General features: G+C 60.3%; 50 protein-coding genes (1 of these 50 running past the window's edge). 46 read left to right on the forward strand and 4 right to left on the reverse strand.

Features of this window, described 5'->3' with window-relative positions; translation table 11 throughout:
* From I8J29_RS23855 to fliT, 17 genes are all read left to right on the forward strand, one after another.
* Positions 1-1,145, forward strand: a 1,145-nt coding sequence (locus tag I8J29_RS23855) for a helicase-related protein (protein ID WP_208849936.1), incomplete at its 5' end; no start/stop codon positions are given.
* Between the two features lie 7 nt (positions 1,146-1,152).
* Positions 1,153-1,959: a ComF family protein gene (locus I8J29_RS23860; RefSeq protein WP_208849937.1), complete on the forward strand. Its 807-nt coding sequence runs from the start codon at positions 1,153-1,155 to the stop codon at positions 1,957-1,959.
* Positions 1,960-2,321: 362 nt separating this feature from the next.
* Positions 2,322-2,747, forward strand: a complete 426-nt coding sequence (locus I8J29_RS23865) for a flagellar protein (protein WP_208849938.1) — start codon at positions 2,322-2,324, stop codon at positions 2,745-2,747.
* 163 nt (positions 2,748-2,910) lie between these two features.
* Positions 2,911-3,189, forward strand: coding sequence for a flagellar biosynthesis anti-sigma factor FlgM (gene flgM / locus I8J29_RS23870; RefSeq protein WP_208849939.1), 279 nt, complete (start codon positions 2,911-2,913; stop codon positions 3,187-3,189).
* An 11-nt stretch (positions 3,190-3,200) separates the two neighbouring features.
* Positions 3,201-3,701 (forward strand): flagellar protein FlgN, encoded by a 501-nt coding sequence (locus I8J29_RS23875; protein WP_208849940.1) that lies wholly within the window; start codon positions 3,201-3,203, stop codon positions 3,699-3,701.
* Positions 3,702-3,717: 16 nt separating this feature from the next.
* Positions 3,718-5,250, forward strand: a complete 1,533-nt coding sequence (gene flgK, locus I8J29_RS23880; protein ID WP_208849941.1) for a flagellar hook-associated protein FlgK — start codon at positions 3,718-3,720, stop codon at positions 5,248-5,250.
* Between the two features lie 18 nt (positions 5,251-5,268).
* Complete coding sequence (gene flgL / locus I8J29_RS23885) at positions 5,269-6,177, forward strand: flagellar hook-associated protein FlgL (RefSeq protein ID WP_240546436.1); 909 nt, start codon at positions 5,269-5,271, stop codon at positions 6,175-6,177.
* Between the two features lies 1 nt (position 6,178).
* The gene (locus I8J29_RS23890) at positions 6,179-6,757 is read left to right on the forward strand and encodes a DUF6470 family protein (protein WP_208849942.1); all 579 of its coding nucleotides are present in this window, start codon (positions 6,179-6,181) and stop codon (positions 6,755-6,757) included.
* Positions 6,758-6,867: 110 nt separating this feature from the next.
* Positions 6,868-7,320 (forward strand): flagellar assembly protein FliW, encoded by a 453-nt coding sequence (fliW, locus tag I8J29_RS23895; protein WP_208849943.1) that lies wholly within the window; start codon positions 6,868-6,870, stop codon positions 7,318-7,320.
* Positions 7,314-7,556: a carbon storage regulator CsrA gene (gene csrA / locus I8J29_RS23900; RefSeq protein WP_208849944.1), complete on the forward strand. Its 243-nt coding sequence runs from the start codon at positions 7,314-7,316 to the stop codon at positions 7,554-7,556. Before fliW ends, csrA begins: the two co-directional genes overlap by 7 nt.
* 113 nt (positions 7,557-7,669) lie before the next feature.
* On the forward strand, positions 7,670-8,449 hold the full coding sequence (locus I8J29_RS23905; RefSeq protein ID WP_208849945.1) for a flagellin N-terminal helical domain-containing protein: 780 nt from the start codon (positions 7,670-7,672) through the stop codon (positions 8,447-8,449).
* A gap of 248 nt (positions 8,450-8,697) precedes the next feature.
* Positions 8,698-9,465: a flagellin N-terminal helical domain-containing protein gene (locus I8J29_RS23910; RefSeq protein WP_208849946.1), complete on the forward strand. Its 768-nt coding sequence runs from the start codon at positions 8,698-8,700 to the stop codon at positions 9,463-9,465.
* A 93-nt stretch (positions 9,466-9,558) separates the two neighbouring features.
* Positions 9,559-10,629 (forward strand): glycosyltransferase family 2 protein, encoded by a 1,071-nt coding sequence (locus I8J29_RS23915; RefSeq protein ID WP_208849947.1) that lies wholly within the window; start codon positions 9,559-9,561, stop codon positions 10,627-10,629.
* A 174-nt stretch (positions 10,630-10,803) separates the two neighbouring features.
* Positions 10,804-11,205, forward strand: a complete 402-nt coding sequence (locus tag I8J29_RS23920; RefSeq protein ID WP_240546437.1) for a flagellar protein FlaG — start codon at positions 10,804-10,806, stop codon at positions 11,203-11,205.
* A gap of 22 nt (positions 11,206-11,227) precedes the next feature.
* Positions 11,228-12,703 carry a flagellar filament capping protein FliD gene (gene fliD, locus I8J29_RS23925; RefSeq protein ID WP_208849948.1) on the forward strand — a complete coding sequence of 492 codons (1,476 nt, stop codon included), beginning with the start codon at positions 11,228-11,230 and terminating at the stop codon, positions 12,701-12,703.
* Positions 12,704-12,725: 22 nt separating this feature from the next.
* On the forward strand, positions 12,726-13,103 hold the full coding sequence (fliS, locus tag I8J29_RS23930) for a flagellar export chaperone FliS (protein ID WP_208849949.1): 378 nt from the start codon (positions 12,726-12,728) through the stop codon (positions 13,101-13,103).
* Positions 13,104-13,113: 10 nt separating this feature from the next.
* Entirely contained in the window at positions 13,114-13,443 is a 330-nt protein-coding gene (gene fliT, locus I8J29_RS23935) for a flagellar protein FliT (protein WP_208849950.1), read from the forward strand.
* 84 nt (positions 13,444-13,527) lie between these two features.
* On the opposite strand, the gene I8J29_RS23940 is transcribed toward fliT, so the two are convergent.
* The gene (locus I8J29_RS23940) at positions 13,528-15,477 is read right to left on the reverse strand and encodes a TPR domain-containing glycosyltransferase (RefSeq protein ID WP_208849951.1); all 1,950 of its coding nucleotides are present in this window, start codon (positions 15,475-15,477) and stop codon (positions 13,528-13,530) included.
* A 174-nt stretch (positions 15,478-15,651) separates the two neighbouring features.
* Here I8J29_RS23940 and I8J29_RS23945 point away from each other — a divergent pair, with 174 nt between their 5' ends.
* The 18 genes from I8J29_RS23945 (at position 15,652) to argH (ending at position 36,536) form a co-directional block, all read left to right on the forward strand.
* On the forward strand, positions 15,652-17,262 hold the full coding sequence (locus tag I8J29_RS23945) for a glycosyltransferase (protein WP_208849952.1): 1,611 nt from the start codon (positions 15,652-15,654) through the stop codon (positions 17,260-17,262).
* A gap of 1 nt (position 17,263) precedes the next feature.
* Entirely contained in the window at positions 17,264-18,034 is a 771-nt protein-coding gene (gene rfbF / locus I8J29_RS23950; RefSeq protein ID WP_208849953.1) for a glucose-1-phosphate cytidylyltransferase, read from the forward strand.
* A complete protein-coding gene (rfbG, locus tag I8J29_RS23955) occupies positions 18,034-19,143 on the forward strand; it encodes a CDP-glucose 4,6-dehydratase (protein ID WP_208849954.1) in 1,110 nt (369 codons plus the stop codon). Before rfbF ends, rfbG begins: the two co-directional genes overlap by 1 nt.
* A complete protein-coding gene (locus tag I8J29_RS23960; protein WP_208849955.1) occupies positions 19,103-20,332 on the forward strand; it encodes a class I SAM-dependent methyltransferase in 1,230 nt (409 codons plus the stop codon). The genes rfbG and I8J29_RS23960 overlap by 41 nt, the downstream gene beginning before the upstream one ends.
* A complete protein-coding gene (gene rfbC / locus I8J29_RS23965) occupies positions 20,329-20,859 on the forward strand; it encodes a dTDP-4-dehydrorhamnose 3,5-epimerase (RefSeq protein WP_208849956.1) in 531 nt (176 codons plus the stop codon). The genes I8J29_RS23960 and rfbC overlap by 4 nt, the downstream gene beginning before the upstream one ends.
* The gene (locus I8J29_RS23970; protein ID WP_208849957.1) at positions 20,856-21,779 is read left to right on the forward strand and encodes an NAD-dependent epimerase/dehydratase family protein; all 924 of its coding nucleotides are present in this window, start codon (positions 20,856-20,858) and stop codon (positions 21,777-21,779) included. Before rfbC ends, I8J29_RS23970 begins: the two co-directional genes overlap by 4 nt.
* A gap of 141 nt (positions 21,780-21,920) precedes the next feature.
* Positions 21,921-22,118, forward strand: coding sequence for a cold-shock protein (locus tag I8J29_RS23975; RefSeq protein WP_090642628.1), 198 nt, complete (start codon positions 21,921-21,923; stop codon positions 22,116-22,118).
* Positions 22,119-22,369: 251 nt separating this feature from the next.
* Entirely contained in the window at positions 22,370-22,915 is a 546-nt protein-coding gene (gene hpf / locus I8J29_RS23980) for a ribosome hibernation-promoting factor, HPF/YfiA family (RefSeq protein WP_090642630.1), read from the forward strand.
* 150 nt (positions 22,916-23,065) lie between these two features.
* A complete protein-coding gene (secA, locus tag I8J29_RS23985; RefSeq protein WP_208849958.1) occupies positions 23,066-25,573 on the forward strand; it encodes a preprotein translocase subunit SecA in 2,508 nt (835 codons plus the stop codon).
* Positions 25,574-25,635: 62 nt separating this feature from the next.
* Positions 25,636-26,749, forward strand: a protein-coding gene (gene prfB / locus I8J29_RS23990) for a peptide chain release factor 2 (protein ID WP_143088998.1) whose coding sequence is annotated in 2 segments (ribosomal slippage) — positions 25,636-25,707 and positions 25,709-26,749 — 1,113 coding nt in all. Because the reading frame shifts where the segments join, the coding sequence is not laid out codon by codon here.
* Positions 26,750-27,304: 555 nt separating this feature from the next.
* Positions 27,305-28,144: a YitT family protein gene (locus I8J29_RS23995; RefSeq protein ID WP_240546440.1), complete on the forward strand. Its 840-nt coding sequence runs from the start codon at positions 27,305-27,307 to the stop codon at positions 28,142-28,144.
* 132 nt (positions 28,145-28,276) lie between these two features.
* The gene (argC, locus tag I8J29_RS24000; protein WP_208849959.1) at positions 28,277-29,326 is read left to right on the forward strand and encodes an N-acetyl-gamma-glutamyl-phosphate reductase; all 1,050 of its coding nucleotides are present in this window, start codon (positions 28,277-28,279) and stop codon (positions 29,324-29,326) included.
* A gap of 38 nt (positions 29,327-29,364) precedes the next feature.
* Positions 29,365-30,606, forward strand: coding sequence for a bifunctional ornithine acetyltransferase/N-acetylglutamate synthase (gene argJ / locus I8J29_RS24005; protein WP_208849960.1), 1,242 nt, complete (start codon positions 29,365-29,367; stop codon positions 30,604-30,606).
* Positions 30,607-30,629: 23 nt separating this feature from the next.
* The gene (gene argB, locus I8J29_RS24010) at positions 30,630-31,421 is read left to right on the forward strand and encodes an acetylglutamate kinase (protein WP_208849961.1); all 792 of its coding nucleotides are present in this window, start codon (positions 30,630-30,632) and stop codon (positions 31,419-31,421) included.
* A gap of 33 nt (positions 31,422-31,454) precedes the next feature.
* Positions 31,455-32,669: an acetylornithine transaminase gene (locus I8J29_RS24015; protein ID WP_208849962.1), complete on the forward strand. Its 1,215-nt coding sequence runs from the start codon at positions 31,455-31,457 to the stop codon at positions 32,667-32,669.
* 14 nt (positions 32,670-32,683) lie between these two features.
* On the forward strand, positions 32,684-33,643 hold the full coding sequence (gene argF / locus I8J29_RS24020; RefSeq protein ID WP_208849963.1) for an ornithine carbamoyltransferase: 960 nt from the start codon (positions 32,684-32,686) through the stop codon (positions 33,641-33,643).
* A 63-nt stretch (positions 33,644-33,706) separates the two neighbouring features.
* The gene (locus I8J29_RS24025; protein WP_208849964.1) at positions 33,707-34,945 is read left to right on the forward strand and encodes an argininosuccinate synthase; all 1,239 of its coding nucleotides are present in this window, start codon (positions 33,707-33,709) and stop codon (positions 34,943-34,945) included.
* A 175-nt stretch (positions 34,946-35,120) separates the two neighbouring features.
* A complete protein-coding gene (argH, locus tag I8J29_RS24030) occupies positions 35,121-36,536 on the forward strand; it encodes an argininosuccinate lyase (RefSeq protein WP_208849965.1) in 1,416 nt (471 codons plus the stop codon).
* A 319-nt stretch (positions 36,537-36,855) separates the two neighbouring features.
* Here the strand turns inward: argH and I8J29_RS24035 are convergent, their stop codons facing one another.
* Positions 36,856-38,337, reverse strand: coding sequence for a VanW family protein (locus I8J29_RS24035; protein WP_208849966.1), 1,482 nt, complete (start codon positions 38,335-38,337; stop codon positions 36,856-36,858).
* 233 nt (positions 38,338-38,570) lie between these two features.
* On the opposite strand from I8J29_RS24035, the gene ftsE reads away from it, so the two are divergent.
* The 7 genes from ftsE (at position 38,571) to uvrA (ending at position 49,663) form a co-directional block, all read left to right on the forward strand.
* Positions 38,571-39,257 (forward strand): cell division ATP-binding protein FtsE, encoded by a 687-nt coding sequence (gene ftsE, locus I8J29_RS24040; RefSeq protein WP_208849967.1) that lies wholly within the window; start codon positions 38,571-38,573, stop codon positions 39,255-39,257.
* The gene (gene ftsX, locus I8J29_RS24045) at positions 39,247-40,164 is read left to right on the forward strand and encodes a permease-like cell division protein FtsX (RefSeq protein ID WP_090642650.1); all 918 of its coding nucleotides are present in this window, start codon (positions 39,247-39,249) and stop codon (positions 40,162-40,164) included. The genes ftsE and ftsX overlap by 11 nt, the downstream gene beginning before the upstream one ends.
* A 10-nt stretch (positions 40,165-40,174) precedes the next feature.
* Complete coding sequence (locus I8J29_RS24050; protein WP_338113270.1) at positions 40,175-41,356, forward strand: murein hydrolase activator EnvC family protein; 1,182 nt, start codon at positions 40,175-40,177, stop codon at positions 41,354-41,356.
* Between the two features lie 164 nt (positions 41,357-41,520).
* Entirely contained in the window at positions 41,521-42,966 is a 1,446-nt protein-coding gene (locus tag I8J29_RS24055) for a S41 family peptidase (RefSeq protein WP_338113271.1), read from the forward strand.
* Positions 42,967-43,122: 156 nt separating this feature from the next.
* Positions 43,123-44,427 carry a PDZ domain-containing protein gene (locus tag I8J29_RS24060; RefSeq protein ID WP_338113272.1) on the forward strand — a complete coding sequence of 435 codons (1,305 nt, stop codon included), beginning with the start codon at positions 43,123-43,125 and terminating at the stop codon, positions 44,425-44,427.
* Between the two features lie 325 nt (positions 44,428-44,752).
* Positions 44,753-46,756, forward strand: a complete 2,004-nt coding sequence (gene uvrB, locus I8J29_RS24065) for an excinuclease ABC subunit UvrB (RefSeq protein WP_208849968.1) — start codon at positions 44,753-44,755, stop codon at positions 46,754-46,756.
* Between the two features lie 21 nt (positions 46,757-46,777).
* Entirely contained in the window at positions 46,778-49,663 is a 2,886-nt protein-coding gene (uvrA, locus tag I8J29_RS24070; RefSeq protein WP_208849969.1) for an excinuclease ABC subunit UvrA, read from the forward strand.
* A 128-nt stretch (positions 49,664-49,791) separates the two neighbouring features.
* Here uvrA and I8J29_RS24075 read toward each other — a convergent pair whose 3' ends face one another.
* Positions 49,792-51,402: a nitrite/sulfite reductase gene (locus tag I8J29_RS24075; RefSeq protein WP_208849970.1), complete on the reverse strand. Its 1,611-nt coding sequence runs from the start codon at positions 51,400-51,402 to the stop codon at positions 49,792-49,794.
* 304 nt (positions 51,403-51,706) lie between these two features.
* Here I8J29_RS24075 and I8J29_RS24080 point away from each other — a divergent pair, with 304 nt between their 5' ends.
* On the forward strand, positions 51,707-51,919 hold the full coding sequence (locus I8J29_RS24080) for a hypothetical protein (protein WP_090642659.1): 213 nt from the start codon (positions 51,707-51,709) through the stop codon (positions 51,917-51,919).
* Between the two features lie 175 nt (positions 51,920-52,094).
* On the opposite strand, the gene I8J29_RS24085 is transcribed toward I8J29_RS24080, so the two are convergent.
* Positions 52,095-53,063, reverse strand: coding sequence for a sugar phosphate isomerase/epimerase family protein (locus tag I8J29_RS24085; RefSeq protein ID WP_208849971.1), 969 nt, complete (start codon positions 53,061-53,063; stop codon positions 52,095-52,097).
* 289 nt (positions 53,064-53,352) lie between these two features.
* Here I8J29_RS24085 and I8J29_RS24090 point away from each other — a divergent pair, with 289 nt between their 5' ends.
* From I8J29_RS24090 to I8J29_RS24100, 3 genes are all read left to right on the forward strand, one after another.
* Complete coding sequence (locus tag I8J29_RS24090; RefSeq protein WP_240546438.1) at positions 53,353-54,408, forward strand: S1C family serine protease; 1,056 nt, start codon at positions 53,353-53,355, stop codon at positions 54,406-54,408.
* A 49-nt stretch (positions 54,409-54,457) separates the two neighbouring features.
* Positions 54,458-56,350: a stalk domain-containing protein gene (locus I8J29_RS24095; RefSeq protein WP_208849973.1), complete on the forward strand. Its 1,893-nt coding sequence runs from the start codon at positions 54,458-54,460 to the stop codon at positions 56,348-56,350.
* 212 nt (positions 56,351-56,562) lie between these two features.
* Positions 56,563-57,671: the 5' end (the start) of a U32 family peptidase gene (locus I8J29_RS24100; RefSeq protein ID WP_208849974.1), read on the forward strand. The gene runs 1,441 nt beyond the window's last position; the window shows 1,109 of its 2,550 coding nt (coding positions 1-1,109); it begins with the start codon at positions 56,563-56,565; the stop codon falls past the right edge of the window.

Raw genomic sequence — 57,671 nt, forward strand, 5'->3', positions numbered from 1 at the left:
ACCTGGCCGCGGCTGCTCCGCCCCCGGGCTCGCGCCCGCCGCAGGCGTCCGCCCCGAACCTGGCCGCCTGGGGCCTCAGCCCGGCCCAAACGGCAGCGGCCTCCGCAGCGCTCGCCTACATCAACGCGCCGCCCGGCCGGCGCGGCGCGAAGCGCCGGTTTCTGCTCTGGGCGGTAACGGGCGCGGGCAAGACGGAAATGATTTTTCCGCTGGTCGAGTCCTGCCTCGCCCGCGGCGGGCGGGCGCTCATCGCGACGCCCCGGCGGGACGTCGTGCTCGAGCTGGACCCCCGGATCCGCAAAGCGTTTCCGGCCGCGGCCGTCGTCACGCTCTACGGCGGCAGCGAGCAGCGCTGGGAGCAGGGCGACATCACGCTGGCCACGACGCATCAGCTCTTCCGTTTCCGCGAAGGCTTCGAGCTGGTCATCGTCGACGAAATCGACGCGTTTCCCTATCACGGCGATCCGATGCTGCACTTCGCCGCCGAGCACGTTCGCGCGCCGCATGGCACCCACGTGCTGCTGTCCGCGACGCCGCCGGCCTCCCTCCGCATGGAAGCCAGGCTCGGCCGGCTGGCGCATGTGCGGGTGCCCGTGCGGTTTCACCGGCATCCGCTGCCCGTGCCGGCGCTGCTTCGCATCCCGCCCGTGCGGAAGCTGCTGCTGCGCGGCCTTCCGCGGAGCTTGACCGCCGCGCTTGGGCGGTCGCTCGAGCGCGGCGCGCAGCTGTTCGTGTTCGTCCAGCAGATCCGCGACGTCGAGCCGCTCGTCGCGAAGCTGCGGACCGCGTTCCCGTCCGTCCCCGTCGCCGGCACGTCGTCGCAGGATCCCGACCGCGCGGAGAAGGTTCGGCAATTCCGGGCCCGCGCCATCCGGCTGCTCGTCACGACGACCATCTTGGAGCGGGGCGTCACCGTGCCGAAGAGCGACGTCTTCATTCTCGACGCGGACGGCAAGCTGTTCGACGATGCCTCGCTCATCCAGATGGCCGGCCGCGCCGGCAGGTCGAAGGACGATCCCGCGGGCAGCGTCTACTTTTGCGCGCCGGAGCGGACGCGCGCCCAGCAGGCGGCGATCGCCCAGATTCGGGGCATGAACCGCATCGCCGGGCGCCGCGGTTACTTGCTCGGCAAGGAAGGACGGTGAGCGGGCGATGACGACCGGAGATCTGTGGCAGTCGCTCCGCAAAGCGTTTCCGCTGTTCACGTCCTTGCTGGCCGCCGGCGGGAGCGGCTGCGCGGTTTGCGGGAACCGCTGCGAACCGGGGCGGCAGGGGGCGCTCGGCTGTTTGTGCAAGCGATGTTTTCGGTCCATTCCTTGGATCGCCCGCGTGTATTGCCCCGTATGCGGCCGGCCGGAGCAGTGTCCCGATTGCGCGCGCCGGACGCGGACGGCGTTTGTCGCGAACCGGTCGGCCGTCCGGTACGATTCGACGATCCGGGAATGGCTCGCGCTGTATAAGTATCGCGGCCACGAGGCGCTCGAGCCGCTGCTCGGGGAATTGCTGACGGCGGCCTACCGCGGCCTCGCGGCCGAGCGTTTCCGGGAGGCGGGTCCCCGTCCCGTCCACGCCGTTATCCCGGTGCCCGTCAGCGAGGCGCGGCTCCTCGAGCGTGGCTTCAACCAGGCGGAACGCCTCGCCGCCCGCCTCGGGGAGGCCGAGGGCATCCCGCTCTTCGACGCGCTGCGGCGCACGCGGCATAGCGCGAAGCAGAGCGCCAAGACGCGAGGCGCCCGGCTGCGCGACACGCGGAATCTCTTCAAGGCCGACGAGGCCGAGCTGGCCCGCATGCTTGAGACGGCCGGCCGGGACGGGCGCTGCCGCTTCGTGCTGGTCGACGACATTTACACGACCGGCAGCACGGCGAACGCCTGCGCGCAAGCCTTGGCAGAAGGAATCGGGCAGGCGGCGCCCGGACTCCGGTTCGACGTGTACGTGTTGACGGTGGCGCGCTCGTAGCCGGAGGCCCTAAGCTCCCCTCTATGCGGCGCCCGGGCTCCTTTACGCGTTGACGGTGGCCCGCTCCTAGTTGGAGAGGCCCTAAGCTCCCCTCTAGGCGGCGCCCGGGCTCCTTTACGCGTTGACGCTGGCCCGCTCCTAGTTGGAGAGGCCCTAAGCTCCCCTCTGTGCGGCGCCCGGGCTCCTTTACGCGTTGACGGTGGCCCGCTCCTAGCAGGAGGCGCCTTAAGCTCCCCCTCTATGCGCCGCCCGTCCGTTTCGCATGCCGTCCTTCCCGGTCCCGTCCAAAAAAAAGGATGAATTTTGGCTATATTTGCGATAATATGGAGTCACGAATCGCGACCTGGAAGGGAGCATGCAAGATGGAACTCGATAACTGTCCCCGCTGCGGCAAACTGTTCGCCAAGAACTTTCGCGACGTGTGCCCCGCCTGCATCAAGGCCATCGACAACGAATATGCGCTGTGCGCGGACTATCTTCGTAAACATAGAGGCGCCAATATCACCGAATTGAACGCGGCTACGGACGTAAGCATCAAGCAGATCACGAAGTTTATCAAAGAAGGCCGGATCTCGCTGGTCGGCGCGCCGAACCTGATGTACCCGTGCGAGATGTGCGGCACGTTGATCCGCGAGCACAATCAGTGCGAGAGCTGCCGGGCCAAGCTGCTGAACGAAGTCGGCCGCGCCAAGATGGGCTTGTCGGACAAGGACGAGAAGGACGACAAGGAAGCGTACCATTCCTCCGGTTCCGCGGCTTCCTTGTACCGAAACCGGAACAACAACTGAACGTATTTATCGCTTCATGCGCTTCCATGCCCGGCACAGCGGCTCGTCGTCCGCCTTTGCCGGGCATTTTCTATGGTTTCGAATCGCTATAAATAATCGCATCGAATTGCCGATAATAGTGGTATCGGCGAATCGGTTTTTCGAATTGTTGGAGGGATTAAACATGAAAATCAACCATACGCAGCGCATCGGCGCGGTGAATCCGTACCAGAAGCAGAACGAGCAGCAGGCCGGAAACGTCGGCCGCAAACGGAAAACGGACGAGGTCCAAATCTCCGCGCAGGCACAGGAAATGCTGTCCGTCAGCCGCGTCGCCGATCCCGAGCGGGCCAAGCGGATCGACGAGCTGAAGGCTTCCGTCAGCTCCGGCACCTACCGCGTGGAATCCGGCAAAATCGCCGAGAAGCTGCTGCCTTACCTGAAAACTAACAAACAAGAATAGGTGGGTTTTCCGTGAACGTCGAGACGATCATCGCCACGCTGGAACAGCAGGCGGAAGTATACGAGCGGCTGCTCGCGCTGGCGAAGGAGAAGACGCCTTACCTGGTCGGCAACCAGGTGGAGCTGCTCAATGCCACGATCCAGAAGGAACGCAGGCTGCTCAAGGCGGCGGAGGAGCTGGAAGCCCAGCGCATGCGGCTGTCGGGACAATACTTCACGTCCGTCGGCATGCTGCGGTACAAGGGCGGCAAAATCAGCGAGATGATCAAGACCGTCACGTCGCCCCACGAGAAATCGCGGCTGATCGAGCTGCACGGGCGGCTGACGAGCCTGCTCGACGAGCTGAAGCACGCGACCCAGCTGAACCAGCAGCTGATCGAGCAGTCGCTGAAGTTCATCGACTATACGATCGATCTCCTAAGCGACGACCCGAACAGCCAATATACGTACCAACATCCGCGGCACGCGCCGTACGGCAAACCGTCCTACGCGCGGTACGACCAGAGAAGATGACGAAGGGGGCGAGAGGATGACGTCCACGTTTCACAGCATCGAGACGGCCAAGCGCAGCTTGCTGACGACGCGGGTCGGACTCGGCACGCTGGGCCACAATATTTCCAACGCGAACACCGAGGGCTACACCCGTCAGCGGGTTCAAATCCAGGCGACCCGTCCGATCGAAGCGTTCGGCATGACCCATTCCGCGGCGGCGGGGCAGATCGGCACCGGCGTCGAAGCCACGGCGATCAACCGGGTCCGCAACGCGTTCCTCGACACGCAGTACCGCGACGAGAACAAATATTTGGGCAACTGGGAAGTGCGGTCGGATACGCTGAGCAAGCTGGAGACGATCGTGAACGAGCCGTCCGAGACGGGACTGCGCACGGTGCTGGACAACTTCTGGTCGGCCTGGTCCGACCTGAGCAAGGATCCGGACAATACGACCAACCGCGAGATCGTGAAGCAAAACGCGCTGGCGCTCGCCGACTCCTTCAACCAGACGGCCAAGCAGCTGCAGAGCCTGAGCGACGATCTGACGGGCTCGATCGACACGAAGGTCCAGCAGGCGAACGTTCTGCTGCATTCCATCGCGGATTTGAACGTGCAGATCAAGCGCAACGAATCCACCGGCGACAGCGCGAACGACCTTCGGGACCAGCGCGACCTGTACGCGGACCAATTGTCCAAGATGATGAACGTCAACGTGTCCGAGAGCGGCGACGGCTACACGATCGCCATGGGCGGCACCGCGCTCGTGGCCGGCGAGCAGGTGACGGATTTGACCTCGGCGGGGGTCGAGGCGGCCTATGCTTCGGGCGATTTGAACAACGGCGACCTGTACGGGACGATCGTGTCCCGCGACCAGTACGTGAAGGGCTACCAGGACCAGCTGGATACCATCGCCAGAACGCTGGCCGAAGGCGACCTGCAGGTTACCATTCCGAAAGGCTCCACCTATAACGGCGTCACGCTGGCCGCCGATCAGGTCGTCACCGTCAAAGGCATCAACGGCCTGCATCAGCTCGGCTTTACGAACGAATCGCCGGCCGCGAAAGGCGAGGATTTTTTCACGTTCGCCACGACGTCCGGCGCGACGGGCATCACGGCCGCGAGCATCCGGCTCAATCCCGCGATCGAGACCGACAGCAACAAAATCGCCGTGTCCATGCGGACGACGACGGACGCGACGGGCACGTCCGCGGTGAAGGGCAACAATACGCTGGCGCTTCTGATCTCCCAGCTGAAGGACACGAAGTTCTCGTTCGATCAAACGTCGACCGGCGGACCGGTGACGCAGGCGACGATGGGCGTCTTCTACAATTCCATGGTCGGCGCGATCGGCATTCAGGCGCAAGAGGCGAACCGGCAATACGATAACGCGAATACGCTCGTCACCCAAGCCGACAGCGCGAGACAATCGGTCAGCGGCGTGTCGCTCGACGAGGAAATGTCGGACATGATCGTGTTCCAGAACGCCTATAACGCGGCCGCCCGGTTCATGACGGTCATCGACGAAACCTTGGATAAATTAATTAACGGCACCGGATCGGTCGGCCGATAAGCAGGGAGGCAACTAACCATGTCGATGCGGGTCACCCAGAACATGACAAGTTCGCGGCTCATCCAGAATTTGAATAGCAACATGCGCAAGATGGCGATCCAGCAGGATCAAATCTCGACGGGGCGCAAAATCAACAAGCCGTCCGACGATCCGGTCGGCCTCACCTACGGACTGCGGTACCGGTCCGATCTGACGGCGAATACGCAGTATCAGGACAATATTTCGTCGTCGCTGTCGTGGTTGGACTTTTACGATACGCAGATGGACCAGGCGACGCAGGTGCTGCAGCGCGTGAACGATTTGGCCGTTCAGGCGGGCACGGGAACGAACACGCCGGATTCCCTCGACGCCATTAACAAGGAAATCGCCGAGCTGAAGAACCAAATGACGGATATCGCCAACAGCAGCTTCAACGGCAAGTTCGTCTTCGGCGGGCAGCTGTTCGACGAGCAGCCGTACCCGTCCGGAACGGATCCGAAGACCGTGTCGGCCGATGCCGGCGCGGTCACGTACGAGATCGGCCAGGGCATTACGATCGACGTCAACATGACGGCGAACCAAGTGTTCGGCGATGCGGATCCCGCAGGCACGACGGACAACGTCTTCTCGATGTTCGACCGGTTGTCGGGCGCGCTCCAGTCGAGCAACTATTCGGCGGTCACCGCCGAGATCGATAACGTCAAGTCGCGCATGAACAAGATCATCTCCGCCCGCTCGGAGAACGGCGCGAAAACGAACCGGACCGAGCTCATGCAGAACCGGATGGAAGAGATGAACGTCGGCTTGACCGCGCTGCAGTCGAAGACCGAGGACGCGGACATGGACCAGCTCTACATCGACTCCACGGTCAGCCAGAACATCTACCAGGCGTCGTTGTCGGTCGGGGCGAAGATCATTACGCCTTCGCTGGTCAATTTCTTGAACTAAGATGAGGCTGCCGCAGCTTCAAATCACGAGCCAAACCGCCATTCTCGGCATTCGGACGGAATGGGGCGCAAGGACGATCCGTTCGGAGCGCGCCGAGGTCGAGGTGCATACGGACAGGCCGCCGACGGAAGCGCAGTCGTACAAGCCGGTCATGACGATCGACCAGTCGGCGACGTGGGACGCGATCAACGGAGGACGGCCGGAGGGCTTGGCCAAGCGGTTGATGTCCCAGACGACGAGCTACGTGGCGCAGCATATTGCGTCCGTGAACGAGAAGTGGCGCAGCATCGGGGATTTGGCGAATAACAAGGCCAACCCGATTCCGGACCTTGCTTACGCGTCGATCACCCGTCAGCGGCCTGCCCTTCCCGTCTTCGGTCCCGCCTCGCGCCTGAATACGAAGGTGTCGTTCGAGGTGCGCAAGCCCGATATCGAAGTGAAACCGTGGAAGGTATCGATCGACGTGGAGCCTCATCGGAAGCCCGATATTCAATTCACGCCGGGCAAGGTGCGTTACACGATGGAGCGCTACCCGAAAGTCACGGTTACGCCGCCGCCGATTGTGGATTTAATGGTATAATTGCCTTCAGGATAGCGTACGACGGAAGAGCTATGGCATCGTGCAAACGAGCTATGGCTCTTCCACGTTTATTCGCCAGCGAGACTTGGTTTAAAGGAGAGAGGGACGCCATGATTTTACAGACCACCAGGTTCGGCCAGATCGAGATTGAAGATCACCAATGGATTGTTTTCCCGTCGGGCATTCCGGGATTCCCCCAGCATAAGCGGTATACGCTCGTTTCCATTGAAGACAGTCCGTTTTATGTGCTGCAGTCGGTCGAAGAGGGGAGTCTGTCTTTCATCGTGACGTCGCCCTTCGATTTTTTCCCCGATTACGAATTCGAGCTGGAGTCGAACATGCTGCACGAGCTGGGGCAGCCTTCCCCGGAACAAGTACGCGTCTTGAACATCGTCACCGTAAAAGACAAGCTCGAAGAAGCGACGGCTAACCTGGCGGCTCCGATCGTCTGGAATACGGCCAATCGACAGGCCGCCCAAGTCATTCTTCAACATACTTCCTACCGGACGAAGCATGCGTTATTTTCGCCGCCGTCCGGCAATAAGGGGGAAGCGTCATGCTAGTGCTGAGCCGTAAGAAGGGCGAGACCATCATGATCGGCAACGATATTGAAATTACGGTGCTGGACGTGCTTGCCGACGGCGTGAAGCTGGGCATCACGGCGCCGAAAGAGGTCGGCATTCTGCGCAAAGAATTGTTCGTCGCGATCGCGGATACGAACAAGGAAGCGTTAAGCTCCATGCCGGCCTTGACGGATCTTCGCAGCCAATACAAGAAATTTATTCAACCGAACGACTAAAATAATGGGCTTCCTTTCCGATATATAAAATAGAGCGATCGAGGGCGGCCGACCTCTCATCGGCTTTACCGCAAGGATGCGGGCTATTTTAGGTACTCAGGGAGGAAACGACGATGATTATCAACCACAATATCAGCGCGCTGAACACGCACCGCAACATGGGCCTGAACAACGCAGCCGCTTCCAAAAACATGGAAAAACTGTCCTCCGGTCTTCGTATCAACCGTGCAGCCGACGATGCCGCGGGTCTGTCGATCTCCGAGAACATGCGCGGTCAAATCCGCGGTCTGGAACAAGCGCAGCGCAACACGCAAGACGGGATCTCGTTCGTGCAAACGGCCGAGGGCGCGCTGAACGAAGTATCCGCGATGCTGAGCCGCGTGAAGGAACTGACGATCCAAGGGATGAACGGTACGTACCAATCGACCGACACCACGAACATCACGACCGAGATCGCCGCCCTGTCCTCGCAAATCGACAACATCTTGGACAACACGACGTTCAACGGCATCACGATCACGGCAGGTGCTACGATCGTAACGGACGACAAAGGCACGCAAATCTCGATCGGCGCAATCACGACGACAAGCTTCAAGAACCTCAGCGCGGCTACGCCTTCCTCCGCTACGCTGACCTCGGTCAATGACGCGATCACCGCGGTTGCGGCTGAGCGCGGCAAGCTGGGCGCGGTTCAAAACCGTCTGGAATACACGTCCAACAACTTGGGCACGACGACGGAAAACCTGACGGCTTCCGAGTCCCGCATCCGCGATACGGATATGGCTAGCGAGATGGTCAGCCTGACGAAGAACAACATCCTGCTGCAAGCGTCGCAATCGATGCTGGCGCAAGCGAACTCCGCGCCGCAAGGCGTGCTGTCGCTGCTCCGTTAATCTATCTTAGCGGAATGAGAACAAAAGGGAGCTTCCCGAAGGTCATCTCGGATGACTGGCGGGAAGCTCCCTTTTTATCGCTCGGTCGAAAGGAAGCGTTAAATATATTGTCGGAACGCTGGATATAGCTCTAAAGTAATGCGAATCGTTTCCGATATATAAGATAGAGTCGATCAAGGGCGGCCGACCTTTCATCGCCTTACCGCAAGGATGCGGGCCATTATAAGACATTCAGGGAGGAAACTTCAATGATTATCAACCATAATATCAGCGCATTGAACACGCACCGCAACATGGGCCTGAACAATGCGGCAGCTTCCAAAAACATGGAAAAGCTGTCCTCGGGTCTTCGCATCAACCGTGCAGCCGACGACGCTGCGGGTCTGTCGATCTCCGAGAACATGCGCGGTCAAATCCGCGGTCTGGAACAAGCGCAGCGCAACACGCAAGACGGGATCTCGTTCGTGCAAACGGCCGAGGGCGCGCTGAACGAAGTATCCGCGATGCTGAGCCGCGTGAAAGAACTGACGATCCAAGGTTTGAACGGCACGTACCAAACGAACGATAAAACCAACATTACGACCGAGGTAGCCGCTCTGTCCTCGCAAATCGACAATATCTTGAACAACACGACGTTCAACGGTATTTCCATCACGGCGGGCGCTACGATCGTAACGGACGACAAAGGCACGCAAATCGCCATCGGTTCGATCGTGACGGCAAGCTTCAAAGGCCTTGCTTCCAACGCTACGCTGACGGCTGTCAACGACGCAATCACGCAAGTTGCCACGGAACGCGGCAAGCTGGGTGCGGTTCAAAACCGTCTGGAATACACGTCCAATAACTTGGGCACGACAACGGAAAACCTGACGGCTTCCGAGTCCCGCATCCGCGATACGGATATGGCTAGCGAGATGGTCAGCCTGACGAAAAACAACATCTTGCTGCAAGCGTCGCAATCGATGCTGGCGCAAGCGAACTCCGCGCCGCAAGGCGTGCTGTCGCTGCTCCGTTAATCGACGCTTCGGTCGCAGCAGCAAAGGGGGCCTTAGATATCCATCTAAGGCCCTTTTCCTTTCCTATCCTTATATCAACAAGGTGGTTGAATCATGCCTATCCGCTTGGCCCTCGTCATGATCGTACGCAACGAGGAGGCGAAGCTCGCCCGTTGCCTCGAAAGCGCATCGCCCTATATGGATGACATCATTATCGTGGATACGGGATCGACGGACCGAACCAAAGAAATCGCGGAGCGCTTCGGCGCGCGCGTCTTTGACTTTGCGTGGCAGGACGATTTCGCGGCCGCGCGCAACTACGCGTTGGATCAGTCCGTGTCGGAGTGGAATCTCGTACTGGATGCGGACGAATACATCGTTCGGTTCGATAGGCAAGCCATGGACGGTCTGCTGCAGGAAACCAAGCATCTCGGGCGCATCGAAGTCGTGAGCTTGACGTCGGAACAAGAAGGCGAAGGCCATGCGAAGGGCTATATCACGCGCCTGCTTCCCTCCCAGGTTCGATTCGAGGGAAGAATTCATGAACAAGCCGTATCCGGGCTGCCGCGCGTCAACGTGCCGATTGCGGTGCTGCACGACGGGTATTTGCATACCGATAAGTCCGCGCGGAACATTCCCATTCTTCTCGCGGAAGCCGCAATGAAACCGAACGATGCTTACGTAAACTACCAACTGGGCAAAGAGTATCAAGGCGTGAACGATTTGGAGCGTGCTTGCCATTATTTCGAACGCGCGTTTCGCCGCTTGCATGGAAGAGAAAGATACGCGCCGAACGCGGCCGTTCAATATATATATGCTTTAAAGGATGCTAAGCGCTATGAAGCGGTGCTCTCGATGATTAACCTGCGGTTGTCCTGGGTGCAGTCGTTCCCGGACTATCATTTTGCCTGCGGCGTGTTCTATCTGGAGCTTGTCTTAAGCGATCCGGGTCGTTATATCGCCTATCTGCCGGAAATCGAGGCCTCCTACTTGAGGAGCATTGCGCTCGGCGAGACCGATCGATACGACACCGTAGAAGGAACCGGATCCTATCTGGCTTTATACAATCTGGCCGTCTATTACGAGATATTCGGACGGACGGGGGAAGCGCTGGACTGCTTGAAGCGTGCCGGGGAGCTGGGCTATGAGAAGGCTAAAGCCAGATTGTCGGCCCTGAAGGGTTAATAAGCCTTCAAGGAGCTGCTGTTTTTGTCGATAACATAGGTATAAAGACTTGATTTCGATCTGCTTGAACGCCGGTGGACAACACGCGAAGTTCAAGCTGGATATATTAAGGAATGGCCGGCCTGTACCGATATATAGGGTAAAGCGTTATTCAACGGAAGGGGTCGTATCTCAATGTCCATGAATGTTTCTTCTGTCACTTCCAGCCGGTTTGTGTCCTCGGATTCAGGCACGAGCGCCCAAGGTTTGGACAAGGCTACCCAGACGACTGGCGAACAAAGCGTATCGTCGACGATCAACACAACGGAAGGGATGCAGCTGGCCGAGCTTCGGGGAGCCAAGATTTCAGCCGGGGACGAACAGAAGATCAAAATGCTGGACAAAGCCATCAAGGCGATGGAAGGCCCCAAAACATCGCTCCATCTTTCGGTACATAAAGAAACCAACACCATCATGATTAAAGTCATGGATAAGGATACCGGCGAGTTGATTCGGGAAGTGCCGCCGGAGAAGACGCTCGACGTCGCGGCCAAGCTGATGGAAATCGCGGGCATCCTGGTCGATCACCGCGTCTAATCGTTACGGAGGGGGAAGAGCAATGACAATGCGCATAACGGGGCTTAGCTCCGGCATGGATATCGATTCCATGGTCAAGACCTTGATGAAGGCGGAGCAAGGCAAGCGGGACAAGCTGGTCAAACAGCAGACGTCGATTACGTGGAAGCAAGAAGCGTACCGGGACGTCGCGACCTCGCTGGTAGACTTCCGCAACAACAAGATGTCCAAGTATAACACGATGTCCTCCCTGACGGCCAAAAAGGCCGAGGTCACGGGAAATACGGCAGCGGTTTCCATTACGTCCGCCAACAGTGTGGCCTCCGGCACCATGTCGGTGAAGGTGGATAATGTCGCCACCGCAGCGAGAAACGTGTATGCCACCTCGGCGGATCCTTTAGCCTATGATGCGAGTAACCCCGGGCAGTACATTACGGTGAACGGCAAGAGAGTCGACATCGTAGCGGGGGACACCACGGATACGGTCATTGCCCGCATCAATGCCGACAAGGACATCAATGCGACCGTCATGTATGCTAACGGCCGGTTATCGATTACGAATAATAAGACCGGCAATCAGTCAGGTACGGATTCGGGAGGCAACCCGATCGATAAGAATGCGGTCATCACGGGATTAGGAACGGCCGATGCCGCCTACCACGTGGATGGCGTCGATGCGAATTACTCCGTGAACGGGCTGAGCTTCACTTCGCAGTCGAATAACGTCACGGTGAACGGCGTCAGCCTGCTGTTGAAGTCCGCCACGGGCACGGGCGGCGATTCCGTGATCTCTTCTACCGTTGACGTGGATAAAATCGTCGACACGATCAAGTCCTTCATCAGCGACTACAACGCCATTCTGGATCAGGTCAACGGCAAGCTGAACGAGCCGTTGTATCGCGATTATCAGCCGTTGACCCAGGAAGAACAAGACGCGATGTCCGACAAGCAGGCGGAGCTCTGGGAGACGAAGGCGAAAAGCGGCCTCCTCGGGAACGACTCGATCCTGTCCTCCATGGTGACCAGCATGAGAACCGCGATGGTGACGGGGTTTGATCTTGGCGGCGGGAAGAGCATCAGCATCCAATCCATCGGCATCTCGACGGGCAAATGGACCGACTACGGCAAGCTCGTCATCGAAGACGAAGATAAGCTGCGCCAAGCCATAACGGAGGATCCCGACAGCATCGCCAAGCTGTTCAACGGATCGGGCGGCAATGCAAGCGATCCCGCAAGCACGAGTTCCGGCTTGGTGACCAAGCTAAGCTCGACGGTCCTTACGGCCCTGCAGGGCATGACGGACAAGGCGGGTACCTCCTCCTACAGCACGGACAAAAACGGCTCGTTCATCGCGAGCTCCATGCTAAGCGAGCAATTGCGGACGATCGCGAAACAAATCTCGGACCAGGATGCCTTGCTGCAGCGCAAGGAAGACCAGTATTATAAACAATTCTCGGCCATGGAAACGGCGATGAACAGATACAGCTCGCAAGCGTCGGCATTCTCGAACTATGCTTAGTTTGTAAGGAGGAACCGGATTCATGCTATCACCTCAACAGAAATACCAACAGTCGTCCGCGCAAACTGCGACGCCGATCCAGCTTGTTCTGATGCTCTACGATGGCGCCATTCGCTTCACGAAGCAAGGCATCGAGGGCATTCAGCAGCAGCAGCGGGAGACCGCGAACAAATACTTATGCAAAGCCGAGGCGATCATTCACGAGCTGATCAGTTCGTTGAATTTCGATTATGCGATTTCCAAGGATCTGGTTAGGATCTATGAATATCTGCTGCATAACTTGATTCAAGCGAATTTGAAAAAAGAAGCTTCGTACGCCGTCGAAGTTCTGGCTCATCTGGAACAGCTGAGGGAGAGCTGGAGACAACTATCCAAGACGGCTGTCGCTGTCGGCAACTAGGAGCGAATCCGTGAGCGTTCAGGCATTAATTGAACTTGATGAAATGACGGAAGCCATTATGGGACAGCTGGCGGATGCGGACTATGAACGGTTCGTAGAGCTGGTCGACTTGCGCGAAAGGGCCTTGGCCGCGCTTGGATCCGGCGTTCCGCTCGAGGAGTCGGACCGGGCGATTGTCCGAAAGCTGATGCGTTATGACGAAGTCTTGATGAGGCGCATGGAACAGCTGCGCGGCGAAGCCTCGGAGTCGCTGTATAAGATTCATTTCTCCAAAATGCAAAAGCGGGTCTACGATTCGGATTTCGTTGAAAGCAGCCTATTCTTCGATAAAAGAAAATAGCGCCGCGATTGTCGGACCGCAAAAAAACCTCTTACCGCGTGAAATCGCGTAAGAGGTTTTTTTTTGCGGTGAATCACGCAAGCGTTAAGCGTTCAGCAACCGCGCGAATGCGGGAACCTTGCGGAAGTGCGAGATGCGGTCCGCGTGCTGCCGCAGGAAGGCTTTCTTCTTGTCGGCATCCGGGCAATAGCGGAGATAGAACGTATAGAGATGAATGAACTCCGGACGCTGGTTCAAGGTCGACTCCAAGAATTCCAGTCCATCCTCGATATATTCGCGGGACAAATGATAATGGGCCAAATTTTCGAGGCTGGTTGCGCTTAATTCGCCATTTCTCAGCAAGATCGAATAGTATTGGAGCGCGACCTCGAACTGCTTCTTGCCATAGAAGAAATTGGCCAGCAGGTTGGTGACGTCCGCATTGCTGTACCGTTCGACGAACCGATCGTAGGGATCATAGAAGCGGTAGAGATAGCATTTGGTCAAAAAGAGATAGACTTGGGCGTTGGCATCGACTGCTTCGCCTTTCACGATGTGCTCGTAGAGGTCATAACCGGCCGCAATGTCCGGATCCTCCGGCCGGGGAAGGCGTTCGACGTAAGCCGGGTTGTCCCAAGCCGCGGCGGCCACCGCGCATAGGACGGGCAGCTCGTCCTGATTAGAAGGGCCGGCGGCCGCAATGCCGTCGAACGCCGCGGAGAACATGGCCTCGTCTTGGACCAGCAGCGCGTAGGACAGCCGGGAGAAGGCATCGAGCTCGGACCAGCTGTCCTCCATTTTGTCGCGGATATAGGAAGCGAGTTCCCGCACGCCGAGCGCGAGCGCGACTTTGAATAAGAACAATTGGTACTTCAGATCGTCGGCGTCTCCGATTTCGCAGAGCAGCTTGATGATCGCGTCCGTCGGCTGCGTCACGAGCAAGACTTCGATCAACTGGCTGAGCGCATTGTAATCGTAGGGGTTCTGGATAAGAAGCTTGGTCAAGTAATAAATGTGCTTGTCCGCATCGTTCTCTTGATTGGCGATATCGGCCAACGTCCGAAAAGGAAACGTCGATGCATGGGCGGGGCTGTCCAGCCAAAAGACATCCGACTTCTTCGCCATGCTTTCGGCGGCTTGATAGGCCTCCGTATAGGACTGCTTGGCTTCTTGGAAGAGACCGAGATAGAAGAATATCGATCCTTTCAAGGAATGATAGTCCGGATAAGCGTTCCACCGGATCAGCTTGGTTTCGACAACCGTCCATGCATCGTTAACGCGTCTGAGCGTCAGAAACGATTGAATCAACGAGATGACGCAGCGGCAATACCAGGAGGAGCCGGACAGCTTTTCGCCTTTTTTCAAGGCCCGCTCGTAATAATAAATCGCGCTCGCGTAATCGCCCTTAACGGCCTTCTCGTTGCCGATCGTATAGTAATCATAGGCGGAGAACCCTTTTTTATTTTTCAATTCCGTGAAGATGCTGGCATTTCGATTGAGCTTGTCTTTGGCGTCGAGGTTTTCCTTGAGATAGCCCGTATGGAACAGCGAGCCCTGGGCCAGCATGAATTGCAACGCGGTGCCGTCCAGCGAGCAGAGCTGCTCATGAATGGGACGCGTGTAGAACACGTTGTGATGGTTCGGGAATAACCGCGCGACCTCCGCCGTGTTCATGGACGTGCTCTTCGCTTCCGATTCCCCCATCAAGTTGACGATGTTGACGGCATAGACGATGCCTTTGACCGGCGTTTCGTTCTCGAGGAACCGGCGCATTTTGTCGGCCTCGGCCGGCGGGAAATATTCGTCCGCGTCCATGACCAGCACCCAGCGGGACGTCGCGCGCCGAATGCCTTCGTTACGCGCTGCCGCAAAGTCGTTTATCCATTGAAAATCGTACACCCGATCCGTATACGAGCGCGCGATTTCCTTCGTACGGTCGGTGGAACCGGTATCGATAACGATAATTTCATCGGCGAGCGACCGGATGCTGTCCAAACAACGCGTCAGAACTTTTTCTTCGTTTTTGACAATCATGCAAACGGATAACAGCACCATCAAAACCCCTTCATGTCATGTATCTTTATTTTCGTCACGATCGCGCGCGAAGTTAATACCCGGTCCCATTTTCTCCGGCGGCCGAGTAGGGGCGAGCATTCATTTTGGCCGAATCCGATCCGATATAAGGGATAGGAATCAGTCGACCTCTACTTGGAATGGAGCATTTGGCCTATGAATAAAGCCGTCATTTTAGATAAAATCAACCAGGGCAGTTTCGAAGAAGCCTGGTCGTTGCTGACGCAATTGGAGCTCGAGGACGGAATCGACGCGGAAGCCTGTTCGATGAAAGCGGCGATTGCCGTTTACGAGGGGCGGATTGCCGAAGCGGAACGGATTCTGAAACAAGGGCTTTCCCTCGATTCCGATTACGAAGATCTGGTATTCAATATGGGGCATGTGCAGCAGCTGCTGGGCAAAGAATCGGTCGCGGAGCGCTACTACCGAAAGGCGGCGCGCATGACCGGGAGGGAAGACGTCAAACTGCTGGCCGAACAGCGGATCGAGGAATGCCAGGCGATGCTGGCCGAGCGGCCCGCGCCGTTGGTCAGCATCGTCGTGTTGGCGTATAACAAGCTGGAATATACGAAGTTGTGCATTGAGAGCATCTATCGGTACACCGGCCACATCGACTTCGAGTTGATCGCCGTGAACAACGCGTCCTCCGACGAGACGGAAGCCTACTTCGACGCGCTTCCCGATAACGCGCGCCCCGTGCATCTGGCCCAAAATCAAGGCGTGGTGGGCGGGTTCAACGCGGGCATTCAGGCCGCCCGCGGGACGTACACGGCTTGCGTCGGCAACGATTGCATATTCACCGCGAGGTGGATGGATAACTTGCTGGCGTGCATCGAATCGGATCCGTCGATCGGATACGTCTCGCCGGGCGCCAGTTACATGAGCAATCTGCAGCAAATCAGCGGGGATTACCAAACCTTCGACGAAATGTTCGCGTTCGCGGAGCGGTACAATCATTCCGATCCGCGCAAATGGGAGGAGCGGGTGCGGTTAATGCCCTGCGTCCTGATGGTCCGCACGCCGTTCCTCCAAGAAATCGGCGGCTACGACCCGGCGTTCTACTACGGCGAATTCGCCGACGACGACATCAGCTTCCGGATTCGCCGGGCCGGTTATAAACTCGTTTATTGCCGGGATACGTTCACCTATCATTTCGGATCGGTTACCGTGCGGCAGGACCAAGTGAAGAACAATTCGATGGAAGTCAGCCGGAAAATCTTCTGGGATAAATATAAGCTGGACGCGTGGGCCGATACCCAGTTCAGTCCGCTGCTGCTCAGCAACCTGTCGGTCGGTCTATCGGAGACCGAGGCCCATATCCTTGGCGTGAACGCGAAGTGCGGCAGCAATCCCCTGCAGTTGAAGAACATGCTGAAAGAGCGGGGCGTCGCGGAGCTCACGATTACGAACTATTGCATGGACGAGAAGTATTTGCCCGACCTGCATACCGTGTCGGATCGTGTCGTGGAAGGCGGCTGGAAAGAACTGCGAATCCGTACCTACGGGATGAAATACAACTATGCCGTCATCGAGGTGACGGCCGAGGAATGGAACGACATGATCCTGCATCAAGCGAACGCGAACGATTGGCTTGAAGCCGGCGGCCAAATCGCGATGAGCATCAATCATGACGTCGTCGATGAAGAACTCATGCAGCGGCAGGTGCGGCATCTTCGCGACTTGGGCTTCCATATTCAGTTTGCGTCGGCCGCTCCGAGTCCGATCAGCGGCGTGGATCTGCTTCTTACAGCCAGAAAGGGAGTCTAACATGAAAGCGATCATTCTCGCCGGCGGCCTGGGTACGCGACTAAGCGAAGAAACGGTCGTGAAGCCGAAGCCGATGGTCGAAATCGGCGCGCAGCCGATCCTTTGGCACATCATGAAGCATTATTCGCATTACGGCATCAACGAGTTCATTATTTGCTTGGGCTATAAAGGCTACTTAATCAAGGAATACTTTTCCAATTATTTTCTGCATACGTCCGACGTGACGTTCGATATGCGGACGAATCAGATGCAGGTACACCGCAATCATTCGGAGTCTTGGAAGGTGACGCTCGTGGATACGGGCGATCATTCCATGACGGGAGGCCGGCTCAAGCGCGTGAGCGCCTACATCGACGACGAGCCGTTTTGTTTTACCTACGGCGATGGCTTGAGCGACGTGAACATCACCGATTTGCTAGAAGCGCACCGGAAGAACGGCCGGCTGGCAACGGTGACGACGGTTCGTCCGCCGGGACGGTTCGGCGCCGTCGAGCTGGACAACGAACAGGTGACGGGCTTCAAGGAGAAACCGGAGGGCGACGGCAACTGGATCAACGGCGGCTTCTTTGTGTTGGAGCCGGAGGTGTTGAACTACATCGACGGCGACGAGACGCTCTGGGAGCAAGAACCGATGGAGGCGCTCGCGCGGAACGGCGAATTGTCCGCTTACAGGCATACGGGCTTCTGGCGTCCGATGGATACGCTCCGGGATAAAATGAAACTCGAAGAGCTGTGGGTTTCGGGCCAAGCTCCCTGGAAAGTGTGGGCCTAATGACGACCGCATCGTTCTGGAAGGACAAGAAGGTTCTCGTCACCGGTCACACGGGGTTTAAAGGCACGTGGCTGTCGCTTTACCTGCAGCTGCTCGGCGCGAAAGTATACGGGTATGGCTTCGCTCCCGAGCCGGGCGAACAGCTATATACGCTAACCGGAGCCGCCGAAGGCATGGACAGCGAATACGGCGACATTACCGATTATGCGTCGCTCCGGGCATGGATGGAACGCGTACGTCCGGAGATCGTGCTGCATTTGGCCGCGCAGCCGCTGGTGCGGGCGTCGTATCACGAGCCCGTGAACACGTTCGCGACGAATGTGATGGGGACGGTGCATGTGCTGGAAGCGGCCAGAAGTTCGGATTCCGTGCGCGCGATCGTGAACGTGACGAGCGATAAATGCTACGACAACGCCGATTTGAACGCTCATGCGTTTCAAGAGGACGAGCGCATGGGAGGCTCCGATCCGTACAGCGCCAGCAAGGGCTGCGCGGAGCTCGTGACATCGTCTTATATCAAATCGTTTTTTAGCCATTCGGATCAGGCGTTGGCGTCGGCCCGTGCCGGCAATGTGATCGGCGGCGGCGATTTCGCGAAAGACCGCATCATTCCGGACCTGATTCGTTCGGCCGAAGCGGGACGGCCGCTGGTCATCCGCTATCCTCGCGCAACCCGCCCTTGGCAGCACGTGTTGGATTGCCTATACGGTTATTTGACGTTGGCCGAGAAGCTCTGGAAGGGCGGGCAGGCGTTTGCCGGCGGATGGAATTTCGGTCCGGACGAGCAATCGGTCTTGTCGGTGTCGGATTTGATCGAACGCGGCCGCTCTTGGCTACATAAGCCGGTAGACGTGCATTACGAGACGATCTCGCAGCCGTACGAGGCAAAGAACCTGATGCTCAGCAGCCAAAAGGCGCGGTCGGAGCTTGACTGGCTGCCCAAGCTGAACGCGGACGAGGCGATTGCGTGGACGATCGAATGGTACAACCGTTACTTAGACGGGCAAGCCATGAAACGGTTCACAATGCAGCAAATCGAGAGCTTTATCGAGAAGGAGGCGGCCGTACATGTTCAGCCAGGCCTGCCGCTTATGCGGCGAGCAACTTAATCAACCGTTTCTGGATCTTGGCGTTTCCCCGCTGGCCAATTCATACGTGAAGTCGATTCACCACATGGAGTACGTGTACCCGCTCCGGGTTGTCGTGTGCGAGCATTGTTATCTCGTGCAAACCGAGGACTACGAAACGCCGGACCATATATTCACGGACTATGCTTACTTCAGCAGCTTCTCGGACAGCTGGCTGGAGCACTGCGAGCGCTATGTCGGAGAGATGACCGCGAGATTCGGCTTGACGTCGTCCCACCAAGTCATGGAGATTGCGAGCAACGACGGCTACCTGCTGCAATATTTTGCCGAGCGGGGGATCCCGGTCATGGGCATCGAGCCGGCCGCCAACGTAGCGGCGATCGCGATCGAGAAGGGCATCCCGTCCGTGGTGGATTTCTTCGGGACGCGCCTCGCCGAGAGCCTGTCCGCGCAAGGCAAGCGCGCCGATCTGTTGCTTGGCAATAACGTACTGGCCCACGTGCCGGATTTGAACGATTTCGTCGCGGGCATGAAGGTCGCGTTGAATCCGAAGGGCCTAATCACGATGGAATTTCCGCACCTGATGCAGCTCATCGAGCACTGCCAATTCGACACGATCTATCACGAGCATTTCTCCTATCTCTCCCTGACCGCGGTCCGCCGCTTGTTCGACAAGCACGGGCTGACGATATTCGACGTCGAGGAGCTGCCGACGCACGGCGGATCGCTTCGCATCTATGCGTCCCACGCGGACGATCCGCAATATCCGGTTTCCGGCAGGGTTGCGGCGCTGTTGGCGCAAGAGACCGTATACGGCTTGACCGACCTCGCGACATACCGGAACTTTCATCGGAAGGTGTTTCGCCTAAAACGCGCGCTGCTCCAGTTCCTGCTTGAACGGAAAAGCCAGGGCAGGCAGATCGTTGGGTACGGCGCCCCGGCCAAAGGGAACACATTGATCAATTACTGCGGCATCAATCATGAATACCTGGATTATACGGTCGATCGCAGCACGTACAAGCAAGGCCATTACTTGCCCGGGTCGCGAATTCCGATCTATGACCCCGAGAAGCTGAAGGAAACGAAACCGGATTATCTCTTTATTTTGCCTTGGAACATCAAAGAAGAAATTATGGAACAAACGGCGTTTATCCGCGAGTGGGGCGGACGTTGGCTGCTGGCGGTTCCGGAATTGCAGGTCGTCGAATGAGATTCGCGGAGACCCCCTTGCCCGGCGCTTACTTGATTGAACCGGAGCCGGTCGCGGACGGAAGGGGGTTCTTTGTCCGCACGTATTGCGAGAAGGAATTCGCCGCGCACGGCATCGCGGCGCCGCCCGTGCAGTGCAACGTCTCTTACAATCACAAGCGGGGTACCGTCAGAGGCATGCATTTTCAGCGCAAGCCGTTCGAAGAGAAGAAGCTGGTTCGCTGCACGCAAGGAGCCATTTATGACGTAATCGTGGATATACGTCCGGATTCGCCGGCGTTCGGGCGATGGTTCGGCGTCGAGCTGACGGGCGCCAACCAGCGCATGCTCTACATTCCCGAAGGATTCGCGCACGGGTTTCAAACGTTGGAAGACGAGACGGCGGTGTTCTACCAGATGAGCGAGTTCTTCGCCCCCGAGGCAAGCGAAGGCGTCCGCTGGGACGATCCCGCCATCGGGATTCAGTGGCCGCTCCCGTGCGCCATCATCTCGGAAAAGGATGCCGCCTATCCGGCGTTGGCGCGATGAAGAGGCTGTTATTGACCGGGGCATCCGGATTCGTGGGCAGACACGTCATGGCCTGCGCAAACACGGGCGAATATGAAATACATATCGTTTCAAGGCGAGAACGGGGGGCAGTTTTGCCGCCTGATACCTCCTGGCATTCAGCGGATTTGTTTGATCGAGCGGAGCTTGAGCGGGTGATCTCCGCCGTGCGGCCGACGCATTTGCTGCATCTGGCGTGGGAGGCGACTCCCGGGATCTACGTGCATGCTCCGAGCAACTACGAGTGGGTGGAGGCTTCGAAGACGCTCGTGCGGTTGTTTCATCGTTATGGAGGGCGGCGCGCCGTCGGCGTAGGCTCCTGCGCCGAGTACGAATGGTTGGAGCGGGAACTGACGGAGACGGAGTCGCCCCTCTCGCATCGAACGCCGTATGCCGCATGCAAGAACGGGCTTCGTGAATGGTTGGAGACATTTGCCGAAGAAACGGGCCTCAGCTGCGCCTGGGGAAGGCTGTTCTTCTTATATGGTCCGTTTGAGCACCCGAGCCGGCTGGTTGCCTCGGTCATGCAAGCCGTCCTGCGCGGCGAACCCGCGAATTGCACGGAAGGGACCCAGAAGCGGGACTTTCTTTTCGCGGCCGACGCGGCGAGAGCGCTTCTTTATCTGTTGGAAAGCGACCAAACGGGAACGTTCAATATCGCCTCGGGCAGCGCGCCGGAGGTGAGGGAAATCGTCGAAGAAGTCGGCAGACTTTCCGGACGCTCGCATCTCATCCGTCTCGGGGCGATCGAGGCACCGGCGCAGCCGCCGCTCGTCGTAGGCCATATCGGCCGTCTGCGAGCGTTGGGCTGGCGGCCCGAACACGACCTGCGCTCCGGGTTGCTTCAGACGATGGATTGGTGGAGCAAAACCATGGCGAATGCGTGCCGCAATGAAGAGTGATGCGCAGCGAAAGTCCGGAAAATATGCAATGTATTCGCTTACAAAAATATATTGACAAATTTGTGAAGGCTCTGGTATATTCGACTTGTGGGCCACGCCTCGTGATCTCGCAGCTATATGAGAATGAAGGGAATGTTCTGAATGCAAGGTAAAGTGAAATGGTTCAACGCTGAAAAAGGTTATGGCTTCATCGAGACGGAGCAAGGCGGCGACGTATTCGTACACTTCTCCGCAATCCAAGCTGAAGGGTTCAAAACGCTGGAAGAAGGCCAGTCGGTTGAATTCGACATCGTCGAAGGCGCTCGCGGTCCTCAAGCAGCTAACGTTCAAAAACTGTAATTATCCCGCTGTTAAGCGGCTCACATCATACACGGTATGCGCGCATAACCGAATGTGATAAGCAGCAGCCCCGGGCAACCGGGGCTTTTTGTCGTGCTCGGAGAGCTATAGAGTGCTAGATAACGAATCTGAAAATCTACGAAAACCTTGCATTTCATATATTTTTAGATAATTCCAAAAATACTGAAAATAACTTTGAGCCCGCCCGAATATAGTGTTATACTAAGATCATGTAAAGGAGGAATGCCTGCATGAAATACAATATTCGAGGTCAACGCATCTTGGTGACAGACGCCTTGCGCGATTATGTCGAGAAGAAACTGAGCCGCCTGGAAAAGTATTTTGAAGCGCCTTCTACCTCCGAAAGCATCGTTACGTTGTCCGTCACGAAGGGCGTGCACGCCGTCGAGGTGACGATCCCGCTGCCGAACGCCATGCTTCGCGCCGAAGAGAAACGCGAGGATATGTATGCTTCCATCGACCTCGTGGTGGACAAACTGGAACGGCAAATTCGCAAACATAAAACGAAAATCAACAGCAAATTCCGCAAAGACAGCGGCGTTCGGACGATGTTCAAGGACGAAGGCTCCGCGGTCAGGGTCCTCGACGAAGAGGACGACTACGAGCTGGTCCGCACGAAGCGGTTTCAATTGAAGCCGATGGACATCGAGGAAGCGATTCTACAGATGAACATGGTAGGCCATTCCTTCTATATGTTCGCCAATTCCGATACGAACGAAGTGAACGTCGTTTATCGCCGCAGCGACGGCCGGTACGGCGTGCTGGAAGCGGATTGACGCTAGCGTTTGGAGAGCCCCGGGCGACCGGGGCTCTTTGCGTCCCCGCGCGCGTTTAACCATCTTATCCCTAGGGCCGCGAACATTGCGGGAAGGGCCGCAAACTGTTACAATTTATGCAAACAGGCGTAACATCGAAAGGGGAAGACCATGCTCGGACTTGTAAAGAAATTATTCGGAGACGCCAACGAACGAGAGATCAAGCGTCTTTTGCGCACGGTAGAGGAAATCAACGGATTGGAGTCGCAGATCGCTCAACTTTCGGATGAGGCGCTTCGAGAGAAGACGGTCGAGTTTCGCGGCCGTCTGGAACAAGGCGAGGATATCGATGCGCTGCTCCCGGAGGCGTTCGCCGTAGTCAGAGAGGCATCCAAGCGCGTGCTGGACAAGCGCCATTACGACGTCCAGCTGATCGGCGGCATGGTGCTGCACGAGGGCCAGATCGCCGAGATGAAGACCGGCGAAGGCAAGACGCTCGTCGGCACGCTGGCCGTTTATTTGAACGCGCTGCTCGGCAAGGGCGTCCACGTCGTCACGGTCAACGATTACCTGGCGATGCGCGACAGCGAGCAAATGGGCCAAGTCTATACCTTTTTGGGCATGACCGTCGGCTGCAACCTGCACGGACTCTCGCACGACGAGAAGCAAGCCGCGTATGCATGCGACATCACATATGGCACGAACAACGAATTCGGGTTCGATTATCTGCGCGACAACATGGTCCTCTATAAGGAACAAATGGTTCAGCGTCCGCTTTACTTCGCGATCATCGACGAAGTGGATTCCATTCTGATCGACGAAGCGCGTACGCCGCTCATCATTTCCGGCCAAGCGGCCAAGTCGACCGAGATGTACTTCGCGGCCGACCGTTTCGTGCAGCGTCTGAAGGAAGAAGACGACTTCACGGTCGACATCAAGCTGCGGACCGTGACGATGACGGAGGCGGGTGTGGAGAAGGCCGAGAAGGCGTTCGGCATCGAGAACCTCTACGATCACGCCAACGTGCTGATCAACCACCATATTCAACAGGCGCTGAAGGCGCATGTCATCATGAAGCGCGACGTAGACTATGTCGTGCAGGAGGACGAAGTCGTCATCGTCGACGAGTTCACGGGCCGTCTCATGGCCGGCCGCCGGTACAGCGACGGCCTGCACCAAGCGATCGAAGCGAAAGAGCAGATCAAGGTGCAGAACGAGAGCATGACGCTCGCGACGATTACGTTCCAAAACTACTTCCGGATGTACCGCAAGCTGGCCGGCATGACCGGTACGGCGAAGACGGAGGAAGAGGAATTCAAGAAAATCTACGGGCTCGAGGTTATTCAAGTGCCGACGAACCGGAAAAATATCCGCGACGACATCTCGGACGTCGTGTACAAATCGGAGAACGGCAAGTTCAAGGCCGTCGTCGAGGAGATCGTCAAGCGCCATGCGAACAAGCAGCCGGTGCTCGTGGGCACGGTCTCGATCGAGAACTCCGAGAAGCTGTCCGAGATGCTGAAGAAGCGCGGCATCGAGCATAAAGTCCTGAACGCGAAATACCACGCCGAGGAAGCGGAAATCATCTCGCGCGCCGGCCAATCGAACTCGGTTACGATCGCGACGAACATGGCGGGCCGGGGTACGGACATTTTGCTCGAGGACGGCGTGGCCGGTCTCGGCGGCCTGCATATCATCGGCACGGAACGCCATGAGAGCCGCCGGATCGACAACCAGCTCCGCGGCCGGGCGGGCCGTCAAGGCGACCCGGGTTCCTCGCAGTTCTACCTGTCGCTCGAAGACGATCTCATGCGCCGTTTCGGCTCCGAGAACATCATGGGCATGATGGAGCGCCTCGGCTTCGAGGAAGACCAGCCGATCGAGAGCCGCCTCATCTCCCGCGCCATCGAGTCGGCGCAGAAGCGGGTCGAGGGCAACAACTTCGACCAGCGGAAAATCGTCCTCCAGTATGACGACGTCATGAACCAGCAGCGGGAAATCATCTACAAGCAGCGCCGCGAAGTCTTGTTCTCCGAGAACATCCGCGAGATCGTGCTGGAGATGATCAAGCCGACGATCACCAAGATCGTGCAGGCGCACTGCCCGGCCGACGACATCCCGGAGAACTGGGAGCTGCAGGAGATCGTGGATTTCGCGGAAGGCAACTTCCTGAACGAAGACATGATCTCGAAGGACGACCTGTGGGGCAAAGAGCCGGACGAGATCATCGAGTTCCTGTACGATAAAGTCGTCGAGCTGTACGATCGCCGCGAAGAAGAGATCGGCGCCGAGACGATGCGCGAGTTCGAGAAGGTCGTCGTGCTCCGCGCGGTTGACAGCAAATGGATGGACCACATCGACGCCATGGACCAGCTGCGCCAAGGCATCCACCTTCGCGCGTACGGCGGCACGGATCCGCTGCGCGAGTATCAGTTCGAAGGCTTCGAGATGTTCAAGGAAATGGTCGAGCACATCCAGGAAGAAGTCACGAAGTACATCATGAAGGCGCATGTCGAGAACAACCTGGAACGCCAAGAGGTCGCCAAGGGCCAAACGGAATCCGGCGGCAGCAGCGAAACGTCGCAGAAACGCCCGGTACGCAAGGAAGAGCGCGTGAAACGCAACGATCCGTGCCCGTGCGGCAGCGGCAAGAAGTACAAACAGTGCCACGGACAATAAGTCCGTCCGGCGCATAACCATAAAGCAAGGCCAAGAAGCGAAATTTGAGGTGAACGACGGTCATGATCGATACAACGGTTAAACAAGATTTGCGAGAAGTGGCGAAACGTCTCCAAGAACTCAGGGGGTCTCTTTGACTTAGATCTGAAGCAAGAGATGATCTTGAATTTCGAAGAGAAAATGAGCGCGCCCGACTTCTGGGATGATAACGAGCGCGCGCAGAGCACGATCGCCGAGCTGAACGCCGTCAAATCCGTCGTGGATCAATACGAGCGGATGCGGAGCGACCAGGAAGATCTGGAGACGATGCTGGAGCTGGCGGAAGAGGAAGAAGACGAGGATATGGACGCCGAGCTCAAGAAGAGCGTGGCGGAGCTCGTGGCCAAAGTAGGAGAGTTCGAGCTGCAGCTGCTGCTGAACGAGCCGTACGACCGCTTGAACGCCATCCTCGAGCTGCATCCCGGCGCGGGCGGCACGGAGTCGCAGGACTGGGGCCAGATGCTGTACCGGATGTATACGCGCTGGGCCGAGAAGCACGGCTTCAAGGTCGAGCTGCTCGACTACCTGGCCGGCGACGAAGCGGGCATCAAGAGCGTCACGATTTCGGTCAAAGGCCATAATGCCTACGGGTATCTCAAGGCCGAGAAGGGCGTTCACCGGCTCGTGCGGATCTCGCCGTTCGACGCGTCGGGACGCCGGCACACGTCCTTCGTTTCCTGCGACATCATGCCGGAGATCGACGACGATATCGAAATCGAGATCCGCAGCGAAGATTTGAAGGTCGATACGTACCGGGCCAGCGGCGCCGGCGGACAGCACATCAATAAGACGGAGTCGGCGATCCGGATCACGCACGTGCCGTCGGGCATCGTCGTCTCGTGCCAAACGCAGCGGTCGCAGATCCAGAACCGGGAGCGCGCCATGCAGATGCTTCGGTCCAAGCTCTACGAGCGGAAGATCGAAGAACAGCAGAAGCAGCTCGCGGAGATTCGCGGCGAACAGTCCGATATCGCCTGGGGCAGCCAGATCCGTTCGTACGTGTTCCATCCGTACAGCATGGTGAAGGACCACCGGACCTCGGTGGAAACCGGCAACGTGGGCGCGGTCATGGACGGCGACCTCGATCCGTTCATCGACGGCTACCTGCGCAGCCGCATTCGCCACGAGGAGAACTAAAGCGTCCCGCGGCATGCATAGTCCAGACAAAGAGTTCCGACACTGATAAAGGTTGGAACTCTTTTTGCTGTGCCCGGAAACGCATGGCCGCGTTAAAGGAGCGGCCCGGCAAAGCAGTAATCCGCCAGCGTCCATGGAATGGAATCCACGGCGGCAACCTAAAGGAGAGACGTACATATGAGCATTCATACGGATTATCGGCAGGATCAAAAACGGCGGCAGGAGGAAGCCGGGCATCCGGCGGAGGAGCGACCAGCAGAAGAAGCGGGGAGGCCGACGCAGGCGGAGCAGGGAGAGAAAGCGGAACGGCCGGCGCAGGGGGAGCAAGGGGAAGAAGCGGGGCGGTCGGTGCAGGCGGAGCAACCGGAAGAAGCGGAAAGCTCGGCACGGGAGCAGCAGGGGGAGGAAGCGGAAAGGTCGGCACAGCCTGCGGAGAGGAAACCAGAGTCAGGGACGGCCCGGCCGGATCGGGCAGATCAAGCGGCGGCAGCGCAGAGGCCGGAGAGCGGACCGGCGATGCCCGCCGCGCGCGCCAAGAAGCGCCGCTCGCGGGCCATGGGCGGCAAGACGGAAGCGCTGGTCAGCGTGCTGCTGCTGCTCGCCGGCTCGTTCCTCATCGCGGTCAGCTTCAACATGTTCCTCGTGCCGCTGGGCATCGCGTCCGGCGGCGTCTCGGGCATTTCGATTCTGGTGCATTACATGACCGGCATCCCGCCGGCGTACACGCAATGGGCGCTCAACGTCCCGCTGTTCTTCGTCGGCCTCTGGCTGCTCGGCAAGCGCTTCGCGCTGAAGACGGCGCTCGGCTCGTTCGTGCTGCCGCTGCTCGTGCTGGTCACGTCGGATTGGAAGCCGCTCACGGACAACGCCATGCTGGCGTCGATCTACGGCGGCATCGGCGTCGGGGCGGGGCTCGGGCTCGTCTTCCGCGGGAAGGCGTCCACCGGCGGGCTGGACCTGGCCGCGCAGCTGCTGCACCGGTTCACGGGCATCCGCCTCGGGCTCGCCGTCGCCTGCTTCGACGGCCTCGTCATCGCGTCGGCTGGCATCCTGATCGCCCCGGAGAACGCGCTGTACGCGCTGATCGGCCTGTTCGCGACGAGCCGGACGATCGATTTCGTGCAGACGGGGCTCGCGATCTCCAAAGTCGCGTTCATCATCTCCGATTGCCCGGATGCGATCACCCAGGTCGTGCTGCATGATTTGGACCGCGGGCTGACGAAGCTCGACGGGCACGGCGGCTATACCGGCTCGGCGCGCACGGTGCTGATGGTCGTCGTCGGAAGGGGCGAGGTCTCCAGGCTGAAAAGCCTCGTCAAAGCCGCGGATCCAAGCGCGTTCGTGATTATCAGCGACACGGCGGAAGTGCTCGGGGAAGGGTTCCGATTGGCATGAGCATCCGGCTAATTTAGCGTTGTATTTATATGAATACGTATGTATAATAATACAAAGCAAAAGCTATTTCCACGATCCTTTCGTTTGTGTACAATGAAGTACTAGAAAGGATAAGGATGGGAGAGAACGGACATGAGCACAACGGTTAGAGCGGCAATCATCGGATCGACCGGCTACGGCGGCGTGGAGCTGATCCGGCTTCTGGCGGGCCACCCGCAGGTCGACATCGCGTCGGTCGTATCTTCTTCGAGCGCGGGCGCGCCGATCGCGGAAGGATTTCCGCATTTGAACGAAATTCGCACGGAGCTGCTGGACGACGTCGATCCGGCCTTGCTCAAGTCGAAGGCGGACGTCGTGTTCGTCGCGACGCCGGCGGGCGTGGCCGCCAAGATCACGCCGTCGCTGCTGGCGGAAGGCCTTAAGGTCATCGACCTGTCGGGCGACCACCGGCTGAAGGACCGCGCGGAATACGAGACGTGGTATAAGAAGGAGCCGGCCGGCCAGGACTACTTGGACCAAGCGGTATTCGGCCTGTGCGAGATCTACGGCGACGCCGTGCGCGGCGCGGATTTCGTCTCCAATCCGGGGTGCTACCCGACGGCGACGCTGCTCGGACTGGTGCCGGCCGTCAAGGCCGGCTTCATCGATCCGGCTTCGATCATCGTCGACGCCAAGTCGGGCGTGTCGGGCGCGGGCCGGGGCGTGAGCCTGGGCAATCACTACGCGGAAATCAACGAGAACTTCAAGGCATATAAGCTCAACAAGCATCAGCATATTCCGGAAATCGAGCAGGTGCTGTCGGACGCGGCGGGCCGCAAGGTCGTCACGACGTTCTCGACGCATCTCGTGCCGATGACGCGGGGCATCATGAGCACGATGTACGCGACCGTGACCGGCAATCGTACGTACGACGATTTCGTGTCGCTCTACCGGAATTACTACGAGGGCCGCCATTTCGTGCGGATTCGGCGGGACGGCGCTTACCCGGCGACGAAGGAAGTCGCGGGCTCCAACTATTGCGACATCGGCTTCGCCGTCGACGAGCGGACGGGGCGCGTCACGATCGTGTCGGTCATCGACAACCTCGTGAAGGGCGCCGCGGGGCAGGCCATCCAGAACCTTAACCTGATGATGGGCTGGGACGAGACGCTGGGCCTTCGTTTCGTGCCGGTCTATCCGTAAAATAGAGACTTTTGCGCAGAAGGAGAAGCGATTGAATCATGGGACAGGGGAACGCATCCGCATCATTCACGGTCGTGCCGAACGGCTCGGTCACGACCCCCAAAGGCTTTAAGGCCGCCGGCCTGCACTGCGGCCTGAAGAAAACGACGCGCCACGACCTCGGCGCGATCGTCTGCGACGTACCCGCGGCGGCGGCCGCCGTGTACACGACGAACGCGTTCCAGGCGGCGCCGATCGCCGTCACGCGCGAGAGCATCGGCGCCGGCGGCAAGCTGCGCGCCGTCATCGTCAACAGCGGCAACGCCAACGCCTGCACCGGCAAGCAGGGTGACGCCGACGCGTACGAGATGCGCGGCGCGTTCGCGGCCGCGATCGACGTGCCGGCGGAGCAGGTGGCCGTGGCGTCCACGGGCGTCATCGGCGAGCTGCTGAAAATGGACCGCGTGCGCGGCGGCATCGCGGAGCTGCCGGCGCGGCTCGGGGATTCGTACGAGGCGGCGGACGACTTCTGCCAGGCGATCCTGACGACGGACCTCGTGAAGAAGGAAGCGTGCGTCGCGGTGACCGTGGACGGCCAAACCGTACATATCGCCGGCGCGTCCAAGGGCAGCGGCATGATCCATCCCAACATGGCGACGATGCTCGGCTTCGTCACGACGGACGCGGCGATCGGCAGCGAGTTGCTGCACAAGCTGCTCCGCCAAGCGACGGACCTCACGTTCAACATGATCACGGTCGACGGCGACACGAGCACCAACGACATGCTCGTCGCGATGGCGAGCGGCTTCGCCGGCAACAACGAACTGTCGGAGCGCCATCCCGGCCTGGCCGCGTTCGCGGAAGGGCTTCGCTATGTCTGCGAGGTGCTGGCCAAGGCGATCGCGCGCGACGGCGAAGGCGCGACGAAGCTCGTCGAGGTCCAGGTGCGCGGCGCGGAAAGCGACGAAGCGGCACGGGCGATCGCGAAGACGGTCATCGGCTCGTCGCTCGTGAAGTCCGCCGTGTTCGGCGCGGACGCCAACTGGGGCCGCATCATCGCGGCGGTCGGCCGCGCGGGCGTGCCGGTCGATCCGGAGACGGTCGACATCGCGCTCGGCCCGATCGTTACGCTGGCGCAGTCCCGGCCGGTCGCGTTCGACGAAGACGCGGCGCTGGAATATTTGAAGGGCGACACGGTCGTCATCCACGTGGACCTGCATATGGGCGAAGGCTCGGCTACGGCGTGGGGCTGCGATTTGACCTACGATTACGTCCGCATCAACGCGGCGTACCGGACTTGACCGCGGAAGGAGACGGAAGATACATGGATACGCGGTTTGTCATGAAATGCGGGGGAAGCACGCTGGCGGCGCTGCCGGCGTCCTTCTTCGAAGAGCTGCGCGACCTGCAGGCGCGGGGCGTGAAGGCGGTCATCGTGCACGGCGGCGGGCCGGCGATCTCCGAGACGCTCGGCAAGCTCGGCATCGAGAGCGAATTCGTCGGCGGGCTGCGCAAGACGAGCGACGAGGTGCTGGACGTCGTCGAGATGGTGCTCGCGGGCCGGATCAACAAGGAGATCGTCCGGCGGATCCAGCAGAGCGGCGCGAAGGCGCTCGGCCTCTCCGGCGTGGACGGGGAGCTGATCCAAGCGCGGCCGGTGGCGAACGCGGCGGAGATCGGCTTCGTCGGCGACGTGACGCGCGTGAACGCGGCGATCATCGAGGGCGTCATGGCCATGGGGTACATCCCGGTCATCGCGCCGATCGGCATCGACGCCGGGGCGCAGCGCTATAACATCAACGCGGATACGGCTGCTGGCGCCGTCGCGTCCCATCTCGGCGTGGAACGGATGATCGTCGTGACGGACGTGCCGGGCATCCTGAAGACGGCGGACGGCGAGAAGCGGGTGCTGCCGACCGCGACGGTGGACGAGATCGAGGCGATGATCGCAAGCGGCGAGATTTACGGCGGCATGATCCCGAAGGTGCGCGCGGCGATCGCCTGCATCCAGGGCGACGTGAAGGAAGTCGTCATCGTGAACGGCGACATGCCGGGCGTGCTCGCGAAGGCCGTGCTCGAAGGCGGCATCGGCACGCGGATCGTGCAGCGCGGCTAAGGAGTTTATTTTCGACGAGAGGGTGAACGTAAGATGAGCGAATTGAACAAGCAGGCGGCAAACGGCGGCAGCTCGCTGTTCCCGACGTATGCCAGATATCCGATCGCGCTCGTGAAGGGCGAAGGGAGCTGGCTGTGGGACGACCAGGGCAACAAATACCTGGATTTCATGTGCGGCATCGCGGTGACGAATCTCGGCCACGCGCCGAAGCCGGTGAAGGACGCGCTCGTGAAGCAGCTGGATGAGCTGTGGCACGTCTCCAACCTGTTCCACATCCCGAATCAAGAGGCGGCGGCAAAGCTGCTGACGGACAACAGCCACGCGGACGCGGTGTTCTTCTGCAGCACCGGCGCGGAGGCGAACGAAGCGGCGATCAAGCTGGCCCGCCGGTATCAGCAGAAGGTGAAGGGCAACGGACGCTACGAGATTCTTACGTTCGCCCAATCGTTCCACGGACGGACGCTCGCGACGCTGACGGCGACCGGCCAGGAGAAGGTCAAGGAGGGCTTCCTGCCGCTGCCGGAGGGCTTCCGCTACATCCCGCTGCATGACGTCGAGGCCTTGGAAGCGGCGATCACGGACAAGACGGCCGCGGTCATGATCGAGACGATTCAAGCGGAGGGCGGCGTCCTTCCGGTCGATCCGGCGTATCTGCAGCACCTGGCGAAGCTCTGCAAGGAGCGCGGCGTTCTGCTGATCTTCGACGAGATTCAGACGGGCATGGGACGCACGGGCAAGCTGTTCTCGTTCGAGCACTACGGCATCGAGCCGGACATCTTCACGCTGGCGAAAGGGCTCGGAAGCGGGTTCCCGGTCGGCGCGATGCTGGCGAAGGGCGAGCTGGCCGAGGCGTTCTCGGCGGGCAGCCACGGCTCGACGTTCGGCGGCACGCCGATCGCGACGGCCGCCGTGAAAGCGACGATCGAAACGATGCTGAGCGAGGACGCGGCGGGCCGCGCGGCGGAGACGGGCGAGTACCTCGTGAGCGAGCTGCGCGCGAAGCTGGCCGGCAATCCGTTCGTGCATGACATCCGCGGCCAAGGCCTGCTCGTTGGCATTGCCTGCGCCGGACCCGTGGCGCCCGTCGTCGCGGAAGGCCAGAAGCGCGGCTTGCTGGTCATCACGGCCGGGCCCGACGTCGTGCGCCTGCTGCCGAACCTGCTCGTGTCGCGCGAAGAAGTCGATCAAGCGGTGAGCATCCTGGCCTCGATCTTCGCGGACCTGACGGCTGCGGCGCAGCTGACATGAAAGGAGAAGCATCCATGTCCCAACTGCTGAAGGAAGAGCTCGCGGTCAGCCTGAAAGGCCGCGATTTCATAGAATTGACGGATTACACGCCGGAGGAAATCCGGTACCTGATCGACCTCGCGATCGAGCTGAAGCGCAAGCAGAAAGCCGGCGAGACGCATCATCCGCTCAAGGGCAAGACGCTCGGCATGATTTTCGAGAAATCGTCCACGCGCACGCGCGTGTCGTTCGAGGTCGGCATGTACCAGCTCGGCGGCCAAGCGCTGTTCCTGAGCCGCAACGACCTGCAGATCGGCCGAGGCGAGACGGTGTCCGACACCGCGCAGACGCTGTCGCGCTACCTTGACGGCATGATGATCCGCACGTTCGCGCACCGCACGGTCATCGAGCTGGCGCGGGCGGCGACGGTGCCGGTCATCAACGGCCTGACGGATCTGGCGCATCCGTGCCAGGTGCTGGCCGATTACCAGGCGGTGCTGGAGCATAAAGGCCGGCTGGCCGGGCTCAAGATCGCCTATATCGGCGACGGCAACAACATGGTGCATTCGCTGCTCATCGGCGCGGCGAAGCTCGGCCTCCACATGTCGGTCGCGACGCCGGAAGGCTACGAGCCGGATGCGGACGTCGTGCGCATGACGAAGGAATACGCGGCCGAGTCGGGCTCGCGCATTCACGTCTGCCGCGACCCGCGCGAAGCGATCGCGGACGCGGACGTCGTGTACACGGACGTCTGGGCGAGCATGGGCTTCGAAGCGGAGCAGAAGGAACGCGAGCTCGCGTTCGCGGATTACCAGGTCAACGAGGAGCTCGCGCGGCACGCGAAGCCCGATTACATTTTCATGCACTGCCTGCCGGCGCACCGCGGCGAAGAGGTCAGCGAGGGCGTCATCGACGGCAAGCATTCCATTATTTTCGACCAGGCGGAGAATCGCCTGCACGCGCAGAAGGCCGTCATGGCCGCGATCATGGGCTGAGCAGAGGGAGCATCCGCAAACCGGACATCATAAATTTCCTTATCAAGGGAGCGTAAACGAGCAATGGCGAAGGAAAAAATCGTGTTGGCTTATTCCGGCGGCCTCGATACGTCGGTCATTTTGAAGTGGTTGAAAGAAACGTACGACGCGGAAATCATCGCGTTCACCGCCGACATCGGCCAGAAGGAAGAATTGGACGGCCTGGAGGCCAAAGCGCTGGCGACCGGCGCGTCCAAGGTGTACATCGACGACCTGCGCGACGAATTCGCGCAAGACTTCATTTATCCGATGTTCCAATCGGGCGCCCTCTATGAGGGGCAATACCTGCTCGGCACGTCGATCGCGCGTCCGCTCATCGCGAAGCGCATGGTCGACATCGCGCGGGCCGAAGGCGCGACGGCGATCGCGCACGGCGCGACGGGCAAGGGCAACGACCAAGTGCGCTTCGAGCTGACGGCCGCGGCGCTCGCGCCGGACATCGCCGTGATCGCGCCTTGGCGCCTCGAGGCGTTCCGCGAGCAGTTCCCGGGCCGCGCCGAGATGATCGCGTACGCCGAGAAGCACGACATTCCGGTCCAAGCGTCCGCGGCGAAGCCGTACTCCATGGACCGCAACCTGCTGCACATCAGCTTCGAAAGCGGGATGCTGGAGGATCCGTGGTTCGATCCGAGCAGCGAGGAGAACAAAGGCATGTACGTGCTGTCCGTCTCCCCCGAGGATGCGCCGGACCAAGCGGAATACGTCGAGCTGACGTTCGACGCCGGCGACTGCATCGCCGTGAACGGCGAGCAGCTGAGCCCGCTGCAGGTCATGGAGAAGCTGAACGAGCTGGGCGGCAAGCACGGCATCGGGCGCGTCGACATGGTCGAGAACCGGTTCGTCGGCATGAAGAGCCGCGGCGTGTACGAGACGCCGGGCGGCACGATCCTGTTCGCCGCGCACCGCAAAATGGAATCCTTGACGATGGACCGCGACGTCATGCACCTGCGCGACTCCCTCATCTCCAAATACGCTTCGCTCGTCTACAACGGCTTCTGGTTCGCGCCGGAGCGCCTCGCGCTGCAAGCGCTCGTGGCGGAGAGCCAGAAGAACGTGACCGGCGTCGTCCGCCTGAAGCTGTACAAAGGCAACGTCATCGGCGCCGGCGTGAAGAGCCCGGTCAGCCTGTACAACCCGGACATCGCGACGATGGAGGCCGATCCGTCCAAAGCGTACGACCAAGGCGACGCGACCGGCTTCATCCGCCTGAACGCGCTGCGCCTGAAGGTATCCGCCGGCGTGGAGCAGAACAAGCAGCAGTAAGCGATCGTTCGGCCCCCGGCGGCATGCGCCTCCGGGCGGCAGGCCGATCCTTCGGCAGCGGCCGGACCGGCTTCCCGGTCCCGGCGGCGCCGCCTTTCGCAGACCCGGCCCGGTGCGCCGCACCGGGCCGGGTCGTTCGGCAGTACGGGAAGAACCGACAAAGGAGTGCACCTGAGTGAGCAAATTATGGGGCGGCCGGTTTACCAAGAAAACCGACCAACTGGTGGAAGAATACACGGCTTCGATCACGTTCGACAAAGAGCTGGCGGAGGAGGACATCCAAGGCAGCCTCGCGCACGTCACGATGCTCGGCAAGCAGGGCATCCTGCCGGCCGCGGACGTGGAGGCGATCAAGGACGGTCTTCACCGCGTCCTGCAGCGCATCAAGCGCAACGATTTGGAATTTTCCGTCGCGGACGAAGACATCCACATGAACATCGAGAAGACGCTGATCGACGACGTCGGGCCGGTCGGCGGCAAGCTGCACACGGGCCGCAGCCGCAACGACCAGGTCGCGACGGACATGCACCTGTACCTGCGCAAGCGCGTCGTCGAGTTCGTCGACCTGCTGCATAAGCTGAGGGAGGCGCTCGTGTCGCAGGCGAAAGCGAATCTCGACACGATCGTGCCGGGCTACACGCATCTGCAGCGCGCGCAGCCGATCCTGTTCGCGCATCACCTGATGGCGTACGTGAGCATGTTCGGCCGCGACATCGAACGGCTGCAGGACAGCTACAAGCGCGTCAACACGCTGCCGCTGGGCGCCGGCGCGCTGGCGGGCACGACGTTCCCGATCGACCGCCATTTCGTGGCAAGCCAGCTCAAGTTCGACCGCGTCTACGAGAACAGCCTCGACGCCGTCAGCGACCGCGACTTCATCCTGGAGTTCCTGTCGCAGGCGTCGATTATCATGATGCACCTGTCGCGCCTGAGCGAGGAGCTGATCCTTTGGTCGAGCACGGAGTTCCGGTTCGTCGAGCTGGACGACGCGTTCTGCACGGGGAGCAGCATCATGCCGCAGAAGAAGAATCCGGACGTGCCGGAGCTCGTCCGCGGCAAGACGGGCCGCGTTTACGGCAATCTCGTCGGCCTGCTGACGGTGCTGAAGTCGCTGCCGCTGGCGTACAACAAGGACATGCAGGAAGACAAGGAAGGCATGTTCGACACGGTCCGCACGCTGCAGGGCGCGCTTCAGCTGTTCGCGCCGATGATCGCGACGATGAAGGTCAACAAGGACCGGATGCGCCAGGCCGTGAACCAGGACTTCTCCAACGCGACGGATATCGCCGACTTCCTCGTGGGCAAAGGGCTGCCGTTCCGCCAAGCGCACGAAGTCATCGGCAAAACGGTGCTGTACTGCATCCAGCAGGGCAAATATCTGCTCGACCTGACGCTGGACGAGTTCAAGCAGTTCTCCTCGCTGTTCGACGACCGGATCTACGCCGTCCTGCAGCCGGAGAACGTCGTGAACGCCCGCGACGTCTACGGCGGCACGGCGACGAAGCAGGTCGCGGAAGCGATCGGCCGCGCCGAAGGCGAGCTGGCCGAAACCGCGGCATGGGTCGCGGAATACGCCGAGCGCAGCCGCTAAGCCAAGCGGCCGCGGGCAGCGATAAAGCCCCGTCCGGGACCGGCCCTTCATGGGGCCGGCCCCGCGACGGGGCTTTTTGCCGTGCGGCGGGAACCGGCGCCGGGCAAGAACCGACGGAGCGCAAGAACCAACGTCGCGCGAGAACCGGCGCGCGCGAGGCCGCGCGGCTGCCGGCGAGCGCGGCGCGGCCGTACATGCCAGGCGTCGCCGCCGAAGCTGCGTGCTTGCACGGCGTTGCCTTACAACCGCGGGGCGCCGCCGAACTCGCTCGCTTGCCTGAGGGTCGCCGTGCAAGCCGTCGACGCCGCCGCCAAGCCGTTTACTCCGCCACGCCGTCCTCGAGCAGCGGCTTTTCGCCGGAATGGCCGTCCGGATGGACCTGCTCCGGCGCCACGGCGTACACGGACGGCTGCGCCTTGTACGTGTCCCGCGATACGCGGCTCGTGGCGACGACCTTGCCGTTTACGAGCTTGGAGCGGTACGTCTCGACCACGTAGCCGGATTTGCCGGACGCGAGCAGTTGGCGGGAGCCCGGATGCAGCGAGGGGCGCGGCACTTCTTTGACGGCCGGCGCGATCGTGCCGACCGTCTTGGACGAGATCGTATAGCGGACGTTTTGGGGCATCGTGCCGAACAGCTTCACGGTCAAATGGCGGCCTTCCGCTTCCGTGCGGATGACGATCGTTTTGCCGGTCGTGTTTTTGAACCGGAAATTGATCGCGCCTTCCGCGAACGTGGCGTCCCGGCCCATCGGCAGGTAGGCGACGGGCAGCGAATGGTTGCGCCGCTCGACCAGCTCGAGTCCCGCCCGCAGCACCGCGTTATACAGCGTGCTGGATACCTGGCAGATCCCGCCGCCCACGCCGTCGACGAATTCGCCGTTCAGGATGACGGGCGCGGCGCGGTAGCCGTATTTTTCGTTCGTGGCCGCCACCACTTTGCTGTAATCGAAGACTTCGCCCGGCGCGAGCACCCAGTCGTTCAGCGTGCGCGCCGTCACGTCAACATTATAGGCGCGGCCGGCGCCGCTCGTCTTGAAGTCCGTCGAGAAGGAGGCGATCCTGCGTTCGACGCCTTGGGCCTTCAGCCGGTCAAGCGTGACGGCGGGATGGACGACCTTCAGCTTGACGGACAGGGAGAGGGGCGCGAGCGTTCCGTCCCATCCTTGCGCGAGCGCCTGCTCCACCGTCCGCACCGCCGTCTTGAACATCGCGTCCGCATCCAGCACATAGGCGTCCTTATGCGCCGTATAGACGACCCGGTCGTCCGCGGTGATCGTTCGTTTCGCGTTCACGGGCTCGCCGGCGTCCAAATAGCCCCATTGGCTGCGGATCCGCTTCTCGAACGCCGCTTGGTTCCAGCTGACGCCGACGCTCAGCCGGTCCGGAAACTGCCACCGGGCTTTCGCGCGCGTCCAGACGCCGCCCGTCTCCAGCGTCGCGAGCGCCGCTTCGGCGGCCTTCGTATCGACGGACAGGCCGAGCTCGGCCAGCGTCCACGTCGTCTTCTTCGCGCCCGCGGTTCCGCCGTCCACGGTCAGCTTGAGCTGACTGAGCGCGGTCTTCCGCTCGAGAAGCTTTTGCTTGGCCGCGGCGAGGTCCAGACCGCCGAGCCGGACGGCCGCGTCGCTCGCGAGCGCGGTCGAACCCTTCGCGGGACCGGCGCCGCCGATCGTCACGGCCAGCGGCTTGGGCACGGAATGCTGCGAAGCGTACACCCAGACGCCGCCCCACCCGGCGGAGAACAGCAGCAGGCAGGCGACGAGCAGCGTCCAGGCGAGATGGAGGCTTTTGATTTTCATTGGCGTCAACTCCTTGGGCGGGGGTCTCTTCATGTATATGCACGTCCAAGGCGGTTTTTGCATACGGGTTTGCAAACCGTGCGTTTGTCGAAAAATCTTCGTCCTCCATCCCCGAAACCGCGCGATCCCCTTGATGAGAAATATGAAAAAATGCAGAATGTGGGACTTTCGTAGAGGATTTCGCCTGCTTCTGTCGAATACCTAGAAGCTGACTACCTACAGGATGTGATATCGTGATCGAGCTTCAAGACATTTGGAAAACGTACGCGGACGGCACTCATGCGCTGCGCGGCGTTTCCGTTCTCATAGAGCGCAATGAATTCGTTTATCTGGTAGGGCCCTCCGGGGCGGGAAAGTCCACCTTCATGAAACTGATCTACCGCGAGGAAATCCCGACCAAAGGGCAGATCTCCGTCAACGGATTCAACATCGGCAAGCTGAAGCCGCGCAAAATCCCGTTCGTCCGCCGGAACATCGGCGTGATTTTCCAGGATTACCGCCTGCTTCCGAAGCTGACGGCCTGTGAAAACATCGCCTTCGCCATGGAGGTCATCGAAGCGCCGAGACGCATCATCAAGAAACGGACGATGGAGGTGCTCGAGCTCGTCGGCCTGCGCGGGAAGCACAACAGCCTGCCGCAGCAGCTGTCCGGGGGCGAGCAGCAGCGCGTCGCCATCGCGCGCGCCATCATCAATAATCCGTCCGTCATCGTGGCGGACGAGCCGACGGGCAACCTCGATCCCGAGACCTCGTGGGGCATCATGAACCTGCTCGAAGAGATCAATTTCCGCGGCACCACCATCATCATGGCCACGCATAACAAAGAGATCGTGAACACGCTCCGCAAGCGCGTCCTCGCCATCGAGAACGGTTCGATCGTGCGCGACGAAGCGAGAGGGGAGTACGGGTATGAAAATTAGCACCGTCCTCCGGCATTTCCGCGAGGGGTTGAAGAACGTCGTGCGCAACGGCTGGATGACCTTCGCCTCCGTGAGCTCCATCGTCATCTCGCTGTTCATCCTCGGCGTGTTCCTCCTGCTCGCGATGAACGTCAACGTCCTGGCGGGCCAGATCGAGAGCCAGGTTCAGATCCGGGTCTACCTGCAGCTCGATACGCCGGAGGCGAAGATCGGCGAGCTCAAGAACGCCATCGGCAACATGCCCGAAGTGAAGAAAGTGACGTTCGTGTCCAAGGAACAGGGGCTCGAGGACTTGCGCAAGAGCATCGGCGCCGACGGCACGGATCTGCTCGAAGGCTACGACGAGACGAACAACCCGCTGCCGGATTCCTTCACGGTGGACGTTTTCGATCCGCAGAACATCGCGTACGCGGCGAAGAAGATCGACGCCCTCGGCAACGCGGATGCCGCCAAGCCGTTCACGAGCGTGAAGTACGGCAAGGGGACGGTCGAGAAGCTGTTCCGGATCACGAACGCCGTCCGCAACATCGGCCTGGTCATCGTGGCGGGGCTGGCCCTGACGGCGATGTTCCTCATCTCCAACACGATCAAAACGACGATTCTGGCGCGGCGCCGCGAAATCGGCATCATGAAGCTCGTGGGCGCGACCAACAACTTCATCCGGTGGCCGTTCTTCATCGAAGGGGCGCTCATCGGCTTCATCGGCGCGGCGGTCACGGTCGCCGGCCTGCTGCTCGGCTACTCGCAGCTCGTGGACGCTTCCCAATTCGAGCTCGGCCTCATGATGATCAAGCTCGTGACGCTGAAGGAAGCGGGTCTTACCGTATCGGCGGTCATTTTCGGGCTCGGCATGCTCATCGGCATTTGGGGAAGCACGCTGTCCGTACGCAAATATTTGAAAGTGTAGGAGTGTGACTGTGAACGTGAAGAAAGGCTTGCTGCTATTCGCGACGCTCGTGCTCGCGGGAGCCATCTTTCAACCGACGCCGGGCGAGGCGTCCTCGCAGCTGGACAAGATCAACAAGGAGCTCGCGCAGGTCCGCAAGGAGATGAGCGCGGCCACGCATAACCGCAACCAGGCGGACAAGGACAAGGCGTATATCCTGGAGATGAAGGACAAGACGGCGCAGTCCGTTACCGAAATCGTCTCCCAGATCAACGAAGTCGGCACCCAGCTGAATACGGTGCAAACCCAGATCGACGGCAAGGAAGCGGAAGTGCGGAAGACGGGCGAGGAGCTCCAGGCCGCGGAGGACCGGCTCCAGAAGCAGGACAAGCTGCTGAAGTCCCGCGTCCGCCTCATGTATACGAACGGCATCGTGTCCTACCTGGACGTGCTGCTCAGCGCGACGAGCTTCAGCGATTTCATCGACCGCATGGATTCGCTGTCCTCCATATTGGGGCAGGACAAGGAGATCCTCGCGAGCCGCAAGGAAGACAAGGCGCTCGTCGAGCAGAAGAAGCGGGAAGTCGAGAGCTCGCTGGCCGAAGTGAAGACGATGTACGGCAAGCTGGCAGACTACCACGAGCTGCTGAAGGACAAGGAACAGCAGAAGGAAGTCATGGTGCAGAAGTACAGCAGCCAGGCGGACGAGCTCGACGAGATCAGCTCGGACCAAGAGGAGCTGCTGATCCAGCTGGCGAAGAAGGTATCCGATCTGGAGGCGAAGAAAAACTCGCTCAAGGTCTACTACAATCCCGGCGGCAAGCTGGGCATGCCGCTTAAGGCCAACTGGCATTTGAGCTCGCCGTTCGGCTACCGCATCCACCCGATTACCGGCGCGAAGAAGCTGCATACCGGCATGGACATGGCGGTACCGAAGGGCACGCCGATCTACGCGGCCGAGTCCGGCCTCGTCATCGTCGCCCAATGGTGGAGCGACTACGGCAACTGCGTCATCATCGACCACGGCGGCGGCCTGTGGACCGTCTACGGCCATATCCGAGACGGCGGCATTCTGGTCGAGAAGGGCCAGCAGGTCAAGCGCGGCCAGAAGATCGCGGAGGTCGGCAGCACGGGCATGTCGACGGGCAACCATCTCCATTTCGAAGTCCGGCTGAACCAGAAAGCCGTCAATCCGGCGCCGTATCTGAAATAAATAGCAGGCCCGAGCCGTGCGCTCCGTGGCCGAACCGACGCGCCGCACCCAAGCAGCAAATAATTGGGTGCGGCTTGTCATATACTAGGAAAGTTGCGAATACGGACGCCGGCCGAACCGCCGGCGCGTGAAGGGGTGTTGACGTGCAGTTTAGAGGACGAACAGTGGCGGCGTTCATGTTGCTGACGATGGCGGCTTCCGTGCTGGTCACGCTGACCGTGGCGGACCGATTCATCGTCATCGGCGGCGAAGGAGCGGCCAGGGCGGCGGCGTCGGAATCGTCCGGATCATACGGACTCACCGAGAATGAGCTGCGGAAGCTGAATACCGTGCTCGGCTTGATCGAGACGAAATATTTCCGCGAGGTGGACCGGGCGAAGGTGCTCGACGGCGCGGCCAACGGCATGATGGAAGCGCTCGGCGATCCGTACTCGGTGTACATGCAGAAGGACGTGGCCAAGCAGTTCTCCGAAACGATCGAAGGCTCGTTCACGGGCATCGGCGCCGGCGTGCAGCTCAAGGACGGCAAGGTAACCGTGGAGTCGGCGATCAAGGGCTCCCCGGCGGAGCGCGCGGGCGTGCAGCCGAACGACGTGCTCGTGTCGGTCAACGGCGAGAAGCTGGCCGGCCTGCCGCTGAACGACGCCGTGGCGAAGATCCGCGGGCCGAAGGGCTCGAAGGTCAAGCTCGTCATCCAGCGCGCGGGCATGGCCAAGCCGCTGCAGCTGACGATCGTGCGCGACGACATCGATTACGAGACCGTCTACGCCCATCTGCGCGACGACGGCATCGGCGTCATCGAGATCCGCCAATTCTCGCTGAATACGGGAGAACGGTTCGCCGAGGAGCTGGACAAGCTGGAGAAGCAGCACATGAAGGGGCTCGTCATCGACGTGCGCGGCAATCCCGGCGGCGTGCTGCCGGTCGTAGTGTCGGTCGCGCAGCCGTTCGTGCCGAAGGGCGAGCCGATCGTGCAGGTGGAGGACAAGAGCGGCCACCGGGAGAAAACCGTGTCGAACGGGCCCGGGAAGAAATACCCCGTCGCGGTGCTCATCAACAAAGGGAGCGCCAGCGCCTCCGAAGTACTGGCCGGCGCGCTCAAGGAAGAGGCGCATGCCGTCCTCGTCGGCGAGACGTCGTTCGGCAAAGGCACGGTGCAGGTCAGCTACGACAAGCAGCTGGGCGACGGCAGCCTGGTCAAGATGACGATCGCCAAGTGGCTCACGCCGCTCGGCAATTGGGTGCACGAGAAAGGGCTCAAGCCGGACGTGGCCGTGCAGCCGCCGGATTACTACACCGCGGCGCGCATGTCCAAGACGAAGACGCTCACCCCGGACACGATCGACGAGGAGACGAAGAGCCTGCAGATCATGCTGGCGGGGCTCGGCTACAAGGTCGACCGCAAGGACGGCTTTTACAGCGCGGCGACGGCGAGCGGCGTCAAGGCGTTTCAGCAGAAGGAAGGCCTGCCGGTCACGGGCAATGCGGACAAGGCGACGGCGGAGAAGCTGGAGGAGCGGATCATCGCGAAGATCCGCGACGAGAACGGCGACACGCAGATGCGCAAAGCCGTGGAGGTGCTGGGCGCCAAGCTGGGGATTGCAAAATAATCCAGCAGGAAATCGAACCCGCGCGTCGAATAACAAGAAGGCTGAGCTTCCGCGCCATGCGGAACCGGCCTTCTTTCTTTTTTAGGCGGTTTATGCGGGATTTACATAGGGCGAACGACTCGCCGGCGCCGGCCGTTCATCTGGATGCACAAGGGAGTGAAGAACTTGGACGCGGTCATGGATGTGCTTCGCATGATGGGATCGGCGGCTCTCGGGCTGCTGTTGTCCCCGTTTTACTATATCGGCGTGATTTTGATCATGCTCCAATATTTCCGGCAGACGCGGCTGGAGCGCAAGCTGTTCCACGTGCGCCTGCACGCGTGGCCGAACCAGCTGGCGCGGACGATGCTCGCCGGTCTTGCCGTCGGCGTGCCGCTGTCCCTCGCGGGGTTGTTTCTCGGCGTCGCGGTCGACGGCGAAGCGGTGCTCTGGCTGTGGGGCACCGCGATCGTGCTGCTGCTCGTGCGCGTGCGCTACCTCTGCTTCGCCTACAGCGCGGGCATGCTCGGCCTGGCGCAGTGGGGGCTGGGCTTCACGGCGTTCGACGGGCGGAGCGATTGGATCGGCGAGGCGGTCCGTTCGATCGCCGGGCTGGACATTCCCGGCCTGCTCGTGCTCGTGGCGCTCATGCATCTCGCGGAAGGGCTGCTGATCCGCTGGCAGGGCGCGCGGTTCGCGAGCCCGCTGTTCCTCGAAGGCAAACGCGGCAAGCTGATCGGCGGCTACATGCTGCAGGGCTATTGGCCCGTGCCGATGCTGCTGCTCGTGCCGGCGGCCGCGGGAAGCGGGGATGCCGTCCACCTGCCGTGGTCGCTGCTGCTCGGCGGCGGCGGGACATGGAGCCACGGCGTGACGATGATCGGCTTTCCGATGATGATCGGCTTCTCGGAATTGACCCGCACGATGCTGCCCGGCGCGAAGACGCGCAGCTCCTCGAAGGCGCTGCTGGTTTACGGCGTTATCGTCGGCGCCGCGGCGATCGCGGCCTATTACTGGCCGCCGCTCCTGCTGGTTGCGGTGCTCTGCGCGCTGCTGCTGCACGAAGCGCTGGTCGCCGTCAGCTATTATAAGGAAGACTCGAACGCGCCGCTCTTCGTCCACGACGATCGCGGACTGCGGATTCTGGCCGTCATCCCGGGCACGCCGGCGGAAGCGATGGGCCTGCAGGCCGGAGAGATCATTCAGAAGGCGAACGGCGTCCGGGTACAGACGAAGGAAGAGCTGCACGCGGCGCTGTACTTGAACTCGGCCTTCTGCAAGCTCGAGGCGATCAACCTGGAAGGCCACGTGAAGTTCGTGCAGCGCGCGCGCTACGCGGGCGAGCATCATCAGCTCGGCGTCGTCCTCGCGCCGGACGATCAGGCGGCCTTTTACGCCGCGGCGTCGCCGGCGTCGCTGTTCGACCTGCTGCGGAAGCGGACGGCGCGGAGCCGAAACCGTTCGACGACGGCATCGATGTGAACGGGCGCCTTAGGGTCCCGGCCATGCCGCTCCGGCATGCGCCGGGGCTTTTTTTCTTGGGGCGAGGCGGCTTTTGGCATGCTTGGAAAGATGATCCGTCATTGCAACATGGGGGGCGACACGGTATAATAAGTAAGAATGGGAACACATATTCTTATGTCGATTGCCGCTTATCCGAGGCCGGCAGGCACCGGGCGCAGCGCGCGTTTGCGCATTCGGATCGGGCGTGTAATTTACTATAGTCCGTCTATTTTTTCGACCCATTATGGGCATACAGTTAATAGGATCATTCATAGAACTCATAGGATCGGGGTGTAGCGAATTCATGATCGAACAACGGGAGCAAGGCAAGCTCTTCGCGCTGAAATCCGATTATACGCCGCAAGGCGACCAGCCGGAGGCGATCCGGGAGCTCGTCGGCGGCGTGCGCGAGGGAGCGGTGCATCAGACGCTGCTCGGCGCGACCGGCACCGGCAAGACGTACACGATCGCCAATACGATCGCGAAGCTGAACCGGCCGACGCTCGTCATCGCGCATAATAAGACGCTTGCGGCGCAGCTGTGCAGCGAGTTCAAGGAGTTTTTTCCGGGTAACGCGGTTTCCTACTTCGTCAGTTACTACGATTATTATCAGCCGGAAGCCTACATCCCGTCCTCGGATACGTTCATCGAGAAGGATTCCAGCATCAACGACGAGATCGACAAGCTGCGGCACTCCGCCACGAGCTCGTTGTTCGAGCGGCGCGACGTCATCATCGTCGCCAGCGTTTCCTGCATCTACGGTCTCGGTTCGCCGATCGAGTACGGGAATTTGGTGCTGAGCCTGCGCGTGGGCATGGAGAAGCCGCGCGACGCGATTCTCCACAAGCTGGTCGACATCCAGTACCAGCGCAACGACATTAATTTCATCCGCGGCACGTTCCGCGTCCGCGGCGACATCGTCGAGATTTTTCCGGTGGCGAACAACGAGCGGGCGCTCCGCGTCGAGCTGTTCGGCGACGAGATCGAGCGCATTACCGAGATCGACGTCCTGACCGGCGAGATCGTCGGCGAACGCGACCACGTCGCGATTTTCCCGGCATCCCACTTCGTTACCCAGGAAGAGACGATGAAGGTCGCGATCAAGAATATCGAGCGCGAGCTGGAGGAACGGCTGGAAGAGCTGCGCGGGCAAGGCAAGCTGCTGGAAGCGCAGCGCCTGGAGCAGCGGACGCGCTACGACCTCGAGATGATGGCGGAGATGGGCTTCTGCAGCGGCATCGAGAACTACTCGGGTCCGCTCACGTTCCGCGAACGGGGCGCGACGCCGTATACGCTGATGGATTATTTTCCGGACGACATGCTCGTCGTCATCGACGAGTCCCACGTCACCATCCCGCAGATCCGCGCCATGTACAACGGCGACCGCGCGCGGAAGGAAGTGCTCGTCGAGCACGGCTTCCGGCTGCCGTCCGCCATGGACAACCGGCCGCTTCGCTTCGAGGAATTCGAAGGCAAGGTGAAGCAGGCGATCTACGTCTCCGCGACGCCGGGCCCTTACGAGATCGAGCATTGTCCGGAGATGATCCAGCAGATCATTCGTCCGACGGGCCTGCTGGATCCGATCATCGAAGTGCGCAAGACGAAAGGCCAGATCGACGACCTGCTCGTCGAGATCCGCGACCGGATCGCCAAGGACGAGCGCGTCCTGGTCACGACGCTGACGAAGAAGATGTCCGAGGACTTGACGGATTACCTCAAGGACGTCGGCATCAAGGTGCGCTATTTGCATTCCGACATCAAGACCCTGGAGCGGCTGGCGATTCTGCGCGATTTGCGGATGGGGACGTTCCACGTGCTCGTCGGGATCAACCTGCTGCGGGAAGGCTTGGACTTGCCGGAGGTGTCGCTCGTCGCGATTCTGGACGCCGACAAGGAGGGCTTCCTCCGCTCGGAGCGGTCGCTCATCCAGACGATCGGACGGGCGGCGCGGAACTCCGAGGGCCGGGTCATCATGTATGCGGACAAACACACGGATTCCATGAATACCGCCATCGCGGAGACGGAGCGCCGGCGCGCCATCCAAGTGGCGTACAACGAGAAGCACGGCGTTACGCCGCAGACGATCCGCAAGAAGGTGCACGACGTCATCGAAGCGACGAAGGCAGCCGAGCAGAAGAGCGATTATTTGACGGGCGTCGGCGTCGACAAGATGTCGAAGAAGGAGCGCCAGTCGCTGCTGCAGCGCCTGGAAGCGGAGATGAAGGAAGCCGCGAAGAGCCTGCAGTTCGAACGCGCCGCGGAGCTTCGCGACGCGCTGCTGGAGCTTAAAGCGGAGTTGGGCCTGTAGGCCGGGAGGAGAGGTAAGAACGTGGCTAGTGATTCGATCGTAATCAAAGGGGCGCGAGCCCATAATCTCAAGAACATCGACGTGACGATTCCCCGCGACAAATTCGTCGTGCTGACGGGCCTGAGCGGCTCCGGCAAGTCTTCCCTGGCCTTCGACACCATTTACGCGGAGGGGCAGCGCCGGTACGTGGAGTCGCTGTCCGCTTACGCGCGCCAATTCCTCGGCCAGATGGAGAAGCCGGACGTCGATTCCATCGACGGGCTCTCGCCGGCCATCTCCATCGACCAGAAGACGACGAGCCGGAACCCGCGTTCCACGGTCGGCACCGTAACGGAAATTTACGATTACCTGCGTCTGCTGTTCGCGCGCGTCGGCAAGCCGCACTGCCCGGATCACGGCATCGAGATCACGTCGCAGACCGTGGAGCAGATGGTCGACCGCATCATGGAATACCCGGAGCGGACGCGGCTGCAGATTCTGGCGCCGGTCGTATCCGGCCGCAAGGGCGAGCATTCCAAGCTGCTGGCGGACGTGCAGAAGCAGGGCTTCGTGCGGGTGCGCGTCAACGGCGAGCTCCGCGAGCTGAGCGAGAGCATCGAGCTGGAGAAGAACAAGAAGCATAACATCGAGGTCGTCGTCGACCGGATCGTGGTGAAGGAAGACATCCACAGCCGCTTGGCGGACTCGCTCGAGACCGCGCTCAAGCTGTCCGGCGGCCAGGTGCTCGTCGACGTCATGGAGAAGGAAGAGCTGTTGTTCAGCTCGAACCTGGCGTGTCCGGTGTGCGGCTTCAGCATCGACGAGCTGGCGCCGCGGATGTTCTCGTTCAACAGCCCGTACGGCGCTTGCCCGGACTGCGACGGCTTGGGGGCGAAGATGATCGTCGATCCGGACCTGCTCGTGCCGGACGGGTCCAAGTCGATCGCGGAAGGCGCCTTCGAGGCGTGGGCGGGCAGCACGTCCAACTATTACCCGCAGTTTCTGGACGCGGTGTGCAAGCACTTCGGGATCGCGCGGGACGTGCCGGTCGACGACCTGTCGCCGGAGCAGCTGAAGAAGCTGATGTACGGCACGGGCGGCGAACGCGTCCGCTTCCGGTACACCAACGACTTCGGCCACGCCAAGGAAGCGCTCGTGCCGTTCGAGGGCATCGTGAACAACCTGGAGCGCCGCTACCGGGAGACCGGCTCGGACGGCATCCGCGAATATATCGAGCAGTACATGAGCGCCAAGCCATGCTCCGGCTGCAAAGGACAGCGCCTGCGGAAGGAAAGCCTGGCGGTGACGATCGGCGGCGAGAACATCGCCTATGTGACGTCGCTCTCCATCGGCGAAGCGGATCGCTTCTTCAGCGAGCTCGGCCTGAACGAGAAGGAGATGCTGATCGCGCATCTCATCCTGAAAGAAATCAACAGCCGGCTCGGCTTCCTCGTGAACGTCGGCTTGGAATACTTGTCGCTCAGCCGCGCGGCGGGCACGCTCTCCGGCGGGGAAGCGCAGCGCATCCGGCTGGCGACGCAGATCGGCTCGAGCCTCATGGGCGTGCTGTACATTCTCGACGAGCCGAGCATCGGGCTTCATCAGCGCGACAACGACAAGCTCATTCAGACGCTGGAGCATATGCGCGACCTCGGCAATACGCTGATCGTCGTCGAGCATGACGAGGATACGATGCTCGCGAGCGACTACATCATCGATATCGGACCGGGCGCGGGCATCCACGGCGGACAAGTCGTCTCGATGGGTACGCCGAAGGAAGTCATGGCGGACGAACAGTCGCTGACCGGCGCTTACTTGAGCGGCCGCAAGTTCATCCCGGTTCCGCTGAAGCGGCGCGAGCCGAACGGCAAGTGGCTGGAAGTCCGCGGCGCCAAGGAGAACAACCTGCGCGGCGTCAACGTCAAGTTCCCACTCGGCGTGTTCACGGCGGTGACGGGCGTATCCGGCTCCGGCAAATCGACGCTGGTCAACGAAATCCTGTACAAGACGCTGGCGCGCGATCTCAACAAGGCGAAGGTCCGTCCCGGCGAGCATAAAGAAATCCGCGGCCTCGAGCACGTCGAGAAGGTCATCGACATCGACCAATCGCCGATCGGCCGGACGCCGCGCTCCAATCCGGCGACGTATACGGGCGTATTCGACGATATCCGCGATCTGTACGCCTCGACGAACGAAGCGAAGGTGCGGGGATACAAGAAGGGCCGCTTCAGTTTCAACGTGAAGGGCGGCCGCTGCGAATCGTGCCGCGGCGACGGCATCATCAAGATCGAGATGCACTTCCTGCCGGACGTCTATGTGCCTTGCGAAATCTGCAAAGGCAAACGGTATAACCGCGAGACGCTCGACGTGAAATACAAAGGCAAGAGCATTGCCGATCTGCTCGAGATGACGATCGAAGACGCGTGCGAGTTCTTCCGGAACGTGCCCCGGATCCACCGCAAGCTGCAGACGCTGCTGGACGTGGGCCTCGGCTACATGAATCTCGGTCAGCCGGCCACGACGCTCTCGGGCGGCGAGGCGCAGCGCGTGAAATTGGCGGCCGAGCTGTACCGTCGGAGCACCGGCAAGATGCTTTACATTCTCGACGAGCCGACGACGGGGCTGCATGTCGACGACATCGACCGGCTGCTCACCGTGCTTCATCGTCTGGTCGATTCGGGCGAATCCGTGCTCGTCATCGAGCATAACCTCGATGTCATCAAAACCGCCGATTATCTGGTCGACTTGGGTCCGGAGGGCGGCAAGAACGGCGGCTTGATCGTCGGCACCGGCACGCCGGAGGATGTGATCAAGGTTGATGGCTCTTATACGGGCCGGTACTTGAAGCCGATTCTGGACCGGGACCGCGAGCGTACGCTCGCGCAGCACCGCGAGGTGGAGCGGGTCGCGGCCGGAGCCGAACAATAAGCAAGCAGGCACGACTCTGCCTTCGCCTGGCGGCACGGCAGATCGTTCCGCCGGCCGACAAACTAAAACCGGGGACTCCGCACGAAGCGGAGTCCCCGGTTTTATTCGTATATAACATCCTTTTGGGATTAGCTTGCCAAAATTTCGGTCAGCTTCTCTTGGAAGGCCGGCACGCCGACGCGGTTGACGTAGTTGTGGAACGTCTCGCCGGATTCGCGTCCTTCTTTGTAGAAGTTGATCAGCTGCACGAGCACGCCGCCGAGGTCGTCGCCTTTGACGCGGCCCTTGAGCGATTGGTTAAACTTGGCGCCAGGGCCGAGGATGCCGCCGACCGCGATGTCGAACGCGTCGACCATGCCGTCCGGCGTCTTCACGAGCGCGCCCTGCAGGCCGATATCCGCGATATGCTTCTGGCCGCAGGCGTTCGGGCAGCCGATGAAGTGGATGCGGATCTTCTCGTCGAGCTGTACGTTCTCGTCCAGGAATTCCGCGACGCGGCGCGCGCGTTCTTTCGTCTCCACGACGGCCAGGTTGCAGAACTCGTTGCCCGTGCAGGACACGGTCCGGCTCATGAACGGCTTCGCGTTCGGGGATAGGCGCTGCAGCACCGGCAGTTGAAGCGCGGCTTCGACCTTGTCGTCCGGAACGCCGGCCAAGATGATGTTTTGCGACATCGTCGTCCGGATCGTGCCGTCGCCGAATTGATCGGCGGCATCCGCCAGCTGCTCCAGCTCCGAAGAGTTCGTGCGGCCGACCGGCACGTTCAGGCCGATGAAGTTCAAGCCTTTCTCCTTTTGCGGGTAGACGCCGTCGTAGTAGACGGCATTCCAGCCGACGATTTTGTTCTCGCCTTTAGTCGGCATGTCGCCGATGATCTCCTTCAGCTTCTCGAGGAACTTCTCCGGTCCCCAATCCGCCACGAGGAATTTCAGGCGGGCTTGGTGGCGTTTCTCGCGGTAGCCGTAGTCGCGGAAGATCGTCGTGACGCCGATCGAGACCTTCAGCACGTCTTCGGGACGCACGAACAGGTCGAGCTCCTTCGCCAAATGCGGCTTGGCGGACAGGCCGCCGCCGACGTAGACGTGGAAGCCGACGACTTCTTCGCCGTCGATGACTTTCGTCGCCGGCGCGAAGGCGAGGTCGTTGATTTCGGCATTGGCGTTGTTATAGATGTTGGAGGAAATGGACATTTTATATTTACGCGGCAGGTTGGAGAAGTCGCGGTTCAGTAGGTAGAAGTCGTTGACTTGCTCGACGATCTCCCGCGTGTCCATCAGCTCGTTCGGGTCGATGCCGGCAAGCGGATTGCCGACGATCGTGCGCGGGCAGTCGCCGCACGCTTCGTACGAATACAGGCCGACCGCTTCCAGGCGCTTGAAGATGTCCGGCAGGTTCTCGACCCTCAGCCAGTGGTACTGAATCGCTTGGCGCGTCGTGACGTCGATCAGGTCGCGGCCGTAGTCGCGGCCGATGGAAGCGATTGCGCGCGCTTGCGCGGATGTCATAATGCCGGTGTTTATCCGGATCCGCATCATGAAGTGGCCGTCCTTCGGTTTTTGCTCATAGACGCCCGCCCATTTGAACCGGTTCATGTCGTCCTCGGGGATGGAGGCATAGCCTTCCTTCGCATATTGGTCGATGATGGTGCGAATGACGTCGAGACCGTCCTTTTCCCGTTTGACGAACTCGAATTTATTCAATTTATCCGGGTTGTTCATCCATACGGCTTCATAGGCCATGGTTCATTGTTCCTCCTTGGGTGATGTAGCCCGGCCGTCACGGCCAGGGCCAATTCCGACGATTTTTGTATGAAATCATTACTTGAATCGTATCATACTTCCGGGTGACCGACAATGAAAAGCGGCGCCATACCTATAAGAGTTTGTTATATTTAGAAGGCCGATCGTTTATAATAAGCGAAACGTCTTCCGGAAAATGGTGACAAACTTGTTACGATTCCCAATTGCGGCTTGCAACGGACCCGTGATGAGGCTAACATAAGTAATATAGGCTACGTGCGAAAACGAAGGAGGATCTCCCCCCATGTATCTTGCTGAGACTGCAACAACGGCACTCGCGAAATTCGATCCCATGGATATCATGATGCTGCTGTTCACGATCGTCATCTTCATCGGATGGATTCGGCTGATCACGAGTCCGAAGAAAAATAAATTCGCGATCGGCTGGACGACGGTGTCGCTGCTCGTATTCCTGTTCGCGAACTACGTGATGATCTTCAAAGTTTGGGCGTCGTAAGACTCCCGCGCGAAGCGCAATGAACGGACTGCTCGGACGAGCATGCAAGGCCGGCGATTCTTGAAGCCCAAGAATCCGCCGGCCTTTTGCGTTCCGTCTTATCCTTTTCGAGCAGCTATACCCGTACAAAAAAGCTCCGGCAATCGGCCGGAGCTTTTCGCGTTCGTTCGAACGCTTATACCCACCACATCTCGCCGAGCGGCTCGCGAATGAGTACGGATTGGAGGTTTTGGACGGCTTTCGTGAAGCCTTCGTCCACGGACATCAGGCCGTCTTCGTGCTCGATGCTGACGACGTAGTCGTAGCCGACGAGGCGAAGCGCGCTGATAATGTCGGACCAGACCTTCATGTCGTGGCCGAAGCCGACCGTGCGGAACTGCCATGCGCGGTCAAGCATGAGCGTGTAGGACTGCATGTCCGTGACGCCGTGGCGGTTGACGTTGACCGGATCGATCGACGTGTCCTTCGCGTGGAAGTGGTGAATCGCGCCGGCGCGGCCCAGGATATGGATCGCTTGAACCGGGTCGATGCCCTGCCACCACATGTGGCTCGGGTCGAGGTTGGCGCCGATCGCGTCGCCGGCCGCTTCGCGGAGGCGAAGCAGCGTCGCAGGCGTATGAACGGAGAAGCCGCCGTGCAGCTCGAGGCCGATTTTGACGTTGCTTTCCGTCGCGAGCTTGCCGATCTCGGTCCAGTACGGGATGACTTTGTTTTCCCACTGCCAGTCCAGGATTTCTTGATAGTCGTTCGGCCAAGGCGCGACCGGCCAGTTCGGATACTTGGCATCCTCGTGGTCGCCCGGGCAGCCGGAGAACGTGTTCACGACCGGAACGCCCAGCTTGGAAGCGAGCGCGATCGTCTTGCGGATGATGGCGTCGTGTTCGCTGGAAATTGCTTTTTGCGGGTGCAGCGGGTTCGCGTGGCAGCTGAGCGCGCTGATCGTCAAGCCGCGGGAATCGACCGCTTCTTTAAACGCTTTCAGCTTGCTTTCGTCGGCAAGCAGCGCGTCCGGGTCGCAGTGCGCGTTGCCGGGATAGCCGCCCGTGCCGATTTCGACGGCGTCCAGGCCTTTGGCGGCGATGTAGTCGAGCGCGTCTTCAAACGATTTTTGCGCGAATAGAACGGCGAATACTCCGAGTTTCATACGTGTATGGTTACCTCCCAAATGGATATGTATTGCGGGTCTGCAATTCATTATAGCATGGGCAATTTGCAAGGGTAAGATTCCGGCAGGCCAATGACAAAAAAGCATACATAATGGACAAAAATGAAACCGCTTATCATTTTTAGTCCATTATTGTTATTTTTAGACAGTTATAGTAAAGTGGACCTAGTAAAACTAGCAAAAATTACTAGAGCCATGAATGGAGGAGCATACAGTGAGGCACAAGGGTTTACGGCTGGCAGGCATCATCGTTGCCGGAGCGCTCCTCATGACCGGAACCGCGTGGGCGGCCGGCGGCACGGGCGCGTCCCGGCTGGACGCGAAAGTGATTGACGGCGAGGTGTACGTGAAGGCGAGCTCGCTGATGAAGTCGCTGGGCGGCACCGGCGCGTACGATGCCAAGACGCACAGCTACGCCTATACGCCGCCGCAGACCCAGTCGCAGGTCCCGGACGTCATCAAGAACGTGTCGCCATCCGTCGTAGGCATCATCGGCAAGTACACGGACGACCGGTTCGCCCTGGAGCACGGGACGGGCGTCATCTGGAAGTCCGACGGGTGGATCGTCACCAACGCCCACGTGGTCAAGGACATGAGCAACATCGTGGTCGTGACCGCCGACGGCAAGGAGTACCAAGGCAAGCGCATGAACATCGACGAGACGAGCGACCTGGCGCTGGTCAAAATCAACGCGACGAATTTGAAGCCGGCCGCATTCGCGCCGGTACCGTTGCAGCTGTCGGTCGGGGAGACGGTCATCGCCATCGGCACGCCGGTATCCTTCTCGCTGCGCAATACGGCGACGACGGGGGTGCTGAGCGGCATGAACCGTTCCGTGTCCTCGTACTACAAGCTGCTGCAGACGGACGCGGCCATCAATCCCGGCAACAGCGGCGGACCGCTCGTCAATTTGAAGGGCGAGGTCATCGGCATCAATTCGCTCAAATTCGTCAGCGACGGCATCGAAAGCCTCGGCTTCTCGATTCCGACCGATACCGTGCGCTACGTCGTCAATCAATTTTTCAAATACGGCCGCGTCATGCGGCCTTCCCTCGGCGTCGAGCTGGAGGAGAGCTGGTCGGCCGTCGTCGGGCTTCCGACGACGGAACCGCTCGCCGTCAAATCCGTCTGGGGCGCGGGCGCGAAGAACATCGGCCTGCGGCAGGGAGATCAGATCTACTCGATCGCCGGCAAGCAAGTATCGTCCATCGCGGAGGTCAACGAGCTGTTGAAGTCGTATCTGCCCGGACAGACCGTTCAAGTCCTGGTTCAAACGGACGGGGACCTGGTCACGAAGAAACTCGTGCTGTCCACGGAACAATAATTCAAGCATTCATCCTACTATCCATTATCGGGGAGAGACGATCAAGATTATGAAGAAGAAGCTGCTCGCTTTGCTCATTACCGCCTGTATGCTTTTCGCGCTTGCGCCCGCAGTCGCGGGCGCAGCCGCCGAACCGCTTGAAATCAAGCTGGCCATCGGCAGCCCGACGCTTTCCGTCAACGGCGCGACCTCGACGATCCAGAAGCCGTTCAAATCGAACGGCACGACGATGGTGCCGCTCAGCGTCATCACCAAGGCGTTCGGCGCCGGCCTCAAGCTGGAGAAAAACAAAATCATCACGCTGTCTTACAATAAAACGACCGTCGTCCTGACGATCGGCAGCAAGACGGTCAAAGTCAACGGCGGCGCGGTCGCGCTGGCGGCCGAGCCGAAAATCGTGAACAGCGTGACGATGGTGCCGCTGCGCGTCATCGTGTCGGCGTTCGGCGCGACGCTGAACCTGAGCGGGAACAACATCACGATCAAGGGCTTCAAGGCGGAATCCGCGTCGACGGGCACCGGAAACAATACCTCGGGCATCGATTCCGACGCCGGCAAAACCAAGGTCGGGGACAGCTACTACGGCTGGTCCATGAACTACCCGTCCGACCTCGCCCTTGCGGATCAAAGCGATAACGGCAGCCAGCTGATCTGGACGTCCGTTGCCGAAGACAGAAGCATCTACTTGGCGATCGAGGAAATCGATCAAGCATATACGCGCCAAGAAGTTCGCGACCATATCCAGGAGTATTTCAACGAGACCGAGTTCGCCGTCGAATCGACGACGGTGAACGCAGGCGGCTTGAGCTACGAGAAGACGGTCAGCCGCGACCGCAACGGCTGGTATTTCGAATACCACGCGTTCCAAGCGCAAAACCGCATCTACTTGATCGCGGCCGGCGTAAAATCCGATTCCCGCGACGACTTGAACGCGTACAAGAGCATGCTGGACAGCTTCAAACCGTCGTTCCCGTCCGGCGACAAGTCGGTGAAGGACATTACCCGCGTGAAGGACGGCTTCTACACCGCGGTCGACAAGGATTACGGCTTGGCGGTCAAGCTGCCGGTCAACTGGTTCCGCGACGATAAAAGCGCGAACCCGACGTTCGTGAGCGAAGACGGCTTCATGGATTTCCAAATCAGCTCCCTGGCGCCGGGGGATACCGCCGAGGCTTGGCTCGATCGCAGCCGCAAAGAGCTGGAGAACGAGTTCCAATCGGATTACGTGCGCAGTACGAACGAATCCACGATTCAGCTGGCGGACGGACCGGCCCAGGTCCTGAGCTACGAATATTCGTGGGACAAGAAGACGTGGTACAAGGAATACGAGATTTTCTTCGTCTCCGGCACGCATAAGTACGAAGCGAACTTCTTCTACAAGATCGACGGCACGACCAAAGGCGACACGCTGTATAATCAAATCGTCGGATCGCTCGATATCGATATCGCGTTCGTCGAGAAGAACTTCAGCGAACTCGACGATACCGACGCGCTGAACGATCTGACCGTGACGAAAACGAGCAAAACGTACGGCTACTCCATCACGCTTCCGCAATCCTGGTACGGCAGCAAGAAGGATTTCGAGGCGGACGAAGTCGAATACGGCATGCCTTACGGCAGCTTCGGCATCTCCGTCGGCGGCGAACTTGCGGCCAGCGACTATCCGCAAGCGATCACGGAGGCCGTCGGTACGGATCCCGATCTGAAGAAAGCCGGCGCAACGGTCCTGTCCAGCACGACGACGACGATCGGCGGCGCGACGGCCTACAAAATCGCGGTGGGCTTGGACAATTTGGACATCCCGCAAGTCATTACCTACCTCGCGCTGGATCATAACGGCAAGACGTATCTGCTGACTTACACGCTCGATAAAGCGGCTTACACGGATGCGAATCGCGGCAAGATCGAAGGCGTCATCAATACTTTCAAATTCAATAACTAAATTTTCATCTTCAATACGAAGCGCTCGCTTAAGAAGCGCCGCTACGCACCGTGTTCGATTCGGCGCGCAGCGGCGCTTGCTTTTTTCGCCGCGCGGCGAAGGAATGCGCGTCCCCAGCCGTTTCCTCCTTGCAGGCGGCTTTTGTTTAGACGCCCGCTCTGGTACACTTACAATAAATAAGCGAATTGAAAGATAGGATGGCGGAAGTAAAGATGACAACGATCAAACGGCAAGACGTCGAGCTGCTGGCGCCGGCCGGCGACTGGGATTGCATGCGGGCGGCCGTGGCGAACGGGGCCGACGCCATATTTTTCGGCGTGGAGAAGTTCAACGCGCGGGCGCGGGCGAACAATTTCCAGACGGACGAGCTGCCGGAAATCATGGCGTTCCTGCACAGCTACGGCGTGAAAGGATTTTTGACGTTTAATATATTGGTCTTCGAAAACGAATTGGAAGACGCGAAGCGGCTCATGGAAGCCTGCATCGATGCGGGCGTCGACGCGGTCATCGTCCAGGACCTCGGACTCGTGAAGCTGATCCGCGAGCTGTCGCCGGATTTCCCGATTCACGGCTCCACGCAGATGACGATCACGTCGCCGGAGGCGGTGGAATTCACGAAACCGTTCGACATCGAGCGGGTCGTGCTCGGCCGCGAAAACAATTTGAAGCAAATCAAGACGATCGGCGAGCAGGCGAAGCTGCCGATGGAAGTGTTCGTGCACGGCGCGCTCTGCGTGTCGTACTCGGGGCAATGCCTTACCTCCGAAATGTGGGGCGGGCGCTCCGCTAACCGCGGCGAATGCGCGCAGGCGTGCCGCTTGCCGTACGACCTCATGGTGGACGGCGAACAGAAGCCGATGGGCGACGTGGCGTACCTGCTTTCGCCGAAGGATCTGGCGGCCGTCGAGCTCGTGCCCGAGCTGATCGAAGCGGGCGTCTCCTCGTTCAAGATCGAAGGACGCCTGAAGAGCCCCGAATACGTCGCGAACGTGGTCGGCAAGTACCGCCGCGCGATCGACAAGTATTTCGACGGCGACCGCTCCGCCCCGTCCAAGGAAGAGATCCGCGAGCTGCAGCAAAGCTTCTCCCGCGGCTTCACGACCGGCTTCCTGGAAGGCACGAACAACAAGAAGCTCGTGGAAGGCACGTTTCCGAAGAGCCGCGGCGTCTACCTCGGCCGCGTCGAGCGCGTGCTGCGCGACGCCGTCGTCTGCCGCGTCGAGGCGCCGCTGAAGCGCGGGGACGGCATCGTCTTCGACGCCGGCGATCCGACGAAGAAGGAAGAGGGCGGCCGCGTCTACGACCTGCGCCGCCAGGGCGT

This window comes from Paenibacillus artemisiicola (assembly GCF_017652985.1).
GTDB lineage: Bacteria > Bacillota > Bacilli > Paenibacillales > Paenibacillaceae > Paenibacillus_Z > Paenibacillus_Z artemisiicola.

What these genes read in the sequence shown, in the direction of transcription:
- I8J29_RS23910 (WP_208849946.1), top strand. Translation starts at nt 8,698, where the DNA reads ATGATTATCAACCATAATATCAGCGCATTGAACACGCACCGCAACATG.
- flgM (WP_208849939.1), top strand. Translation starts at nt 2,911, where the DNA reads ATGAAAATCAACCATACGCAGCGCATCGGCGCGGTGAATCCGTACCAG.
- I8J29_RS23920 (WP_240546437.1), top strand. Translation starts at nt 10,804, where the DNA reads ATGTCCATGAATGTTTCTTCTGTCACTTCCAGCCGGTTTGTGTCCTCG.
- I8J29_RS23865 (WP_208849938.1), top strand. Translation starts at nt 2,322, where the DNA reads ATGGAACTCGATAACTGTCCCCGCTGCGGCAAACTGTTCGCCAAGAAC.
- csrA (WP_208849944.1), top strand. Translation starts at nt 7,314, where the DNA reads ATGCTAGTGCTGAGCCGTAAGAAGGGCGAGACCATCATGATCGGCAAC.
- I8J29_RS23905 (WP_208849945.1), top strand. Translation starts at nt 7,670, where the DNA reads ATGATTATCAACCACAATATCAGCGCGCTGAACACGCACCGCAACATG.
- argF (WP_208849963.1), top strand. Translation starts at nt 32,684, where the DNA reads ATGTCCCAACTGCTGAAGGAAGAGCTCGCGGTCAGCCTGAAAGGCCGC.
- I8J29_RS23890 (WP_208849942.1), top strand. Translation starts at nt 6,179, where the DNA reads ATGAGGCTGCCGCAGCTTCAAATCACGAGCCAAACCGCCATTCTCGGC.
- fliS (WP_208849949.1), top strand. Translation starts at nt 12,726, where the DNA reads ATGCTATCACCTCAACAGAAATACCAACAGTCGTCCGCGCAAACTGCG.
- I8J29_RS24035 (WP_208849966.1), bottom strand. Translation starts at nt 38,337, where the DNA reads ATGAAAATCAAAAGCCTCCATCTCGCCTGGACGCTGCTCGTCGCCTGC.
- rfbC (WP_208849956.1), top strand. Translation starts at nt 20,329, where the DNA reads ATGAGATTCGCGGAGACCCCCTTGCCCGGCGCTTACTTGATTGAACCG.
- flgK (WP_208849941.1), top strand. Translation starts at nt 3,718, where the DNA reads ATGACGTCCACGTTTCACAGCATCGAGACGGCCAAGCGCAGCTTGCTG.
- I8J29_RS24015 (WP_208849962.1), top strand. Translation starts at nt 31,455, where the DNA reads ATGAGCGAATTGAACAAGCAGGCGGCAAACGGCGGCAGCTCGCTGTTC.
- rfbF (WP_208849953.1), top strand. Translation starts at nt 17,264, where the DNA reads ATGAAAGCGATCATTCTCGCCGGCGGCCTGGGTACGCGACTAAGCGAA.
- ftsX (WP_090642650.1), top strand. Translation starts at nt 39,247, where the DNA reads ATGAAAATTAGCACCGTCCTCCGGCATTTCCGCGAGGGGTTGAAGAAC.
- I8J29_RS24095 (WP_208849973.1), top strand. Translation starts at nt 54,458, where the DNA reads ATGAAGAAGAAGCTGCTCGCTTTGCTCATTACCGCCTGTATGCTTTTC.
- I8J29_RS23960 (WP_208849955.1), top strand. Translation starts at nt 19,103, where the DNA reads ATGTTCAGCCAGGCCTGCCGCTTATGCGGCGAGCAACTTAATCAACCG.
- I8J29_RS24085 (WP_208849971.1), bottom strand. Translation starts at nt 53,063, where the DNA reads ATGAAACTCGGAGTATTCGCCGTTCTATTCGCGCAAAAATCGTTTGAA.
- I8J29_RS24080 (WP_090642659.1), top strand. Translation starts at nt 51,707, where the DNA reads ATGTATCTTGCTGAGACTGCAACAACGGCACTCGCGAAATTCGATCCC.
- fliD (WP_208849948.1), top strand. Translation starts at nt 11,228, where the DNA reads ATGACAATGCGCATAACGGGGCTTAGCTCCGGCATGGATATCGATTCC.
- hpf (WP_090642630.1), top strand. Translation starts at nt 22,370, where the DNA reads ATGAAATACAATATTCGAGGTCAACGCATCTTGGTGACAGACGCCTTG.
- I8J29_RS23975 (WP_090642628.1), top strand. Translation starts at nt 21,921, where the DNA reads ATGCAAGGTAAAGTGAAATGGTTCAACGCTGAAAAAGGTTATGGCTTC.
- flgL (WP_240546436.1), top strand. Translation starts at nt 5,269, where the DNA reads ATGTCGATGCGGGTCACCCAGAACATGACAAGTTCGCGGCTCATCCAG.
- I8J29_RS23860 (WP_208849937.1), top strand. Translation starts at nt 1,153, where the DNA reads ATGACGACCGGAGATCTGTGGCAGTCGCTCCGCAAAGCGTTTCCGCTG.
- argJ (WP_208849960.1), top strand. Translation starts at nt 29,365, where the DNA reads ATGGGACAGGGGAACGCATCCGCATCATTCACGGTCGTGCCGAACGGC.
- uvrB (WP_208849968.1), top strand. Translation starts at nt 44,753, where the DNA reads ATGATCGAACAACGGGAGCAAGGCAAGCTCTTCGCGCTGAAATCCGAT.
- I8J29_RS23995 (WP_240546440.1), top strand. Translation starts at nt 27,305, where the DNA reads ATGGGCGGCAAGACGGAAGCGCTGGTCAGCGTGCTGCTGCTGCTCGCC.
- I8J29_RS24025 (WP_208849964.1), top strand. Translation starts at nt 33,707, where the DNA reads ATGGCGAAGGAAAAAATCGTGTTGGCTTATTCCGGCGGCCTCGATACG.
- secA (WP_208849958.1), top strand. Translation starts at nt 23,066, where the DNA reads ATGCTCGGACTTGTAAAGAAATTATTCGGAGACGCCAACGAACGAGAG.
- I8J29_RS23940 (WP_208849951.1), bottom strand. Translation starts at nt 15,477, where the DNA reads ATGGTGCTGTTATCCGTTTGCATGATTGTCAAAAACGAAGAAAAAGTT.
- argC (WP_208849959.1), top strand. Translation starts at nt 28,277, where the DNA reads ATGAGCACAACGGTTAGAGCGGCAATCATCGGATCGACCGGCTACGGC.
- argB (WP_208849961.1), top strand. Translation starts at nt 30,630, where the DNA reads ATGGATACGCGGTTTGTCATGAAATGCGGGGGAAGCACGCTGGCGGCG.
- I8J29_RS24075 (WP_208849970.1), bottom strand. Translation starts at nt 51,402, where the DNA reads ATGGCCTATGAAGCCGTATGGATGAACAACCCGGATAAATTGAATAAA.
- rfbG (WP_208849954.1), top strand. Translation starts at nt 18,034, where the DNA reads ATGACGACCGCATCGTTCTGGAAGGACAAGAAGGTTCTCGTCACCGGT.
- I8J29_RS23915 (WP_208849947.1), top strand. Translation starts at nt 9,559, where the DNA reads ATGCCTATCCGCTTGGCCCTCGTCATGATCGTACGCAACGAGGAGGCG.
- I8J29_RS23970 (WP_208849957.1), top strand. Translation starts at nt 20,856, where the DNA reads ATGAAGAGGCTGTTATTGACCGGGGCATCCGGATTCGTGGGCAGACAC.
- I8J29_RS23945 (WP_208849952.1), top strand. Translation starts at nt 15,652, where the DNA reads ATGAATAAAGCCGTCATTTTAGATAAAATCAACCAGGGCAGTTTCGAA.
- fliW (WP_208849943.1), top strand. Translation starts at nt 6,868, where the DNA reads ATGATTTTACAGACCACCAGGTTCGGCCAGATCGAGATTGAAGATCAC.
- I8J29_RS24090 (WP_240546438.1), top strand. Translation starts at nt 53,353, where the DNA reads ATGACCGGAACCGCGTGGGCGGCCGGCGGCACGGGCGCGTCCCGGCTG.